The sequence below is a fragment of the Paenibacillus sp. BR2-3 genome, assembly GCF_046529485.1.
Taxonomy (GTDB): Bacteria; Bacillota; Bacilli; order Paenibacillales; family Paenibacillaceae; genus Paenibacillus_AQ.
In genome coordinates, this window is the sequence record NZ_CP126311.1 from 634,388 (window position 1) to 692,058 (window position 57,671).

Sequence of the window (57,671 nt, forward strand, 5' to 3'; positions counted from 1 at the left end):
ATATAATGAAGAAACCGGCCGCGGCCTGCTGCGTCACGTCGTAGTGAAAAAAGCCTTCCGCACGGGAGAAATGATGCTGGTGCTGGTAACCAACGGACGGGATATTCCGCATCAGGACGCTTGGATCGGCAGCATCCGGGAGCAGCTCCCGGATGTGGCGAGCATCTGCCAGAACGTCAATACGCAGCGGACGAACGTTATTTTTGGCGACGAAACCCGCGTGCTCTGGGGCAGAGATGTCATCTATGACTATATCGGCGATGTGCAGTTCGCCATCTCGGCGCGCTCTTTTTACCAGGTGAACCCGGCCCAGACTGAGATCCTCTATGGCAAGACTGTTGAGTATGCAGGCCTTACGGGTAACGAGACAGTAATCGACGCTTACTGCGGCATCGGGACCATATCACTGTTCCTGGCCCAGCATGCCAAGCAGGTGTATGGAGTGGAGATCGTTCGTGAAGCGATAGAGGATGCACGGGCGAACGCGCAGTTGAATGGCATGGGCAACGTGGTGTTTGAGGTAGGAGCATCCGAGGACGTAATCCCGAACTGGAAAGAGCAGGGGATTACAGCGGATGTTATCGTCGTGGACCCGCCGCGTAAGGGCTGCGACCCACGGTTGTTGGAGACGATCCTGGCGATGAAGCCGGAACGGGTAGTGTATGTATCGTGTAACCCTTCGACGCTGGCAAGGGATTTGCGGGTGCTGGAGGATGGCGGGTACAAAACTGTAGAGGTGCAGCCGGTGGATATGTTTCCGCATACGGTGCATGTTGAGTGCGTGGTAGTGCTATATCGGGAGGATTGAGTGATTAGACTCAGTCTCGAATTATATTGTAATCAAATCAAATCAAATCAAATCAAATCAAATCAAATCAAATCAAATTTGACGTTGTAAGGCGCAATAACTTCTTTGAACGAAAAGTAAATATCACGTTCAGACAGCCAGTTATCCAGTGAGATGAATTCTATAGTGATAATTGGCTCGTCTATTGTAAGTCTGAATTTTGTTCTGTTAATATCATATTTTTCGTACAATACATCTATGAGATTAGTTTTAAACTCATAAAAATCTTCTTGTATATCATAAACTCTAAACCATACTTTATCGTAAATAGGTGAATTAGCTTCTTTGGAGGGTTTTTGAAAAGAATTCTGTATCTTTGAACTCACTAGTTCCTCTAAACTATCCAATTTTTTTGCTATGTATTTTTGTGTATCGTTTATTGCAGATTCTTGAATCAATATTCCATTTATAATACGATAAATTGGGTTGTCAGTAATTTCATCTGTATCATCTAAAGCGGAGACCATTCCTGATAATTCTTCTTTGAATTTTGAGACGCCACTTAAATCGTTTGTATAGAATATTGTTCTTTCTTCTATTACATCAAATGGTAATTTTGTTCCAATTTCACATATTTGAATTACTGGTTTCCTTGCTGCATGTCGAATAGCGAGTTCATACATTACATTAGGATTTAGGTGTGTCAAATTTGCGATTACCAACTCATCTTCTAGGATTCTCTGAATAACCTGTTTAGTAATTGAACCAGATTTAGAAATTCTATGAGCGACTTTTATATTCTCTGAAGAATAACCTAACTCGGTCAAAACAGGTATTATTATCGAATCAATTACTCCTTCTGAGGCCCTTCTAATATCCGACAGTTCATCTCCAATTGGTGTTACTATAAAACATCTGTTGTTCAAGTTATTCAAAAATTCCACCTCTATTTAATGATTATCATTTCAATAAGAGTTAACTTCACAAATATACTTAATCATTCTTGCATCCTTAGCAGTATAATCGTTCCTGATTCCACTAAAATAATTCTCTGTTAAAATTACTCGTTTTAAATCGTTGATATAGAATAGTTTCCATGCAGATGGCTCGAATAATTTCATGGAATTTTTAAGTTGATAACCGCTAAGAACTTTATTATTAGCCGTTGATATTCCTAATCGAAATGGCTCAACTGTTCTTAAGCCGTTGTGGTACTCAAAAGTTATGATCTGCTTGTTTTTTATAGCCTCACATATAAGTCTGTCCATTTTAATCTCCCTTTGTTAATTTATTGAAATGAATTATTCAAAGGACATTAACTCTCTATAATATACTATATTGATGATATGAAATCACAGAGTATCTATTTACCACGAACATACAGTTGAGTTGGTGTTAAATGTCTTTCCTCAAAATAAACTCAGGCTTCATCATGTATTCCAGTGGATATATATCGTCTATTGAAGAGATCAACGCTTTGAATAAAGCTATTGGTCGTTTCTGATCTTTCTCATCTGTGTAATGAAATCCAAGCTTCTCAGGCTCTATAAGCTCAACAATAACAAAAGCATCCTCCTCGTCTGTCAATTTATAAATGATATTCTCCGGTTTAAATACATCGTCTGCATAGTAAAACGTGATCATATGAAACTCCGTATTTCTCCATTCCGTTCGGATTACCTTAAACGCCTGATTTTTCACAAGATCAATAAACCGCTCATGATAAAGTGATAATTCAATTCCAATAATATAGCCGCGTTTATCCATATCATTTCCATATTCAGTATCGTAACCTTTCTCGTAATCACTTTTAAAAGTGTTCTTGGCAAATGTCATTTTATCCAAATACGAAGCAATGTTCGTGTCTGTTATGTAAGGGATGGTCATTTGATCAGGATTCATATGCTTAGTGAGTTCGTTTTCTGGTTCCAGAACCCTTTGTTCAATTGCCGGAGGTTTTAAATAAATGTAACCCATATCGGAATGGGAGCTGTAGTAACAAGTAATTCTCATTATACTTCGCTCCTTCAACTATAGTATTCTGTTAGACGCAAACCTTGTGGAAAGGTTTCATAAATGCAAAATGAGAACATACGATTGCTGACAGAACGAACCTTGCAATAAATAGCGACAGATGGCATGGGCTGATTCCATGCTGTTAGTCGTCAGTGTTTCGGATACAAATCCTCCAAACTAGATGTAATCGGACTCATTAACCTCAATCCATATTTAAGCCCTTCGAAATACAACCATTCTTTTTCCAACAAATGCTGATAAGAAATAGCTTCTTCAAACTCCAATAAAATTCTATGAACAGAACCATCCGTTTTGCTCCTCATTTGAATTAATAACTCGGATACCTTTCCGGCTACAGGAATAACCTGTTCTTGTTTCTCTGCTGCTACAGACAATTCATTAAAACGATTAATCAATGCTTGCTTAAACCAATCAGGCCATTCTTCCATAGTGCTATCCCCTTCCACTTGTTCGAGTGTGTGTATGTTAACTCTGATGGGGGGGGGATGGCAGTTGTTGAACATTTAAGAGGAACTCATCAATCAAAGGCAAGGCTACTAGAACAATTTGACGACAACATATTTAAAGCACTAGTAGAGAAGATCGATATGCTCACGCAAGCGTCTTTTTGTTTTGTGTTGAAGAGTGGTATGGAGATTAAGGGGTTATTAATGAAATTTGGTGCTTTATTGGATTTTATCAGTATCCACATATCTTTTAGCCCTTTTGCATAACTTCATTGACTTGTTCACACTGAAAGATAAATTACTTTACTTCACAATGATACAGATCAAATAAATCATTGATACATTGGATAAGTATAAAATTTTCTTTAGGGAGGCAAATTATGAGGCGCTTTACAAAGTTTATATTATCCTTAGCATTACTTGCATCATTGGTCGTTCCGGTATCGCAGCAGAGTTTCGCAAGTTCAACTGATCACGTTATGATCACTGAGGTTTACTACGACACGAACTTGTCTTACGAACCCGAGGAGTATGTAGCAATTACAAATCCGACAACTGCAGCGGTCAATATCTCAAATTGGGCAATTAGCAATGAAAGCAATGAAGTTAGATTCCCTACTGGTACGTCAATAGCAGTAGGTCAAACCTTGTACGTCACCAAAACTGCAAGTAGTTTTAAAGGCGAAATGGTAACGATTACTCCAGCATTTGAATATGGAAGCGATAGTGATCCGGCTGTTCCGCAAATGGTTGTGCCAGGTACTGTTCCTGTATTTTCCAATACAGGCGGACAAGTTCAACTAAAGAACGGGAGCACAATAGTTGACGGGTTATTGTATGGAAGCACTGCATCCACTTGTACTTGCTGGTCAGGCTCTCAAATTCCAACCGTATCTGCAGGCGTTATTATGGTACGGGATCGCATGGAATCGACGGGACTATGGGAAGAGACAGACAGCGCGGCTGACTGGAATGGACTTAGAGTTTATGAAGCTGGTCAATCCAGATTTGATATAGCATCCTTCACGTATACAGGAAATGTAACCACCTACACTTCACCCGATTCCAGCTATAATGCGGTTACAAATCTTTTTAATAGCGCAACGACTTCTATCGATTTGAACATTTATGAGTTTCAAAGCACGTTTTTGATGAATACGTTAAAGCAAGCATTAGCGAGAGGTGTACAAGTCCGAGTCTTCGCGGAAGGCCAGCCTGTTGGAGGACTAACCGATCAATCGAAATACGTTTCACAACAAATCGTGAATGCCGGCGGACAGGTACGTTATATTATCAGTGACACAGCAAACCAACGCTTCAAAAGATATCGATTTGACCACGCCAAATATGCGATTGTTGACGGTACAAAAGTAGCTCTTCAAAGCGAAAACTTCAAATCCACAGGAACGCCAACTACAAATTCTTACGGAAATCGCGGCTGGGGCATTATCATTAATAATGTAGACTTTGCGAACTATGTAAAGAATGTATTCAACACAGACTGGAATGTGTTATTTAAAGATAGCTACCCTTATACGCCGGGAACCGCATACGGGGAGCCAACAGCAGGATTTGTTCCTGATACGTCGAATCCAAGCGGAAGCTATGCGGCTCCTTTCGCAAGCCAAACTTTCACTGGGACTATGAAGGTAACACCTGTATTTGCACCTGACTCCACGTTTTTGAAGGAAAAAGCAATTATCGGCATGATGCGGAATGCTACAACATCTCTTTATGTAGAACAATTGTATATCCATAAACATTGGGGCGCATCGGCAACCGGAACGCCGCAGAGTGATCCGAACATCTATTTAGAAGAAGTTATTGCAGCTGCTCGTAGAGGAGTTGCAGTCAAAGTAATTCTCGATAGTGCTTTCCTTGATCCTACAGATAGCCGCGATAATACGCATACGGTTCAATATATTAACAATATCGCCTCGACTGAAGGTTTGAATATGTCGGCAAAACTTATCAACCTGACAAGCACTCACCTTGAGAAAGTACACAACAAAGGTATCATTGCCGACTCGAATAAAGTTCTAGTGTCTAGCATTAACTGGTCAGAGAATAGTCCTATGAATAACCGTGAAGCAGGAGTAATCGTAGAGAATGCAAGCGTAGGCGCTTACTATGAAAATATCTTCATGTGGGACTGGAACGACGGGATCGTTAATCAGGCACCTACCGTCGCTATTCCGATTGCGAATCAAACCGCAACCGTTGGTGCTGGAAATATCATTGTTGATGCAACCAATACGTTTAGCGATGCGAACGGGGATGCTCTTACTTTAACCGCAACGTCAAGCAATACCGGTATTGCCCAAGTTTCCGTAAGCGGAAAAACGCTCACAATCAGTCCTGTTGCTGTCGGAAGCGCAACGATTACCGTAACGGCTAATGACGGAAACGGAGGAACGGTAAGCACCAACTTTACGGTTACTGTGAATTCCGCGCCAATCACCATCCTAAGCGAAACCTTTGAGACGGGTTCAAAAACCGCATATGCGGCAGCTGATGTCAGTTTATCTTCCGGATCATGGAGATTCGATAATGCGCTTCTTGGAACTTTAAGCAGTGACCGCAAAAATGGCGCCAAGTCTGCTAGAATTCAATCTACTGGTTTTATCAGCATGAACTTCGACGTTGCCGGAGCGGAAACCGTGAAATTGAAACATGCGAATTTCAGTTCCGATACGGGAGCTACTTGGAAGCTGCAAAAGTCCACCAATGCAGGCTCCACTTGGACGGATGTGAGCAGTCCTATGACAAGTACTTCCACACTGACAGAACAAACGATCAATGTAAATCATTCAGGGAACGTCCGATTTAGAGTTTATGTATCGGGAACGTCTGGCAAAAGAATTAATATTGACGATTTTTCGATTATTAATTAAACCGTTTGTTTACCAATGAATAAGAACCTGATGGATGCCATTAGGTTCTTATTTATTATACAAAGTGATACATTCTATATTTATGAAAATATACGATTAACTTTGCTGTTGCAAAAATCACGCCGTCGAAAAAAAGTAAACACGTAAGAACCTTTGAAAATGGAAAATCATTGATTTCCACGAATTGTAAGAATATCGAGCAAGAAGCATTTGGTACTTATGCTTTTTTTACTCCGCGCCATACACTTGGATATCCGTTGGTCAAGAGTTCATATATCCCTTTCACGGTCTCCACACATGTAGAGGCGGTTTGTTCCTTGATTTATAAGGGTTTATGAGTAGTGAGAAAGTAGATTGGGGACGTGGTATATTCACGTCCCTATTTTAATTGCGATTGGAGTGTGCCGGGTACATTTCCATCTGATAAAGGTCAATAATCATGTTGCTACTTTTTAGAATATCCAGACCGATGAGACCGTTAATGTAATTAATGCCTTCATAAAAAATACCAAAATCAATAGGGATGTCTTCCATAATCAAATCACCTATTCGGATTTGATCAACGCGTTTTTGAAAAGTATATTCATCTCCTCCGATCCCAAAGCTCCGTACAAGTTTATCTCCGTTTTCAAATTTGATGCCAATCTCAGATACAACGTCAGAGGACAGAAGGGAATGCGCTGCGCCTGTATCAATGACTAAATTGTCGATGGTTAAGGAGCGTCCGTTGTAGTCAATTGTCATTGATGTCTGAAGTAAGCCGTGTGTAAATTCAATCTGCATCTTATCTACCCCTGTACAGAGGATGATTTCTAAGTTCGATAGCTATATTCTCTTGTCCGGTATGATATACAATATTGTTGTTTTTGCACTTCAATAACACTCTAGTGGCTTCGTTAGGGTCTTGAATGGCTCGAACTAAAGCAACGTCATCTACGAACTGAATGTTATCTTTGGTATGAGAATCAAGAATTTCAAGCAAAACGTATTGATCGGGATAAATCGTACGAACCTCTTGCCATTGCATCTTTATCACACCCCTATAGTATTCAGACTATTGTCAGTAAGAATTGTGCTCGTCCATTAAATCTTGCTATATATAATTATACCCTACTGTGACAATAGAGGGTACTTAAGCAGCGTAAAAATGAATTACTCATCTCAATCTTAATCTCCATCTTTATTTGTGAAAATTGATTCGAACTTATCAGTTGCTAATTGATCTGCTATACGCATAGCGTAAGCAAACGTATTCATAGTAATCTGAATATTACATGGCTGATCAAGAACGTACGTTCCCTGACAACCAATGGCACCACTGATTAGGTATACTGTGTCAAAAGACCATTCATACATAGCTTAGAAGGAAGTAATTGGATTTCATCGAAATTATAGTGTGGAAACCTAGTACCTTGACCGCATCAAATTTCAGGGTATAAATGTTTCAATTTGCCTCTGGCCTGCTGAGTGGTAAAGTGCCACTCCACGGACTTTTGTGCCTGGTTGCGATCGACTTCCCATGCCGTGATTTCGCGTTGCAATTGTTCGATAGAGCCGATGCGCCGATCCAGACATTGGATCGTCATAGAACTCAGTTCAATTTCGGCCATGTTTAGCCAGCTTCCATGCTTGGGAGTGTAGTGGATTTCCAATCGTTTCGCTAAAGATAAGGCCTGTTCTGGCGGAAAGGTTTCATATAACGAAGAGATTGTGTGCGTGTTCAAATTGTCCATGACGAGCCGAACCCGTTTCGCATCGGGATAGTGAACGTCCAGTAATTCCTGGATTTGAAGTGCCCAATCTGCTTTGGTTCGTCTTTCGCTTGCCTGTACGTGACGCCATCCAGCTAACGGTTCCGTAAACAAAAACACACTGCAGCTTCCCTTTCGTACGTATTCGTAATCTTCACGCCGCACTTGCCCAGGTTTCATCGGTTCGGATGGACGAGAATCCTCCAGAAGCTGAATCGGCTGTTCGTCCATACAAATTAGTGGGATTTCAGGATCGTAAGGCAGGGCATACGTCTCCAAAACATCCTCCATTCGGGCGACAAATTCGGCGCTGGACTTGGCGGGAATACACCATTGTTTCTTTAAGTGAGGCTTAAGTTTCGTTTTTTTAACGTGGCTCGAATCGTCTCTCGTCCCACCGATTCTATAATATTCAGTTCGATGACCCGGCGCGTCAATAGACGAATGGTCCAGCGAGCATAGCCCACCGGCGGCTCGGAACAGGCCAGTGCAATGATCCGGGCCTCCAGTTCTCCCGTAATCACAGAGGGATGCCCCGGCTCCGACCGTTTTCGATACTGCAATGTGGCCTCTAAGCCGCGGGTACAGTAACTCTTCACGGTATGATGAATCGTGACGTCACTAACACCAACTCGCTGGGCAATCTCCATCTGCTTGGGAATGGCTCCTTGACTTTCATCTACCAGCATGAGGATGAGGCAGCGATTTCGAATTCCCCGTGAAGTCTCCTTCGCATGAAGAAGTTGCTGAAGCCGTTCGCGTTCTTCGTCTTTCAGTTCAACCACGTATTTTTTGTTCATTGGTAAGCCCTCCCATTTGACTCTATATGGAGAGCTTAAAGGTAATATTATTCACGGTCAAGGTACTAGTTATAATAGATGAGTATCATCATAGTTAGGAGAATAACCTTGGCCGAGAAAATTATACGTATCTTTAATATCATTAATGCAATCCAATCAAACCCTGGTATTTCTGCAGCGGATCTAACCTTTAAATGTGATGTAGACATCATTCCCTTTATCTCTACAGAACGGGCATACTCTAAAACTTCGGTTTTACCAAGCCACAGGAATATTAGCTGAGGTCTTTGGAGAAGAAGACGCCTGTGTTGTTGTAGATTTAAAACCGATGTGTATAAAGAGGGGCAGCAGCAGGTGTTTGTTGATTTCAATCGGCAGCAGGTATGGACGTATAGGGTAGAGTTGGAGAGGGCGTTTGGGTTAAGGGTGAAAGAAGTAGGGTTGTATATTTTAGATCGGGGTGAGTATGTTTCTCTATGAAAGAACACCTGTGGGATATAAAATAGTAATCTAATCATATGAAAACTTGCGGGACTTAGGAGGAAGCCTGAATTGCAATCCATATCTCCGAAAATATATTGGAATCAAGTGTTTATGCAGATAAAAGGCCAGGAGGCGATGAAGGCCCCATGTTGGCTAGAGAGGTATCAATCTTATCTTAACGAACTGCAAGGCACGGAGATTCTTGAAATTGGTTGTGGAAGTGGAAATGACTCTCGATGTTTGGCCGAACAAGATTATCATCTCACAGTCACTGATTTCTCCGAGGCGGCTCTTTCTATAGTCAAGCATAAGGTACCGGATGCCACCTTGCTGTTGCATGACACGAAAGATCCGTTTCCTTTGGCGGATAACGCCTTTGATGCGATAATTGCCAGCCTGTCGTTACACTACTTCGAGCGTAACATAATGAATCGGATCATCTGTGAAGTTGAACGGATGCTGAAACCTGGGGGGCTGCTGTTCGTCCGCTTGAATTCGGTAAATGATCCCGAGGCGGAGAATCAGCATCCGATAGAACGTTTCTATTATAGTATTGAATCTTGCAGAGAACAGTTTCCGGATTGGAAAGAGAAGAGTCTGCAGGAGGTCACCCAAGATTATCATGGGAAATACAAAGTCATCATTGAAGGAATATTCGAGCGATCCAGAACAATTGATAGCGTAAGGGGGCGCTTTTGATGGAACGAAGCAGAGAAGGCTTGTAGAGATGGTTACAAAGATCAAGGAGAATGCGCTTAAGATTATTGGGTGAATATAATCGGGAGCGTAAAGTTGTCGCTGCTCAAACTCTTTAATCCCCATATATTACAATTACTTCTTTGTGTCTATAATGGAAGTATGCTCGTGAACTTTGATCAGGAGGAGGGGAAAGAATATGATAAAAAACTTTTATTTCGAGAATTTTAAGAGTTTTAGCCAATCTCAATTAGAAATCGAAGAATTAACTACAATTATCGGTTCTAATGGTGGCGGCAAATCAAATGCAATCGAGGCAATCAAAATTCTTTCTGAAATATCTACTGGAAGAGAATTGTCTGTGATCCTTGATGGATCGAAGAACGTAGATAGTGAGATTAGAGGTGGTAGTGTGGGGTGCCCCAAGAATGGTTCTGACTCTTTTACCTTGGGCTGCACCGTAGATATAGATGAAAATTACGATTTGGAATATTCAATTACAATAAAGACCGGTAACAGAGTTTTCGTTTATTCGGAAAGTCTATACAAAGTTTCACATTATGGAAAAAACGTTATCTTCCAGTCCAAAGATACTACAGACGATTTTAGCGATATTAATGTCAAATACAGTAATGGAAACAGAGGGAAAAATCCGGAACTTACTTGTAACCGTTCAGTTTCAATATTGACTCAAATGTCCTCCAAGATGCCTTCAACCACCAAAACGTGTAAGGAAAACATTCAATATATTAACCTTGTAAAAGAACGTTTAGGAAAAATTTTATTTTTGGACCCATTGCCTAGTCAAATGAGAGATTATTCTAGAATGAGTGATCACGAATTGAGGCCCAAGGCAGACAATATATCCTCCGTCCTTTATGAATTATGTAAGAATAAACTATACAAGAAGGAACTGTTACAGGTATTAAAATCATTGCCGGAGAATGAAATTCTGGATATAGGCTTTATTGATACTTCAATTGGCGACGTTATGCTGAGATTGAAAGAGAGATATGGGGATTATTCTGAATATGTTGAGGCTAAACGTCTGTCAGACGGGACATTAAGGTATTTAGCAATAATAACCTCTTTAATCAGTGAAGAACCAAAGAGTATGGTTATCATAGAAGAAGTTGACAATGGCATTCATCCAAGCCGAATTAAGAGCTTAATTGAAACCATATCCAGACTAAATAAAGAAAATCAAATTGATGTGGTGATTACTACCCATAATCCAACTCTGCTTAACGCGCTCACGAAAGAGGATATGTTGGGAGTTGTCTTATGTTACCGAGAGCCAAATGATGGGTCAAGCAAGTTTTATTCATTGCCGGATATAGAATCATTGCCGATATTATTATCTAAAGGAAGCCTAGGTGACCTGACAGTTCGAGATGAATTGGTTATGGCGGTTAAAAATCCCTTACAGGATAACCATGACTTAGACTGGCTGGAGGTATAATAATGCACGTAAGTATTATTGACACATCTATTTTATGCAACATTATAAATATTCCATTTCGAAACGAAAAACATAAAGAGATTTTTGATCAGCTCAAAGTTTTGCAACAAGATAAACAACATATATTAATCCTGCCTTTTGCAACCATAATAGAAACTGGAAACCATATTGCTCACATTTCAGATGGAAATGTAAGAAGAGACCGGGCTCAGCTCATGGCCGAATTAATAAAAAGAACAGTAAGTGATAAAGCACCTTGGTCTTATTACGGAAAAGAATTCGAGCGTGAAGAATTGTTAGAGATCGCAGGTGCACTTGTAGAACACGCTGTAGCAGAAATTGGTATTGGAGACTTGTCAATAGTTCAGGTGTTCAAAAAGTATAAAGAAACAGTCCCTGCCATCGGATCCATAAGAATATGGAGTTTAGATAAGCATTTAAATTGCTACTACGAGGAAATGCCAATGCCTCGCAGGAGGAAAAATCAGTAATCTTGGTGGAGTGGATAAAATCAAAACATTGCTGGGATGTGGTCTTTTGGCTGTCATCATACCCATCAATTTATTCTAGGCATTATCCTAGGGCGATTGGTCTCAGTGTATGATATTGAACTTTTCACCTGATATCTACAAGCTGGTACTCAGCATATACTATGGAGGCATGCACTCTGTAGCTATAATACTCAGTGCGGCTACAATCATCTTGTGTTTTGTCATAAGAAGAAGTGGGATTGGCAAGTCTGCAGCCATCGTGGGATTTGTGACAGGGATATTGGACTTGATCGGCGCGTATCCCTGGTTGATTGGAACTAATACCCGTGACGATCTGTCGCGGGTATTTTGTTGTCTTCTGATTTGCGTTAATTTGCCGCTGCGAAAGAGGATGCTAACCCAATCCCGTCCCCATCGTTTATACTAATAAGGTCATAACACATCTAAGGAGCTGCCGAATCGATTATGAATAAAAAAGAAGTCGCGCATATTCGCAAACAATTTAAGCTGGACCATGATTTGCTCAAGCTTTTTGATATTCTTAACGTATATGTCATGAAGGAAAGCAGTGAAATCTATCATTACGAGTGTCAGCCGTTCGAACTGGTAGATCGGGAGAAGCAGGAGCTGTATATCGGAAATTTCAAAAAACTGCTGACCGGTGAATTGGATCAGAAGCTGTTCGAATTACGGTTTCAAGAGGAAGCGGAGGAGCCTGCGAAGGTGCTGCTGCATCAGGGGCTCGTGACTGGAGATCCGGAAGAATGGCAGGATCTGATGCTCCTGCTCGTGGACAGGATGCTCAAGGATACCAAGCTTGAACGGGATACGGTGGTTACTTTCGTTCGCGGGCAGTACTTCCGGCCGACCAAGAGCAGGAACGATGAAGCCGAGGAGAGCGAGCGGAACGAAATGTTCGGTCATCAGTTCATCCTGTGCAGCGTCAACATCACGGAACCGCAGCGGAAATCGCTGTTGTTCGATTATGCCGAGCGGGAATTCAAGTACAATGTCATCGTAGACCCCATCATTAAATTGAGTTCACCGGAGCAGGGATTTTTCTACCCAAGTGTTACTGACAATGCATCCGATGTAAACCGCGTTCTATATTGCTCGGGCAAAGCCAATGAACCGAACCCTCATTTCATCGATCAGGTCCTGAATGCCGAGAAGACGGTAACGGCGAAGGAAGAGAGAGTTATTTTCGAGGAGATAGTGAAAGAAGTGGCGGGTGATCAATTCGACGCGTTAACTTTGGCTCATGTATACGAGGAGATCTACCAGGTTATCGAATCCAATGAGGAGGAAGAAGCTCCTAAGCTGGATTATAGAGATGTGGAACGCGTACTGACGGTAAGCGGCGTGGAGAATTTGACCGCGGAGAAGGTGGAGCGTGCATTCGAGACGATTATCGATGACAGGAACTATGAACTCAAAGCCGGCAGCGTGATTCCGAAGTTCACCACGAAGTCGATCAAGATTGAGACGAAGGTAGCGACCATTGCTGTAGCCCCGCAGGATCTAAGGTATGTGAAGCAGGTGAACTATCAGGGCAAACGCTGCATCATGATCGAGGTTGACGAGGATGTCGTGATTGAAGGGTTCACGCTCAGTACGGAAACGTTATAGTCCGAACACGGGGGTTGCTCTCGGTCACAAGTCATGCTTTAGTCGAACACGGGGATTGCTCTCGGTTACAAGTCATGCTTTATTCGAACACAGGGTTTGCTCTTTCGTCACAGGGTCATTTTGTGATTTAACATCCATTTAACATGCCTCATATGATCACGTGATATAACAGTAACTAGTTATAACAGTAACATTATTTGGATTGAACTTGAAAATTTGTAGGAAAGGAAAAGGAGCAACGAAGGGGAATTTTGGAACTGGAGGAGCGCCAGCGCCCGCCTTTGTCTCCCGATTTCAACCGCGAAGGCGGTATAAAATCAAGAAATCGGGAGACAACAGCGGCCGGAAGTCCAAACATTCACCGCAGTTGCGACTGACCTTTCCTCAAGGAACTAAAGCTCAATCTCTTAAAAGGCGGTGTTATATGAAGTTAACCAAAGAGGAGAAATCATGGATTCTGTATGACTGCGGCAATTCAGCCTATTCGATGGCCGTTACCACTGCGCTGCTGCCGATTGTATTCGGCATGTTCACGAATGTGAACAGCAGTATGGATTTAGGGTATTTCAATTCCATTGCAAGTATCCTGGTGGCTATGCTTAGCCCGATTTTAGGTACGATCGCAGATTACAAGGATACGAAAAAGCGCTTCTTCGTGTTTTTCGCTTTGATCGGTGTAATGGCTACCGCTTCGCTGGCATTCGTCGCACCCGAGAGCGGGCAGTGGCAGCTATTGATTGTTTTTTATATCTTGTCAGTCATCGGTTTTGCCGGAGCTAATATTTTCTATGACTCCTTTCTGGTGGATGTTACGAATGATGAACGGATGGATAAGGTATCCACCAGAGGTTTTGCTTTCGGATATATCTCCAGCGTCATTCCATTTGGAATCAGCCTTCTTTTGATTTTTGTTATGGGAATGGACAAGTCCATCGGTTATCAGATTGGATTTATCATTACGGCCCTTTGGTGGGGGCTTTTGACGGTACCACTGATCAGGGACGTGAAGCAGAGACACTACATTGAACCTGAGCCCAGACCGGTTGTGAACAGTTTTAAAAGACTGGCAGATACCTTTAAGAATATCAAACAGCACAAAATTGTATTTGTATTCTTAATCGGTTACTTTTTCTATATTGACGGGGTTGATACCATCATTAAAATGGTGGTGCCTTATGCCACTTCGGTTCTGGGCGCTGATGCCTTCGACACCTTCACCTTACTGGGGATTTTATTAGTCATCCAGATCATTGCGTTTCCGTGTGCGATCCTCTATGGTAATCTAGCTAAAAAATACTCCGCCCGAACGATGATTATTGTTGGAATTTTCACCTATATCATTTCCTGTATCGCGGCTTTCTTTATCACTTCGGTGTGGCATATTTTTATTCTGGGTGCGTTAATTGGTTCAGCCCAGGGCGGGATTCAGGCACTCAGCCGTTCTTATTATGCGAAGATTATTCCTAAGGAAAACTCCAATGAATTCTTTGGCTTTTACAATATCTTTGGCAAGTTCGCGGCGATCATCGGTCCTGCGGTGATGTCTTTGACAACAACCTTAACGGGCAATGCAAAGCTAAGTATTTTGGCGATTATCCCGTTATTTATTATTGGATTTTTCGTATTTATAACGTTACCTAAAGAGCAGTCTGAAATTGATGAAGCCAAGGGGTAATTCTATGAAATCCATAACAGAACAAACGGCGATGGCCAAATATCTGATCGTCATCTCATACGATGCCTTCTCAGAGGACAATTGGGAAATGGCAAGCCGTCTTCCGAACTTATCGAAATTAATGAAGAGCGGTGCCCACAGCAATAAATTAAAAAGCGTATATCCCACGCTCACCTATGTGGTTCACACCACGATAGCCACCGGTGTATATCCGGATAAGCATGGCATCCATCACAACAATCCTCATCAACCGTTTGTTAAGGAGGAGGAGCAGAGCTGGTTCTGGTTTCGGAATGCGGTCAAGGTACCTACAATTTATGATGCTGTGCGCGAACACCGGATGAGTACTGCCGCAATTCTGTGGCCGGTATCCGGCAAATCCTCTATTAGGTATAATATTCCTGAAATCAGGGCTATCAACAATGAGAACCAGGCCCTTAAGGTGTTGCGAAGCGGGAGCCCCCTATACTGCCTCCAGATGGAGATGAAATTCGGACGGGTCAGACAAGGGATTGCGCAGCCCTATCTCGATGACTTTACAACAAAGTGTGCCGTAGACACGATTAAGCGTAAAAAGCCTAACCTGCTCATGATGCACTTGATTGATCTGGATGATGCCAAGCATACGCACGGAACGGACAGCGATGAAGTGAAGCAGGTAATAACACGCATGGATAACAGGCTGGGCGAACTTATGCAGGCCGTGGATGAAGCCGGTATTAAGGATGATACGATTTTTCTGATTTTGGGTGACCATGGACAGTTCAACGTCAGGTACAAAGTGCATTTGAACAACCTTTTGCAGGAAAAAGGCCTAATCTTTAAAGAGAATGGTGAGATGAGATGGCGGGCTTACTTTCAGTGCGCGGGTGGAGCGGCTTATCTGCATATCCAGCCGGGTGATCAGGAAGCTGAACAATTAGCATTGGCGGCTATTGAAGACTTTATGAAGGATGACTCCTCAGGTATAGAGAGTGTGTATGCTAGAGAGGCGTTGGATCGTCTTCATGTGGGCCAATCCACAAGGGTTATGCTTGAAGCCAAGAGAGGCTATTGTTTCGATGAAAGCCTGGAGGAGCCGACTGTAGTAGATTTGGAAGAACAAGGGGTTAAATATGCTACTCATGGCTATTCTCCCGATAAGAGCGATTATAGATGCAATATTGTGATTTCAGGGGATAATGTTAAAAAAGACTACCACATCGGTGATCTCGAGATGGTCGATATTGCCCCTACGATGGCAAAGATATTAGGGATTGATTTCAATCATTGTGACGGCAGACCTTTAGATGAAATTTTCATTTGTTAATGCAAGCTGTATGAAATCATAGGTTCGGGCTGGGATGTAACGATGAGAGGAAGGAAGTGTGAACGATGAATTTTGAAACCGTTATGCAGGAGCTTGAAGCTCTCGGCAAGGAACGAACCAAGAAAATTTACGTATCCAATGGCGCGCACGAACCGCTTTTTGGTGTGGCTACAGGTGCTATGAAGCCCATGGCTAAGAAGATTAAAATCAATCAGCCTTTGGCTGAGCAGCTTTACGCCACAGGGAACTACGACGCCATGTACTTTGCAGGCATAATCGCAGACCCAAAAGGAATGACTGCAGCGGATTTTGATCGGTGGATGGATGGGGCTTATTTCTATATGCTGTCTGACTTTGTAGTCGCCGTAACCTTGGCAGAAGCAGATATTGCGCAGGACGTTGCCGACAAATGGATCGCAAGCGGCGAAGAGCTGAGAATGTCAGCGGGCTGGAGCTGTTATTGCTGGTTATTAGGCAATCGTCCGGACAGCGAATTTTCCCAGAGTAAACTTGCCGGTATGCTTGAACTGGTGGCTAATACCATTCATGAGTCTCTCGAACGAACCAAATATTCTATGAGTAACTTTGTTTACACAGTAGGGGTATCCTACGTGCCGCTCCATGATCTGGCGATCGAAACCGCACAGGCCATAGGTCCGGTAGAAGTCAATCGGGACAAGAAAAAAAGCAGCTTCCTAAATGCTTCTCAAAATATTCAAAAGGCATTAGACAGAGGACAACTTGGTTTCAAACGAAAACATGTTAGGTGTTAAACGGTGTGAAGCATTCCAAGTGTGGCTGATGAAGAAGTGGTCAGGACGTCGTGAACACTGGGACCTTCTTCCCGCACGATGGCAGGCGTGGTTTCTATATCACATTTGCCCGGAACTTGGACGGGTACGATCATTTACAATATCTATAACCTCAAACTGCATGGTACAATATTCCTATAATAGTTGAGGCGGTGGGGCTGTTGAGTTTTTTTGGGAAACTATTTAACAACATCAAAGATACAGCAGAAAGACAACAAGCAGATTATGCTAGAAGAGCTCAAAATGCTACGGGATCTGCAATCAATTCGGGTAGAATGCGTGAGACTGATATTATAAAAGGAAAAGATAGCCCACTGCCCAAAGAACCGGGAATGTATCGTCATATTAATAAAGAAACAGGGAACGTCGAATACGCTGGACAAACCGATAATCTTAGGAAGAGACAGCAAGAACATGCAAGGGATGGGAAGCTTAATACCCAAACACAAAGAGTCCAGTATGCTACTGCTAAAACAGATGCTACAAAAGATGACCTGTGTCAGACGGAAAAAGTACATATTGCAAGACATAAGCCATCCGGTAATACTTACAAAGGTGGAAATGGCAGGAGGTAGGATTGTAATTAACAATTCTTGAATGCTCTCTAACCTTTGGTAACAATATATTGGCAGCATACAAAAAGAGGGGCGGCGAGCCCAATATCATTAAGTTAAGCTCAAAGATAAGACTGGGAATAAAAATGGAATCCGAAACGGCATGGGAAAAAGCCCTGTGCCGTTTGTTTTTTTGGTGCAAGCAAGAAAAAAGCGCACAGCAAACAAGCGGACGGAATATCCGCTTAAAAAAATGTTCATACGAAACGAATTATGCTACTCTGTAGACGAAGCTAACGACGATTTCCAGCGGATTTTGCGCGTATTCTTCTGCCCTGGGCGAATGGGTCGAATCGGCAAAATGTTCTTGCGAATCAGTGCTTCTACATCGGGCGGGGGTTCATCGTCCCGTGAGCGCAGGAAATGTCTACAAACGTGAACGGCAACCGTGAAGTTGACTTGGTAGGGGTGCCGTTTATCCATTTGGGAAATGACGACGTGCGAGGTCATCATTTCAGCGAAATTGTACAGGATCATTCTTGCAAAAATCTCTTGGGTGATGGACTCTTGTCTCTTTGCGTGAAAATTCGTCAGGCCGACGGTGTATTTCAATGCCCGGAAAGAGGTTTCAATGCCCCATCGCATGTTATAAATGGACTTGATTTCATCGGGTGGGAAATCAGCGGCAGAAAGATTCGTAATGACGGTTTCATAAGCGCCACCCGGCAGGACGAAACGGACAACCCGAAAGGAAATCGGGTAAAACAAGTTCTCGTGCAAATCTAAAAAATCAAAGGTAGACGTGGAAGGGACGAACTTGTATATCTCGGGATGAGCCTTGACCTCTTTGGTTTGTTTTTTGGTGAGTGTCAGATGAACGCCCATATCAAACGCTCCGCCAGAGGGCAGATGCAAGCCCGAAAGAATGCCATTCGAATCCAAATCCTTAACCCGTATGACATAGCTCCACCCTTTGCGTTCCATATGCGCGAAATTGTTGTAACTTTCATAACCCCTATCGGCAGTAACAATGGTTTTGCCTTGAATGGGGGAACGGTCAACCATGGCAGCCAGCGCCCTTCCCTCGTTGCACAACCTCCGTGGCTGAATAATGGCATCCACGTAAAGTCTGTTGCATAAGTCATAGGCTGCATTCAAATGCAGAAGGTTGTAGCCTTTCGTGTTCGGTTGACTTTGGAAATAGGTATCCGTGTCCGCCCGGTCGGTTGCGATATGCAAATCCGACCCGTCAATGGCAAGTAACCGATACCCCCGGTAGTCCTTGATGTCCGTATACGATTGCGTAAATTCGTGAAACAAGAATTCCACAGCAGACGGCAGGATTTTATTCCTCTGCTGGACAAAAGCAGAAGTGGTTGCGGTGTTTACGTCATAGCCCTGCGATTCTAGGAGTTCCTTGTAGAGGCTGTTTCCTCCCATAAAGATCAGGAGTTGCATGATCGTTTCAAAGGGCAGCTTTTTCTTACGGGTAAAATCTTTTTCCGGGTTTTTGACAAAAGGTGCGGGTGCGGCTGACATTTCTCGTATGAGGGATGTCAGCGTTTTTTTTAGCGAGATCGCGTACTCATCCATTGGCGTAACCTCCTCGTTTTTTCAAGGGGCTTCGCCACTCATTTCCATCTGCTTGTCAAGTTCTTTTTTTAGTGCAAAAAAAAGAGCGGGCTATCTTTTCGATAACCTGCTCTTTTTCTTGATTTTTGGCCTTGCGCCTTAACTTAATGACATTGAGTGAGATCTGAGTCATATTCTGGATCTTGTTCGGTTTTTCTTGTTTTCGCAGCGACTCTCAATCCTTTTCCTAGATTTCCGAAAGTTTCTTTAGATGTCTTTCAGCAATTTGGTTGACTTTGTCTACTCGATTTTTATATTTATCGATATCGGCAAGGAAGTCAGTTGTCATCCAGGCCTTGACTGTTTCAAGAGCGATGGCAGAACCTATTATTTTGGCACCGATACATAAAATATTGGTATTGGAGTGGGATCGGGCTAATTGAGCGCAGAAGGGATCCTGGCAAACGGCAGCGTTAAGTCCGTATATCTTATTAGCGATGAGAGCACTGCCATATCCAACTCCGTCTATAAAGATGCCTCGGTCTGCTTTAGCTTCTGCGATTGCCAGTGATGCGGGATAGATGTAATCCGATAGATCACAAGCTTCTTCACTATGCGTACCATAATCTAGAACTTCGTGCCCTTCATTTTTCAAATACTGTTTTATTTCTTCCTTTAAACTATAACCAGCGTGATCACTTGCCATTGCAATTTTCATAGTATGTACCTCCCAAGTTTCAAATTATCCAATTCCAAAATTATAGTTTATTGGTAACCATTTTGCCAATGGATGACTTGAAATCAATAAATTAGATTTACTAAAATACCTTCAGCGTATGTACAAAGAAGGCTCTAGCTTGATAAAAGAAAGAGCCCCTCAACATGCAGCCGGTCAACCTTCCAATCGTCTAACCCGCTGATCCAGCCTGTTGATGCGCTGAATTTGACGATCTAATTCGGCCTCGACTACGGTATATTGGCGTTCCAACCGCTCGACACGCTGAACCAAACCGGCACCGGGCTGCGGTGAGGGTGGAGGGGTCGGAAACGGAAACGGAAACGGATAACCACCTGGTGTGGGGATGATCAAGCTTTGCCCCAGATAGATATAATTCGAACTGGTCAAATTGTTTGCTCGCAATATCGCATCCACGGTTACACCGTAACGGGTGGCAATCGACCACAGCGTATCTCCGGGTTGAACAATATGATTCATATATGCATCTCCTCCAAAAGGTAACTTTTCAATCCTATGTATATGCCTACAATAGGCGTATCGACAGGTACAGGTGCCCATTTTTTGTCAGACGCTACCCAGCTAACATCAAACGACTCCAGCTTGTCAAAATAATTGAAGATTTTATTTCCTTCATACCTAATTATTTTTTTCTATCTATGAATTTTGGGTAATAATAAGAAACATCTGTGAAAGGAGTAATGAACATGGACACAGAAACTAAAAAAACAATAGCAGTAGGTGCTGTAGCAGGGGCATTGGTCGGTGCAGGTTTAGCTGCTCTCGTCGCTCCGCAACAAGGTCAGAAGGGACGCTCTAAACTATCCAGCATGGCTGATATGGTAAAAGAAAAGGGCTCAATGATTAACGAAAAAGGTCATCTGCTTGCAGAAAAAGGCCAGGAAGTCGCAGAAGTGATTAAAGAATCCCTTGGCGTCATCAAAGAATTAAAAAACGAAGCTCAAATAGTTACACAGGATATTAAATCTGAAATTCAAAGTTTCAAACAAGAGCAGACTATATAAGTTGCACTAAAGATTTTGACCTATGCTATAGGGTGTTACCCGTAACTACGGGGAATGTTTGGACTTCCGGCCGCTGCCCATCCCCAGATGTTTTGGATTAGACCGCTTCCAGCGGTAAACATCCGGGGACAAAGGCGATCGCTATCGTTCCTACAGTTCCAAACTTCCCCTTCGCTACTTCACCATCTCATCATTTAATTCTTTAGTTCGGTTTATATAGCTAATATAACTAATATAACTAATATAAGGAATGATCCATGCCTAAGGATTGTAGATCTTGGGCGGGGTCATTTTTATTTGCCTTCTATATTTTACTCGCTGGATAATGAGGGGTAAATTCCCTTCCTTTTTTTTATGATTTAATATAAAATAATTGAAACTGGTTTCAAATATGGTTCCTATATGGAGTGAATGGCAGATGGCAGCAAACATTTTAGATGTGGCGCGTTTAGCGGGTGTATCCAAGACAACGGTATCCCGGGTGATCAATAACTATCCTCATATTTCAGCGGATAAACGAGAATTGGTATTAAAAGCAATGGATGAGCTTGAATATACACCGAATCTCTCGGCGAGAAGACTAAGAGGGCAAGTGACGACAACTATAGCTGTGGTTGTTCCGAAAATTGTAAACCCCTTCTTTTCCTATTTGGTGGATTCCATTGAAAAGGTTGGTTACAGAAATGGCTATCAAACCTTGATTTGTCAAACCAATGAAGACAAGGAGAAAGAATTGACCTATTTGAATTTGTTGAAGACAAAGCAAGCGGACGGCATAATCATGACATCCATTGAGAATGATTGGGCAGTCATTGAACCGTTTACGGAATATGGACCTATTGTGTTATGTAATGAATATGTCAGTAACGCCAAAGTTCCTGTGATTCGGTTGGATCAATTTAAAGGCACCTACATAGGGGTTAAGCACTTAATTGAAAGAGGGCACCGGAAAATTGCCTACTGTACCGGAGGTTTGTTTACCGAGTTCGGTAAAGATAAAGACCGTAATCTAGGCTATCAAAAAGCGTTGGAGGATGCCGGAATCCAAGTGAATCCGAACTGGATTTTGGTCAATCAACATACGATTGAAGACGGAAAAAAGGTGATGAAGCTATTACTTGAAATGAAGGATCGCCCGACAGCTGTGTTTACGGGGAGTGATGAAATCGCCGGTGGTTTGATGATGGCTGCGAAAAAGGAAGGTCTAAGGATTCCCCAGGATTTGGCTATTATCGGTTTTGATGACCAGCCTATAGCAGAAATGTTGGATCCCGCACTCACAACCATACGGCAGCCCATTGAGCAAATGGGGAAAAAAGCAGGGGAAGTTCTTATGGAGCTGCTGAATCAAGGTAATCTTGAACCCACTATTTATGAGCTGCCTGTTGAGCTGGTAGTTCGACAATCTACATGAGGATGAGAAGCGGATTTGCGATACAGAGTTCGCTTTTTTTGGTTTTCTTTTGGAACCGATACCAACACATATTAGGTTGCAAAAAAGGTGAAGAATCTATATTTAATTAGATTATTCGGGAAAATTACCGAATGATTCGCGTAAAAATTATATTGAAACTGATACCAAAAGATGATACATTGCATATGTGGGAGGCTTGTTGATCCGATAACTTTATTCATTTGAATTGGTAGCGGGAATTTTGGAACCGGTACCAAGGATATGAGATTGAAACCTGAATGGGTCTACCACACAAAAAAAGCAAAAATGGAGGGGTTTTGTTTGAAAAAAATGTTTGTTTTATTAGTTGTTCTCTTGCTCGTTGTTTCATTGACGGCGTGCGGTGGATCAAATGGAGCGGGGTCAACGGCTGCAGAAAACAAAACAACAAATAGTCCCGCAGAAAACTCGAAAGATGAGAAAGTCAACATCATTATTACGAACGGTAAAGGTGAAATCGCTTCCCAATGGGAACAGGCGGCAAAAGATTTCATGGCTGCGAATCCGAATATTACGGTTGAGGCCTATACACAAGCTGTAGGCGATACATTGAGTGTTCTCGAAAAACTTACAGCATCCGGTAAAACGGTCACGCTTGCCATGATGGCCCCTGATGCCCCTATCAATAAACATAAAGATTTTGGCATTGACCTTTCGAAAGAAAAATGGAACGAAGAAACGATTTATGGAGTTAAAAATGCGAATGGAGAAATTGTCGGGTTTCCATTCTCCATCGAAGGATTCGGTCTCGTCTATAATAAACAAGTTGTCGATAAGGCTGTTGGCGGTTCTTTCGATCCGTTCTCCATCAACACCCGCGACAAATTTAAAGAATTGTTGGATAAGATTAAAGCTTCCGGATTGAAGTATCCAATAGCTTACCAAACAGAGCAATGGTCCATAAGTAACCACTATAGTACACAATTCATCAACCAGGCCGAAGATCCAAGCACTGTTGTACAGCAACTGAAAGAAGGAAAATTCGATTTAGCCTCCAATGCCGTTTGGAACGGTTATTATGACACGATGGATCTGTTGGCATCGAAAGAATACAACAAATACGGCGAGCGTCCGTTAGGGCAATACTATGACGATGCGCATTTAGCCGTTGGTAAAGGCGAATCCGCCATTCTTTTCAATGGAAACTGGGCATTCGATTCGCTTAAAGCCGTTGCCGGTGACACTTTCGGATTCATACCTGTACCGGTTGACAACAATCCGGATAATCCTTTGAACAACAAAATTGCCGCCGGCCCAACGAATATTCTGGTCATCAACAAAGCTGCCACTCCGGCTCAGCAAGAGGCGGCCAAGAAATTTTTGGATTGGATTGTATATGACCAAGGGGGTCAAGACTTCCTGGTGAACAAATCTCAAGTGGTCTCCGCGTTCAAGAACAATCCGAACAAAGTTACGAATCCGCTCGGCGCAGCGATTGCGGATGCCATTGTACAAGGGAAAACCATGCCGTTCAGTTCTAACTTTGTAAATGTCGAAGACTGGGGCAATATCCTTGGACCGGACGTCGCGAAGTATATAGCGAAAAAAATATCCCGTGAGGATCTTGCCAAGAGCATTGAGGGGTATTACAAAAAACAAAAGTAAGATTAATTAAGCTTGGGTGTAGAAAATGGGCGGGTATCCACCTGCCCATTTCATCATTGAAACCGTTTAGGGGGTGCGTGGAAATATTATGATATCGGAAAAAAGCTTTATCAAACGATTAGGCAACCAGTTGTTCTTCACCGGTCCCACGATCGTGTTCTTTACGATTGCGCTGTTGATTCCATTTGCATATGGTTTATATCTCACTTTGACAGATATGTCTTCTCCATTGAATCCTGTGAATTTCTCGGGGTTTGGAAATTACAAGTCCGCATTTACGGATCGCGAGTTTTGGGATTCTTTATGGTTAACCGTTAAGTATGTTTTGGCGACCGTCATCTTTATCAATATTCTTGGTTTTATCCTGGCCTTTTTAGTCACTTCAGGCGTGAGAATGCAAAACTTTTTCAGAACCGCTCTTTTCACACCGAATCTGATCGGCGGATTAATTCTGGGTTACATTTGGCAGTTTATTTTCGTTCAATCTCTGCCCACCATTGGAGAAAAATTCGGAATTGAGGTCCTTCGCTTAGGTTGGCTCGGGGATGAACGTTTGGCCTTCTGGGCCATTGTTATTGTATCCATCTGGCAATCCGCCGGATACATGATGATCATCTTTGTAGCCGGATTAATCAGTGTGCCTAAAGATGTGATGGAAGCCGCTACGATTGACGGTGCAAACTCATGGCGTCGTTTGACGAATGTTACTTTGCCGCTCATGGTTCCTTCCTTTGTGGTTACCATATTTTTGACTTTGAAAGGCGCATTTATGGTCTATGATATTAACTACGCCTTAACTGAGGGAGGCCCCTACGGCAGTACAACGATGGTATCCATGCATGTGGTTAAAAAAGCTTTTACGGAATATAACTACGGTGTGGGTCAAGCGGAGGCTATTGTGTTATTTGCTATTGTTGCTATTGTTACCGGGTTACAGGTGTATTTCAGTAAGAAAATGGAGGTTGCAGCATAATGGATACGCGAAAAAAAGCTTCTTCATTTCTGATTTTTTTATTTTTGATTGTGTCCTTTGCAGCCTTTACTTTTCCTTTTTTTCTGATTATTGTGAACTCCTTTAAAAGTAACGGCGAGATTCTGGAAAACCCTTTTTCGATCCCGACAAGCTGGAATTTTGGCCATTTTGCCGAAGTCATTGATAAAATGAATTTTTTCGTCTCGTTTAAAAATACGGTACTGATTACTATGTTGAGCGTCTTTTTTATCTTTATTTTTTCAGCGATGGCCGCTTATTACATGGTAAGGCATTCTACAAGATTCAATAACGGATTCTTTGCTCTGTTGGTTGCTTCCATGATTATTCCGTTTCAATCCATTATGATCCCTCTAATTTATATTTATGGGGCAAAGCTTCACTGGATAGACACGGCTCCTGTTCCCTTGCTGATTGTATTTTATATTGGGTTCGGTAGCTCGTTATCAATATTCATGTACCATGGATTTGTTAAATCTATTCCTTATGAGTTGGAGGAAGCCTCGCTGCTGGATGGATGCAATCGGCGTCAAACCTTTTTCAAGATTGTGCTGCCTATGCTGGCCCCGACATCCGTTACCATTGCCATTTTGAATGTGCTCTGGATCTGGAACGATTATCTGCTGCCTTCACTGGTTCTGACGAACGAAAAGGATTTTACAATGCCTATCAAGATGAAAGTTTTTAACGGAACGTATATGAATAACTGGGAATTATTAATACCCGCACTTCTGTTAACCATCCTGCCCATTCTCATCGGGTACTTGTTTGGTCAACGCTACATTATAAGAGGTGTCAGTCAAGGAGCTATTAAATAATATCTTTATAGAGAGATAAGAAAGAGGAGCGGAGCAACAGTGAAGAAATGGTGGAAAGAAGCGATTGCCTATCAAATTTATCCCCGGAGCTTTATAGACAGCAATGGAGACGGCATCGGCGATTTGAAGGGGATTATAACCAAACTGGATTATTTGAAAGAGCTTGGCATTGACGTGATCTGGTTATCTCCCATGTACAAGTCTCCTAATGATGACAACGGCTATGATATTTCGGATTATCACGACGTTATGGATGAGTTCGGAACGATTGATGATTTTGACGAACTGCTTGAGGAAGTACATCGAAGAGGTATGAAGCTCATTCTGGATTTGGTGGTCAACCATACATCCGACGAGCATCCATGGTTTATCGAGTCGCGCTCCCGAATTGACAATCCCAAGAGAGATTACTATATATGGAGCGACGGCAAAAACGGGGCGGAACCGAACAACTGGGAAAGTATCTTCGGCGGTTCGATCTGGGAATTGGATGAACGAAGCGGACAGTACTACATGCATATTTTCTCCAAAAAACAGCCCGATCTCAACTGGGAAAATCCCGTGGTTCGCTCGGAAATCTACAACATGATCAACTGGTGGCTCGATAAAGGCATAGACGGCTACCGGATTGATGCCATTTCCCATGTTAAGAAAGTTCCAGGCTTTCCCGACATGCCCAATCCCATGAATCTGGCGTATGTGCCTTCTCTTGAAGGTCATATTAACCGGGAAGGCATCCATGAATTTCTGGATGAATTAAAACGGGAGACGTTCAGCAAGTACGACATTATGACTGTTGGAGAAGCTGGCGGCGTAAGTGTGGAGCAAGCGGAGGACTGGGTTGGTGAAACCAAAGGGAAACTAAATATGATCTTTCAATTCGAAATCAACGGGCTGTGGGAAAAGGGAGTAGGCGGCGGCCTGGATATATATAAATTCAAGAAAATATTGACCAAGTGGCAAAAAGGGCTTGAAGGCAAGGGCTGGAACGCGCTGTTTATGGAAAATCACGATTTGCCGCGCTCCGTGTCCACCTGGGGAGATGACAAAGCCTATCGTGTGCAGTCGGCCAAGGCGCTGGCGACGATGTTCTTTATGATGCAGGGCACCCCGTTTATTTATCAAGGGCAGGAAATCGGCATGACCAATGTGAAATTTGAATCCATTGATGATTATAACGATATTACCGCCAAAAATCTGTACCGGATGGATATGGAAAACGGAAAGACGCATGAGGAGATCATGCCGGTCATCTGGAAGAACGGACGCGACAATTCACGGACACCCATGCAATGGGATGAAGGGGAGAATGCAGGCTTTACGACAGGAACACCCTGGCTGAAAGTGAATGGGAACTACAACCAGATCAATGTCCGGGAATCGCTTAAGAACCCAGACTCTATTTACTATTACTATAAAAAGTTGATCCTGTTGAGAAAAGAACGATCGGTAGCGGTTTATGGCACGTATGATCTCCTTCTTCCGAGACATAACAAAATCTATTCGTACACACGCACATTGGGTGAAGAACGGCTCCTTGTCATCGTCAATCTTTTTGCGGAAGAAACTATCTTTCAGCTGCCTCGCGGCGTGAAATACAGCAGTGCCGAGCTGCTGCTTGCCAACTATGAGACCGAGGCTGGGGCAAGTGCAAGTGTCCGGAAAGTCGCGCTGCGTCCTTATGAAGCGAGAATCTATGAGTTAAAAGGATAAGTGAGGTATACCATGATTGATATTGGGAGGAGAAGTAGCTGCTATGCAAATTAAAAATGAAGCTATGCTAATTACGTATGCTGATAGTCTTGGGAGTAATTTAAAAGAATTAAATGAGGTGCTGGATAAGCATCTGCAAGGAGTCGTCGGAGGAATTCACTTATTGCCGTTCTATCCTTCCTCGGGGGACAGGGGATTTGCACCCATGGATTATACAAAAGTTGATCCTGCATTCGGAGGTTGGACTGAAGTTGAAGAGATGAGTCAGAAATTTTATATGATGTATGATTTTATGATCAACCACATCTCACGGCAATCTCCGTATTTCCAGGATTTTCTGGAGAAAAAAGACGCCTCGGAATATGCGGATCTGTTCATTCGTTACAAGGATTTCTGGCCGGATGGGGAACCGACCCAGACAGATGTGGACTTGATCTACAAACGCAAGCCGCGTGCTCCTTATGTAGAAGTTACCTTCAAAGACGGCACAACCGAGAAGGTATGGTGTACCTTTGATGAGCAACAAATTGACCTGGATGTGACCACAAATACGACGCGGAAATTCATAACGGACAATCTCACTTTTCTGGCGGAAAAAGGAGCTTCAATCATTCGATTGGATGCTTTCGCGTATGCCAACAAAAAAATAGGCACCAATTGTTTTTTTGTCGAGCCGGATATTTGGGAAATGTTAAATCACTCTGAACGTACTGTAGCGCCGTATGGCGTAACTGTTTTGCCGGAAATTCATGAGCATTACAGCATCCAATTGAAAATTGCAGATCAGGACTACTATGTATATGATTTTGCGTTGCCGATGCTGGTGCTCCATGCTTTGTATAGTGGGAAAGTAAACCGGCTGGTTCATTGGCTGGAAATCTGTCCGAGAAAACAGTTTACTACATTAGATACGCATGATGGGATTGGTGTTGTAGACGTAAAAGATCTCTTGACTGATGAAGAAGCGGAAATGACCAGAGAGAGTTTATACAGCCAAGGAGCTAATGTAAAAAAAATATACAGCACAGAAGCGTATAACAATCTGGATATTTACCAAATCAACTGTACGTACTACTCAGCACTTGGCAATGACGATCAGGCTTATCTGCTGGCGCGAGCTATTCAATGTTTTGCACCAGGGATACCTCAGATTTATTATGTCGGATTATTGGCCGGAGAGAATGATCTTGAACTTCTGGAAAAGACAAAAGAAGGCCGGAATATTAACCGGCATTATTACTCCAAAGAAGAGATCGATGCTGAGGTAGAACGTCCAGTTGTTCAAAAACTGTTTCAATTATTAAAATTGAGAAACAGCAGTCCTGCATTTCAAGGGGATATTCAGATTGAACAGGTGAATGAAAATGGTATGGTCATCACCTGGAAAAACCTAACGAGCGAAATTAAACTGGAAGCTGATCTTCTGACCAAGGAGTTTAGCATTTTGCAAAAAGAACAGGGAACGGACTGGGAAAAAGTGTTTTGATTTTTTGGAGTTGGCCGTAACTACGGGGAGAGGTTACTTAACGGAATAACTGAGGAACCGCCTTTTTTAAGGTGGTTTTTTTATTTGCATTCATTTGAATAGCAAAGCTTTGCGGGTTATACTTTATGGGGAAATTTATGAATAAGTTCAGTTATGGAGGCGCGAAATGCAGCTTATCAATCAATCAGAAGTACAACTTAGGATCGACATGCTTAAAGATCAGGAACTTTATGTCCATCTTGAGATGACAACGGGAGCTTATGCTTCCCATATAGATAGTTCAAAGCATCCGGCAGCTGCTTTTATTACTAATGCTATGATTCGATATTCCCATGGGTCGATTTCCGGTAGTGGTCCTTATCGGGTAGGCTTAAAGATGCAGCAGGGCTGGATATACTCGGAAGGGCTAACTCACTATGAAGAAAGTGAGACGAGCAGACTGATCATGGTAGGGCATGACAGTCAGGGCAAGCTGATCGTATCCTTACAATTAAGCCGGGAGCCCTTTTAATGAAAGAGGAGATGAACAGTTCAGTGGAAAGACATATTCTTGTTGTGCTGCCGCACCCCGATGATGAGGCCTTTGGTGTATCAGGAACACTGGCCATGTATTTACAGAATGGAGCCCAAGTTACCTATGCCTGTCTTACTTTAGGAGAAATGGGTCGTAATATGGGGATTCCGCCATTTGCTACTCGTGTGACTCTTCCGGAAATACGCAGAAAGGAGCTGGAAGCGTCCTGCCGATCTATTGGAATACAGGATCTAAGAATGATGGGTTTTCACGATAAAACGATTGAATTCGAGGAACAAGAATTGTTGGATGGACGGATTGACGCTCTTCTGAAAGAGCTACACCCCTCGCTGATCATTACTTTTTATCCAGGTTACAGCGTTCATCCCGATCATGATGCATGTGGAGCTGCTGTTATTCGAACGGTTGGAAAGCTGCCTAAGGAAGAAAGACCTCCTGTTCACTGCATTGCCTTTGCCAAGAATCTTCAACAAGCTATCGGCAAGCCTGATGTTATAAATGATGTAAGAGATTTTTTAAAGCAAAAGATGGCATCCATAGAAGCTCATCGGTCCCAATTCCAAGCTGCTGAATTATTAGGCAGTAAAAAATTTAAACCAAAAGAAATCCAGGAGCGTTTTGGAACAGAACGATTTTGGACCTACTCATTTGAGTGATTATAACCTCGGATTTATTTCTGCGAAGTAGCGGTCCAGTATGTTCATGATGAAGGTGATATTTTCGAAAACATGGGGGATTGCTTCAAGCTCCTAATTCTGTTCTCAAATGGGCAGAAGAACTTGATGATGACAATTGATAATCCAATTTATGATTGATATCGGAGTGTGAACAAAAATGGTGCGACAGTCTGAAATAGAAGAAGTATTGAATAGCTTATCCAAAGAAGAACTAATTCGTATTATCTCCCAAGTTGCTGAGCAGGACGACGCGTTTAAAAATGGGCTCCTGGTGAAATACGTCAAAGGTGATCATGCTCAGCAAATTCAATCCTGTAAAAAGCTGATCGATTCCATTGTGAAGAAGTATGTTGGCAGAGAAGGCTTCATCCCTTACAGAGAAACATACGGGTTTGCGACAGAAATGCTTAAGCTGCTGGAAGATACTAACGGTGCACAGGATGAAACGTTGGCCCTGGAAATTGCCTTGCTGGTGCTTGCAGAGGGAGTGGCGGCGTATCAGTATGCGGATGATTCGGACGGTGATGTCGGCATGCTGGTGGAGGAAGCATTGGAACAAATCCGTGAAATCGCAGGCAGCCTGGATCGACAGGATGTCTCAGCCCGGGAGATCTTCTTTAACCGTCTGTTGACGATGAGCAAGAGCGGGATTTTCCATGGATGGGAGGATTATCAGACTGCCCTGTTCCATATCTGTGCTGAATTCGCGGATGCGGAGAACCTAAGAGAACAGTTGAAGGCATCGATTGAGAATCACATCGCTTCCAATGCTAATAACCAGTACCAGAAATATTCAAACGAAGCGCTGCTCCAGATTTTATTTCAGCTCATTCAGGATTATGGTTCCAAGGAAGAAGCAGGGAAGTTCGTGCAGGATCATCTCCATTTTACTTATTTCCGGGATTGGGCAATTAGGAAGAGTATAGAGAAGCGGAATTACCGCCGCGCTATCGAATTGGCCGAAGAAGGGGAACAGCAGGATCGACAACTTCCCGGTTTAATTTCCAAGTGGAAAGCCGCAAGGTATGAAGCCTATAAAAAACTTTCTCTCAAGCAAGAGCAGGGGCAGCTGGCAAAAGAGCTTTTGCTGGGTGGTGACTATGCTTATTATCATGATCTGGAGTCTCTGTTCGAAGGGGACAAGGAGGAGTTCTATCGCGGCATCATAGCAGAACTGAGAAAATCTGAGAATTGGAGAGCTAGAGGAGTATATCTTAAGCTTATATCAGACAAAAATGATCTGGAAGAAATGATGGCTTATGTAAGGGCCAATCCTTCCGCGATAGAAGAGTATGCTCCGCGATTGTCAGCGGATTACCGGGAGGAAACTGAACAGATTTATAGTGATCATATATATAACGCTGCCGGCGCATCTTCAAACCGAAAAGAGTATCAACGTGTATGCGCCATGCTTAAACGCTATAAAAAGATTGCCGGCCAAGCGAGCCAGTCAGAGATCCTCCTTCAATTAAAGACTCAATATAACAGGCGACCGGCCTTTCTGGATGAATTGGCAAAGATCAAGTAAAAGAGGTCAACAGCGGCCTCTTTTGTTCTTTTTAGTACCATGTTTATTCCGAATAGATTCCCATACTGCTGCATATTTCACAATAGAGAATGCTATAATGATAACAGCAAGTAAGGCTATTTTTGAGTTTTTAAAATACATGGATCATGGATCATTCTGTAATGGTTAGGAGAAATGCTAATGGAAGACAAAACATTATTAGACCATCTACAGGAAGAATTGAAGATGGGGCTCAAGGGAGGTCTGTACCATCAGACCCAAATAAAGCTTGCCTATAACTCTAATCGGATCGAAGGCAGTCGGTTATCAGAGGATCAGACACGGTACATTTTTGAAACGAATACCATTAACGTGGAGCCGGAAGAAACAGCAAGCGTTGACGATATTATAGAGACGGTAAACCACTTCACCTGCTTTGACTATATGCTGACTCATGCACAGAAAAATTTGTCTGAAGAGATGATCAAGGAATTTCATAGAATCTTAAAAAGAAATACCTCGGATGAAAGAAAAGAATGGTTCCGCGTTGGCGATTACAAAGCCAGACCCAATGTGGTTGGAGATTTGAAAACGACCGCCCCGGGAAAAGTGGCAAGTGCTATGGGAAAGTTGTTGGCCGCGTATCACCAAAAGCCAAGTATATCGCTAGAGGATATTGTGGATTTTCATCATGAATTTGAGAGTATCCATCCTTTCCAGGATGGCAACGGTCGTGTCGGCAGGATCATCATGTTTAAGGAATGTCTTAAAAATGATATTATCCCCTTTATCATTGATCATAAGCATAAGTTGTTTTATTACCGTGGCCTTAAGGAATACCGCTCTGAAAAAGGGTATTTGATGGATACCTGCCTCTCAGAGCAAGACAGATACGAAGCGCAGGTTGATTATTTCTTTCCGGATTTGAAGCGGAATGAACCAGAGTCCCATCCGAATATGGATCGGTCTCTGTAGAAATGGTAGAACCAATAGCTGACGAAGGTACTGTTAAAACGTTACCTCCGTTTTTTGTTTAATAGAAGCTTCATCCCCAGCATGAAGATGCCCAATCTATTTTAATATAATGACTACTGCGGTGTTCTTGATCTGTCCCTACCTATTATTTTGATACTTCATTTCACGGGTTCAGGAAGGATATAAGAGTCTGCCCCGGATGCAGGAGTGAAAATAAGCTATCAGAAATTCAGAGTTGCCGAGAATACAAAGAAGGCTGAAGGCAAAGTGAAAAGGAAGAAGTGATTTTATTTTTTCAAAATCATTTTTATGGCAAAATAGATGAATATAAGTCCTACTGCAAGATTCAGCGCCTGCGTAATAAACGGTGTAATAAAAGCTTGAGTCAAGCTGCCAATGAAGGCGATCAGAGTCAAAAAAAGCAGGGTAGACATTAAGGCGCCTAAGCCGTACAAGTAAATATGCTTCCGCTGTATATGTTCTTCATCAATCTTAGTGGAGAATACGCCTGCCCAAAAAAGGATTGTAAGGGGGCTGGAAGCTGTCAGTATCAGTGCGTATACAAAAGGGCTGTTATTGCCGGAAGAGTCCGCGATGTTTAAGCTGGGCAGAAGACTCCTGTCGAACAAGCCGATAATCATGTTCAATCCAAAAATAAACAGGGTGGCGGCGCTGAATATTTTCAACCCCTTTTTTATATTCATCTTCTTAACCATTGAAGTCATCCCAAGAATGGCAGCCAGAATATAAAGCCCATCGATAAGTGTCACACCCAATGCCCCTGCCTCTGCTGCGGCAAATCCCTGTAAGGATGCTGCTTGAAATATAAAAATACAAACGGGGCCTACTGCGAATTGCAGCAGAATCCCGAATTTAAATCCTTTTATAAGCATATAGCTCACCCCTTATGAACATAAGAATAAGAGAATCTAACCGGGGATTCAACTAAAAAATTGCAGTTGGCAGATTCATGATAAAATAGGACAAGATGAAATTATATACATGGAAACGATGGTGGGTATGAAAATCGAATTTGAAAATAACATCATAGAGTTCAATGTTCAATATGGGAAGAGAAAGAAGATATCACTTCATATAGATTCGATTGGCCACATAACGGTTAAAGCTCCCAGAGATACAAGTGAAGAGATTATCATAAGCGCTATGGAACAGCATGGTAAGTTGATACTGGAGAAATTACAAGCCATCGCGAAGGCCCAAGAAACCCCTAAGACAAGAGAGTATCAGGACGAAGGTAAGTTCCTTTATCTTGGAAAAGAGTATTTTCTGCATGAGCTGATAGAGACGGGTGAGTTAGATGAAGAGGAGCTTAAGAAAAATCTCAAAAAGTTCTATTTTGCAAGCTGTAAGAAGATTGTGGGAGAACGAATAAACAGATATCAAACAGAGCTGAGAGTAAAACCCAAAACCATTGAGATCGTAGAATCGAGAACCAAGTGGGGAAGCTGCAGTTCGGATAAAAAGATAACCTTTAATTATCGTCTGGCCATGGCTCCCGTAGAAGTTATAGATTATGTGATCATCCATGAACTCTGTCATCTGCTGCATATGAATCATGACCGATCCTTTTGGAGGCGTGTTGGAAGTTTTATGCCGGATTATAAAGAAAAGCAGGAGTTTTTAGCAAGGCATGGGCAGTTTATGACACTATAAAAACGATTTTATTTACGAATGTAATCCTCCGGGGTTACCGGCCGTTAACTCTCTAAAGTCGGGGGAGGTTCGAGGGACAGATGCAGGAGGGGAGTCAAACTTTCAACTGCAGCAAGGATAAAAGCCTAGGAGATTTTCTCCCAGGCTTTTATTTTTTTTACTGATGCCGGTTAAAATATCTAATTTCTGTTGTCATATATGTTTTCGATACCAACTTAATGTGTTATTTATGGCTTCGTTAACAGACGTGGCTTTCATACCAAACGTCTTTTCGAACTTACTGCTATCCATTACAAACGGATGATTCCATTGATACATCATTTCAACCATCTCACGCATATTTGGGTTAAACAAACCAAGCAAGCGAATAAGCCGTGTGCCAACTACTCTAGTTTTTACGTGTTTATCCAATTCAGCAGAAATTAAATTAAAAAGTTCAATTTGCGTGATCGGGGGATTGCTTGGGACATGCCAAATTTCCCCTAGAGCTGTATCGTTTGTACCGGCTATCGCTAACGCTTTGCCAAAGTCAGGAGCATAGGTAAACGTATGAGGTTTATGCTTGTTTCCTAAAATGGATGCGCGCTTACCGGTTAATGCTGAACCGAATATGAATGGAGTTGCTGCAAAGTCGTCTGGACCCCAGAAGTCTGATCCACGAACGCGGGCTATAGGTAGCTTCCCTGCATTGTGAGCAAGTTCAAGGGCTTCGGTCATGGCCTGACGTACTTTCCCCTTATGGGTATGCGCATTATGGATTGTTGCATCAATAAAAAAGATTTTACCCAATCGTGATACGCGGGCTGTGCGCATTGATAAACTGCTGTAGCGCCTTTCGTTAGTTCGGCTACTTTCTTTGTATCAAATGCATTTCCAGCAACCACTTCCACTTCGTCTGGAAAGCCTTTTTTATTACCTGATCTATTAACTAGACGCACTTTTTTATTTAATTTAAGTAGTTCCCGCATTGTCCATTTTCCTAAAGGTCCTGTCCCGAAGATGACATGCAACTCCTTCTGATTAACCATTTTCACTAGTTCTCCAACTCCTTCTTATATTAAGAATCCATAAGATTATCATATAAAAGTATGGAGACTACGGCGATTATCAAAAGCGCAAAGGAATTAATGAAAGGTGCAAACATTAGTATTATCCGATGTTTTGTTTCCGGTAACCACCAGGCGTTTGCCCTGTCCATTTCTTAAAGGCGAGATGGAAGGATACAGGTTCTGAAAATCCAAGAGCATAAGAAATATCACTGATCGAAAATGAAGGGTCTTTTAAATACCTTTCCGCCATGTTTTTTCGAATAATTGTGAGTAAATCCTTGAAAGTAGTATTATCTTTTTTCAATTGAAGCTGAATGGAGCGAACGCTAAATCCTAGACTTCTAGCTATGTCTTGGATTCTAGGGATAGATCCATCGAACCTTTTGATAATAGCAAGACTAACAATTTCCGAGAAGGTCTGTTCCAATTTCAAAGCACGTATCATCTGAATGGCATGGTTCTCCACAATTTCTAACAATTGTTGATTGCGATACACGACAGGTAAATCTAATATTTTTGCATCGAATATAAGTGCATTTTCCTTTTGATTGAAAACAAGTTTCGTTCCAAAAAGATTGGCATATGGCTGTATATCTGAGGGAGCACCGTGTGTAAATGAAACCATTTTTAGTTGAAGGGGATCACCAGTTAGCTTTTGAATAATTTTATAAGTCGAAGAGAGGATTGAATCCATAAGATGATAGGTTGGATTTCTTGAAGAATCGCTTACCCAAAAGCTGAATTTTGCTTCACCATCGATAATCTGCAGATCGTAAACGATACCACTACATAAGAGAATATTATATCGTTGATAATTTTCGAACGCTTGATTTAGTGTGTTGGAATTGAGCAAGATATATCCGATCAAACCCAAATTGTCTAATGAAAATCCCGATCCTAAAAGTAAGCCGAAATATGGATCTTTACAAATATGAGCTGCACTTTCCATCAAACGGTCATATTTGTCCGAATCGATATAGTTGTCTGGATTTGTCATAAGATCCTCTTGGATTTGAAGGTCTTTATACAAAGATTCTATAGAGTGACCTCTACTTAATATTGAATGCACAATAGGTATACACAACATCACCGACATTTGATACATCCCGAGTTAACTCCTTTACTTATATGTATTTTTGCGTTTTTTGTTAGCTTTTTTGCATGCTTTATTATAATGACCTTTACTTTATTGTTATAAGCTTAAAACTAAGCTTGATGCAAAATATTGGAGGGATGATCGAAGTTAGTAGCAGTATATCACAGATTTGATACATGCCCCTTTATTCATTAATGACATTTTAAATTGGAGGTAGTTTCTTATGAAAACTAATTTGCACCGTCAAGCAGGTCTATTGTTTATATTAGGATCTATATTGCTCTTTATTCCGTACATTACTCTTATTTTTATTTTTGATTACCCTGATATTTTAAGAATGCCCGTAGATCATATTTTAACAAAATTTCATGATGGAGGAACATCATTAATCCTAGTTTGGTGGGTGTTTTCACTAGCTGGACTGCCACTTCTTTGGGCTGTCGTTTTTTTAAGTAAGATCATTGGAGAAGAATATCAAAATGTAAGAGTTGCAACAACCTTTATGATCATTGGAGGAATAACACAGATTGTAGGATTATTAAGATGGGTATTTGTTGTGCCGGTTCTATCTAATTATTATGCTGATCATCCTGACACGTCCCAAGTGACCGTTTCTATTATATTTCAAGTAGTTCACCAATACGGTGGAGTAATTCTTGGAGAGCATCTGGGCCAAATATTTTCTATTATATGGACTTTGATTGTTTGCCACCATTTTATTAAATCAAAAACCATTCATCCATTCATCGGTTGGTTCGGAATCATCTCCTCCTTGATTTATCTCTTAGGACAAACCGAACTATTTGCCACAGTCATACCAACATTCCCTGTAATAGGATGGGCAGCTCCAATTGGCAGCACACTTTGGCTCCTTTGGATGATCACACTGGGGGTCTCACTCATACGGAAAAGTAAATATAGCCAGCCAGGAACCCGGATAAGCTGAGGCATTTATTAAAATAAACCTATATAAAATGAAACCAAAGAATTATATGATATATAAATTGAACTTGAGATTTTGCATTTAAGGAGTCGGCCGTAACTACGGGGAATGTTTGGACTTCCGGCCGCTGTTGTCTCCAGATTTCTAGGATTGTACCGCTTTTCGCGGATGAAATCCGGAGACAAAGGCGGTCGCTAGCGCTCCTCCAGTTCCAAACTTCCCCTTCGTTACTCTCACTCTGTTGTCATTTTTTCCAGTTCATCTTATATAGTGCATATATTTCAAATCGATAGGGGATTATTTATGAAAACGATTGGTCTTATTGGTGGAATGAGCTGGGAGTCCTCGTTAAAATATTATCGTATTATCAACGAAGAAGTGAAAAAACAATTGGGCGGATTGCATTCAGCCAAGTGTATTTTATATAGCGTAGACTTTGAAGAGATGGAACGATATCAAGCAGCAGGTGATTAGGGAAGTGCTGGTAAACGACTCGCAGAAATTGCGCAGTCTCTTTTTATGTTAATTTATCTAACGCAAGTGTTGACACCCCCCGAAATCCCCACTATAATCTGGTTAGATGTTAGTTAATGTGACAAGAAAATAAAGGTTCTCATCCATATGGATCGCGAACGAAAATACTGTCTAGGGTTCCGCCGATGAAGGGGGTGACTGACCGGGTTTCCGGCCGTTAACCTTCCCGACATTGGGGCAGGTCCGAGAGACAGGATGCAGACAGGGGTTCAAACCCTTATAACTGCAGCACGGAAGGATAAAAGCCTGGGAGATTTCTCCCGGGCTTTTATTTTTTTTATACTAATGATGCGGGAGGGATTGGGATGAACAGGTTTTGGGGCACAACTCTGATCGCCGGTACGAAATGGTCGGGTACGATAGGTAAGGGGAGATACCTGCGTTTTACGGCACTTGATAAAGGGGCGAATATATCGCTTCTTCTCTACAACGCCAAGGATTTGACGGAACGTTATAACATGCCGGATACGCTGAAGGCTCAGTATACATCGCATTTGACACGGGGCAATGTGCTTATGAGTGACAATGGGCGCGTACTCGCCAGTATTGTGCAGGATAGCCTGGGATGGCACGACGCTATTAGCGGGTACACGACCCGCACGGCGACGGATGCCAAGTACGGAGCGACGAACTATCAGGAACAAAGGAATGACTGGCTTCGGAGTGGTGAAGAAAATCTGACGGTGGAACTCACGCGCAATGGATTGGAAGCCAGGGATTTGTCACCTGTGGTCAACTTGTTTTCCAAAGTATTTTGCAACGAGGATGGGGATATGGTGTATTGCGGGGATCATTGTGCTGCGGGCTCTTCAGTTACGCTGCGTACGGAAATGGATGTGCTGGTCATACTCTCTAATACCCCTAATCCGCTAGACCCGAGTTCTTCGTATCCTTCAGTTCCGGTGAAGATGGAAGTGCTGCCTGCGGCTGCCGTTGACAGCTTGGATTACTGCGTGAATTATCGTCCGGAGAACCGGCGGGCTTTTGAGAATACATGGAATTATTACACTTTGCTCGGCTAAAAAGGATGGCTATAGATTAAAAGGAGGGGCTTCATATGGCGGCATTTATAAAGGTGGAAAGTAATCGGCTCGCGGAAAATGCGATCTATGATCAAACGATTCTGGCCGGAGACGGTTGGATGCATGAACTGCTCCCCGGGCAGGTGCTGAGAATTGTGGATGTGGCTGGAAATCAGGCGGCAGATACGCTTTTCTATGATGCAGATCATCCCGAGGATCACTACAGTGCGGTTGCGACAATAGCCGCTCAGGGGAATATTTATTTGACGACAGGCTCGGTGCTTCGTTCGGAATCCGGCGCTGAACTGCTGGAAATTGTCGCGGATACCTGCGGACGGCATGATACGGTGGGGGGTTCCTGCTCGGCGGAAAGCAATACGGTCCGTTATAGCCACGACAAGCTGCATATGCACAATTGCCGGGATACTTTTATGCTTCAGTTGTCCAAATGGGATGGTGATTTCAGCAAGCGGGATCTGGCACCGAATATTAATTTTTTCATGAATGTTCCGGTTACGCCAGAAGGCGGGCTGCAGTTTGCGGATGGGGTATCTTTTCCTGGGGCGTATGTGGAAATGAAGTCGCTTCGTCGTACGCTGGTGCTGATCAGTAATTGTCCGCAGTTGAACAACCCGTGTAATGCTTATAATCCGACGCCGGTTCGTGTTCTGATCTGGGAGCAGTAGAAGATAGATAGGTAAATAGATACGCACACCTTTGGGAGGGGTCCTCATGTTCGATAAAATACTGATTGCCAACCGCGGCGCTATTGCAGTCCGCATTGAAAGAACGCTGCGTGAAATGGGGATTCCGTCTGTAGCGGTCTATACCCGCGCCGACCAGGATAGTCTGCATGTGGACCAAGGGGATGAAGCGGTGCTCATTGGGGAAGGGGCCGCTAAAGAGAGTTATTTGAATTCAGAGTTGATTTTGGATACCGCTATTGCCACGGGTGCGCAGGCGATTCATCCAGGATACGGATTCCTGAGCGAAAATGCTGAATTTGCCCGCGCCTGCCGGGAACGGGGGATCGCCTTTATCGGCCCCACGCCGGAGCAGATGGAATTGTTCGGGCTTAAGCATTCGGCGCGGGAACTCGCGTTAAAAGCAGGTGTTCCGCTGCTGCCGGGAACGGCGCTAATCTCGAAAGTGGAGGAGGCATTGGAGCAGGCGGCTGTAATCGGCTATCCGGTTATTCTTAAAAGCACAGCCGGAGGCGGCGGTATCGGCATGCGGGTCTGCCCGGATGAAGAAGCGCTTGAGGCTGCCTTTGATTCTGTGCGTCATTTGGCGGAGACCAACTTTAAGAACGCGGGCTTATTTTTGGAAAAATATATTGCCAAAGCGCGCCATGTGGAAGTACAAATCTTCGGAAACCGCTTCGGTGAGGTGATTGCGCTCGGTGAACGCGACTGTTCCATTCAGCGGCGGAATCAAAAGGTTATTGAAGAGAGTCCTGCTCCCGATCTTCCGGATCGTGTTCGAAATGCAATGTATGAGGCGGCCACTAATCTGGCGTCTGAAGCCGGTTACCGCAGTGCGGGGACGGTTGAGTTTTTATATGATCCCGATGAGCAGCGCTTTTACTTCCTGGAGGTGAATACCCGGCTTCAAGTGGAGCATGGGGTGACGGAAGAAGTTCTCGGCATTGATCTTGTGAAGTGGATGGTGCTGGAAGCGGCGGATGAGCTGCGGGATTTGAGTTCATTCGTAAGTGAACCCAAAGGACATAGTATGCAGGCCCGAATCTACGCCGAAGACTGCCTGCAGCAGTTCAGACCGAGCGCCGGTCAGCTGGACAAAGTGGTATTTTCCGAAAAGGCGAGGATTGAGACCTGGGTCAGAGACGGACTTGAAGTGACGACGCTTTATGATCCAATGCTGGCCAAAATCATCGTACACGGCCGTGACCGGGATGAAGCTATGGATAAGCTGTTATCCGCGCTTGAAGAAACGCGCCTTTACGGAATTACGACGAATCTTCTCTATTTACAGGCGTTGCTGAAGGATGAAGACTGCCGGGAAGGGCAAGTTTATACCCGGATGCTGGAAGGCTTCACCCCTGAGGAATATGCGCTGGAGGTTATGGACGGGGGTGTTCAGACTACGGTTCAGGACTGGCCGGGCCGGACGGGCCACTGGGATGTCGGCGTTCCTCCCTGTGGACCGATGGACCCCCTTTCGTTCCGGATTGGAAACAAGCTGCTGGGCAATCCGGATCATGCTCCGGGCCTTGAGCTTACCTTGCGGGGCGGGTCCTATCGCTTTCGCGCCGGAATGACCTTTTGCCTGACCGGCGCGGATATGAACGCTGAGCTGGACGGCTGCAAAGTACCGATGTATGAGCCGGTTACCGCTGCTACGGGGCAAACCCTGAGCTTTGGCGAAGCCAATGCTGGCATGCGAACTTATATAACGGTTGCAGGCGGTTTTGATGTCCCGGCTATTCTGGGCAGTGCAGCTACGTTTACGCTGGGCGGCTTTGGGGGTCACGGCGGCCGGGCGCTGCGGGTTGGCGATGTCCTATCTGTAAATTTCCCGAAGGGCTTAAGTAATAGAAATGCTGATCTCAACAACGCCGAGCCGAGGGTGGAGGGGTTGGTGCCTGAGCTGAACCGGATAATGAAGCGGGAATGGAGCATCGGTGTGATTCCGGGTCCGCACTGCACCGGAGAATTTCTGCGGCCTGAATATTTGGATCAGCTGACCCACACCACCTGGGAAGTTCACTTCAATAGTTCGCGTACAGGCGTCCGGCTGATCGGGCCCGCTCCGATATGGAGCCGTGAGGATGGGGGCGAAGCCGGACTTCATCCTTCCAACATTCATGATAACGCCTATGCCGTAGGGACTTTGGATTTGACGGGAGATATGCCGATTTTGCTCGGACCGGATGGTCCCAGTCTCGGTGGCTTCGTCTGCCCGGTAACTACGGCATCGGCGGAGTTTTGGAAGCTGGGCCAGCTCCGTCCCGGGGACAGTGTTTCTTTCAGGCTGCTTACGTTAGAAGGGGCGGATGAGGTCCGGGCGGCACAAGAACGTTATCTCGCTGTAATATCACCAGAGGCGGATGACCCCGGAATTTTAGCTGTCTATACGCTTCCGTCCAAAGAGAAAGCTGTTACTCCCGATTATCCCCTGCTGGTGTCCGAAGGCGGGGAACGGCGTTTTCGAATTGTAATCCGCTGCGCCGGCGATGAGAATTTGCTTGTTGAATACGGCGAAATGGAATTAGATTTGACGCTGCGCTTTCAGGTGCATGCGCTGATGCAGGCCATTAAGGACGGTGGCATTCCCGTGCTGGATTTGACGCCGGGCATCCGTTCCTTGCAGGTACATCTGGACCGATCGCAAATTACGGTGGCTGAGGCCAGTCGCAGAATTCTGGAGCTTGACCGGAATCTTCCGCCGCTGTCTTCCATAACGGTACCCTCGCGGATCGTCAGACTTCCGCTATCCTGGGACGATCCGGCTACCCAGCTCGCCATCCAGCGTTATCAGCAGACCGTCCGTCCCGATGCGCCGTGGTGTCCCAGCAATCTTGAGTTTATCCGCCGGGTTAACGGATTGGAGGATATTGAAGAGGTACGCCGAATCGTTTTTGATGCCAATTATCTAGTGCTTGGTTTGGGAGATGTATATCTTGGCGCACCCGTTGCGACCCCTACCGATCCCCGGCACCGTTTGGTAACGACTAAGTATAATCCAGCCCGGACCTGGACACCTGAGAATGCCGTCGGGATCGGTGGCGCATATATGTGCGTGTACGGTATGGAAGGCCCGGGCGGTTACCAGTTCGTTGGCCGTACGATCCAGATGTGGAACCGGCTTAGATCCACGGAGAGCTTTCAACCCGGAAAACCTTGGCTGCTGCGCTTCTTCGACCAGATTCAGTTCTATCCGGTCGAAGCGGATGAGCTCCTGAAGCTGCGGGAGGATTTCCTGCGCGGACGCTTTGAAGCGGATATTACCGAGACGACATTTGATCTTGGAGAATATCTGAATTTCCTTGACTCTATTAAGGATAGTACGGAGGATTTCCGGAGCAGGCAGCAGCAGGGGTTCCATGCAGAACGGGAAAGCTGGAGAGAGCTGGGTCTGGCGGAGTATGTATCCGAGGGGGATCAGGGGCCCGCGGCTCAGGAGGAAGAACTGCCTCCGGGTACGGAAGCGGTTCGCTGCTCCATGCCAGGCAGTATATGGAAGGTGCTCACGGCAGTGGGTCAGACGGTCAAAAAGGGTGAGGTCATTGCCATCGAAGAAAGCATGAAGATGGAATTCCCCCAATATGCGACCTGTGACGGGACTGTGGCTTCGATTCACGTGAGCCCGGGCGATGCTGTCCATACAGGACAGTTGATTGCAGGCATTCTTATATCTGAACAAAGCGAGGTGGCTTCCTAATGAGTAATGTTCTTTTTCCTGAAAGATTGTCGATAGGCTGGCTGGCAGAGCAATACCGGAGCCATCAATTGGCACCCCGGGAGGTAATGGAAGAAATTATGCGGCGTGCTGCGCGTGATGCCGACATGAATATTTGGATTACCCCTCCGTCCATGGAAATGTTGGAGCCTTACCTGACGGGGCTGATGAGCATGGACCCTGAACAGGCACCCCTCTGGGGAATTCCCTTTGCGATCAAGGACAATATTGACTTGGCTGGAATTCCTACCACTGCCGGCTGTCCGGAATTTGCATATACACCCGGAGAGCATGCCTCTGTAGTGGAAAGGCTAATAGCAGCGGGGGCCATTCCTGTTGGGAAAAGCAACCTTGACCAGTTCGCCACGGGTCTGGTCGGCACGCGCAGCCCCCACGGGGAGACCCATAATTCATTGAAGCCGGAGCTGATCAGCGGCGGCTCCAGCGGCGGCTCGGCTGTAGCGGTCGCCCGCGGACAGGCTGCTTTCTCGCTAGGCACGGACACGGCAGGCTCGGGGCGTGTGCCTGCTGCGCTGAATCGGCTGGTCGGCTATAAGCCGAGTCTTGGCGCGTGGCCGACACGTGGTGTGGTTCCTGCCTGCGCGAGTCTGGATTGCGTAACGGTGTTTGCAACCGGACTTGAAGATGCGCTGGTGGTGGATTGCGCCGTGAGAGGGGTGGACCCTAAAGACCCTTGGTCACGCGATATTCAGCGCTCAGGAAACAGGCTTCCGGAGGTGCTGCTGCTTCCTGAAGGGACTCCGGATTTCTACGGTCCCTATGCGGAAATGTATGAACAGGCCTGGAAGAATGCCGTCCTTTCCTTGGAGAAGCTAGGCATCCCGGTGAAATACATCGATACGTCCTTGTTCGCTGAAGCTGCTGCGGTTCTGTATGACGGACCCATGGTAGCGGAGCGATGGGCAGATCTGGGAGGATTTGTCGAGTCCCATCCGGAAACGGTATTTCCGGTGACAGAGACCATTCTTCGGTCCGGTGCTTCACCCAAGTATACTGCTGCTTCCGTGTTTCAATCGGTGCATAAGCTTCAGGGGCTAAAGCTTGAGGCGGGTAAATTACTGGAAAACTCAGTACTTGTCATGCCGACCTGCGGCGGGACGTGGAGCCGCGACCAGGTTCGTGAGAATCCGATTTCCACGAACAGCGACATGGGGCGGTATACGAACCACTGCAACCTGCTTGACTTGAGCGCGGTGGCGGTTCCTGCTGGAGAAGCGGGGGTCGATCTACCGTTCGGCATTACCTTGTTCGCCCTTGCTGATAACGAAGAGCTGATCTGCGGTACAGCCGAATTGCTGAACCCTGAAACTTCACTGCTCGCTCCTGGTTCGTCCGCTCCGGAGTCCACCTCCACTCAGACTGCTGCAAACGGGGATGAGGTACTGTTAGCTGTATGTGGACTGCATATGCGTGGTTTTTCGCTGGAGACACAAATGCTTTCCTGTGGAGCCTCCTTCCTGCACGAGGCGGCTACGGCACCGCAATACAGGATGGTTAGACTTGAGGGGGCGACACCGAAGCCGGGACTGCTGAAGGTGCTTCAAGGCGGGGCTTCTCTATCTCTGGAGGTGTGGACAATGCCTGCAGCCAGCTTTGGCGGGTTTGTGGCTTCCATTCCGGCACCTCTCGGTATAGGAAGGATCTCGCTGATCGACGGCTCTGAAGTTTCCGGGTTTCTATGCGAGTCTTATGCAGCTGAGGGTGCTGAAGACATAACATCTTCGGGAGGTTGGCGGCAAGCTGTGCGCTCGTAAGAGTGCCGGAGAACAATATATGCGTTTAGCTTGGTTTTTCAATTTAATGTCAGCTTATATTACAAATGGGATTGACAATTCCGTATGATACCCTTTATACTACGAATAAATGTTAGGTATTGTAACAAATGAATAGCGGTTCCCGTAGCCTCATCACTGGGAACAACCAGCTGTCTAGGGTTCCGTTGTTCCTGTCTTCGTCGGTTATGCCGACAGAGATCATGGATCGGGTCTGGTCCGAGAGATTAGCGTACGAAGGCTGCGGAATAAGCAGGCATGTCTTCGTATAACACGGAAGGATAAAAGCCAGGGAGATTACTCTCCTTGTCTTTTGTCCTTCTTTTTTATTGAATAAAGTTTCAAAACGCCCATAAGGATGACGCCTTTGGAGCTTAGGGACAGGAGTGGGAGATTATGACAAAGATTATGAAAATGTGTTTAACCTTGATCATGCTGATGCCGTTAATTACCCTGGCGGGCTGTGGAGGGAATAATAGCTCTGCTGTGGAGGGCGGGAAAGAAGATCCTGTTACCATTGCTCTCAGTCCTTGGCCGGGTTGGTACATGTGGTACCTGGTAGAGGAAAAGGGGTTCTTTGAAAAGCATGGAGTCGATGTCAATCTGCAATTCTTCCCCGTATACAGCGATTCGCTGCAGGCTCTTGCAACCGGCAAGGTGGATGCGAACAGCCAAACGCTCAGCGATACGCTTGCTCCCCTCTCCAAAGGCATTAAGTTAAAGGCCGTGCTGGTCAACGATAACTCCTTCGGCGGCGATGCCATTGTCAGCAAGTCGGACATTGCAAGTATCAAGGATTTAAAGGGCAAGACGGTAGCCACTGAACTGGGAACGGTGGATCACCTGCTTCTGTTGACTGCATTAGCCGAGAATGGTATGAAAGAGAGTGATATTAATTACGTCAATATGACGGTGAATGATGCAGGCCCTGCTTTTATTGCCGGTCAAAGTGATGCATCGGTGCTGTGGGAGCCGTTCCAGACGAAGGCGGTCAAGGAAGGTAAGGGGAAAGTGCTCTTCTCCTCAAAAGATACACCGGGGCTGATCCCGGACCTGCTCGTGTTTAAGGAAAGTGTTGTGAACGACCGACCTGAAGATGTGCAGAAAATTGTCGATGCCTGGTTTGACGCTCTTGCCTATTTCCAGGATCATCAGGAAGAAGCCATCGAGCTGCTGGCAAAGCACGCAGAAACGACACCGGAGGATTTCAAACTGGGCATGGACAGCATCAAACTGTTTACGGCCGAAGAGAATATACAGGCTTTTACGGAAGGCAGCGATTATACCTCACTGAAGTTCACCGCAGAAAAAACGGCAAAGTTCCTTCAAGGCCTTGATATGGTGGACTCAATTGATGATGTAACTATTCTGTTTGATCCGCAATTCGTACAAAAAGCAGCGGGGAAGTGATGAACCATGAAACCGGAGAAACGTCGTAAGCCTCAAAGAATACAAATCTTCAAAGAGATCGGCCCCCGGTCCTTCGCTGTAACGGCAGCCTGTTCGTTTTTATTGCTTCTGGCTGTATGGTCGGTGCTTAGTTACAGTGAGGCGGTCAGCCGGACATTCCTGCCGACACCGCATCAGGTGCTGTTTGAGCTATTCAGGCTGCTGGGTACCGGGGAATACTGGCATCATATTGGGATTAGTGTATTTCGGGTGAGCGCCGGGTTTCTGCTTGCTTGTATTATCGGCATTCCGCTTGGCATTTTTGCAGGAACATTCAAGTATGGAGAGGCTCTGATCGAACCGCCTATGGAATTCATCCGTTATATGCCTGCGGTTGCTTTCATTCCTTTGATTATGCTGTGGGCAGGTATTGGGGAGTGGGCCAAAATCCTGCTGATCTTCATCGGCTGTTTCTTCCAGCTTGTGTTAATGGTAGCTGATAATACTAGACGCGTATCGCTGGATCTCATACAGGCGTCCTTCACTCTTGGCGCGAGCCGTTGGGCAGCAATCGAAACTGTACTTATTCCGGCAATAAAGCCGCAGCTTATGAACACTCTTCGTCTGATATTGGGATGGGCCTGGACGTATCTTGTTGTGGCCGAACTGGTTGCGGTCAACAGCGGTCTGGGTTATGCCATTATGAAGGCGCAGCGATTTCTGAATACCGACGAAATTTTTGTAGGCATTATTGTTATCGGCCTGCTGGGCCTGATCAGCGACCGCATTTTCGCTTTTCTGAACCGCAGATGGTTTCCGTGGGCTTAAGGATGTACGGATAAAGGCAGATAAGAGAAGAAGTACACTGGGGGGATGAAGATGAGCCGGGGAATCATTGAGGTTAAAGAGCTGAACAAAGTCTACGAGTCGAAAAATAAAACATTCGAGGCACTGCGCAATATTGATCTGACGGTAGGCGAGAATGAGTTCCTGACAATCATAGGGCCTTCCGGCTGTGGTAAATCAACGCTTTTGCGGATTGTCGCTGGTCTTGAGGATGCTTCGGGCGGAGTTCTTTCTGTCGATGGTGAGGAAATTATCGGACCGGGGGCTGATCGGGGGATGGTGTTTCAGGGCTATACCCTGTTTCCATGGCTGACGGTACGCGAGAACATCGAGTATGGTCCAAAGTTAAAAGGTATACCTATTCTGGAACGCCGCCGAATCTCCAATCACTTTCTGAAGGTGATCCGTTTGGAGAGCTTCGCCAAGTCCTATCCCAAACAGCTTTCCGGCGGGATGAAACAGCGGGTGGCCATTGCCCGGGCGTTAGCCAATCGTCCCAAGGTACTGCTAATGGATGAGCCGTTCGGTGCCCTGGATGCGCAGACGAAGCTGGAAATGCAGGAAATGCTGCTGGAGGTATGGGAACGGGAAAAGACTACCGTGATGTTCATTACGCATGATATTGATGAAGCCATCTTTCTGTCGCAGCGAATTATCGTAATGGGAGCCGCACCGGGCCGCTTTCTGCAGCAGTTTGAGGTTTCGCTTCCTGCCGAAAGGACGCCTGAGGTCCGGGAGCATCCCGATTTCCTGGCTCTTAAACATGAAATCGTTCAGCTGTTGAAGCACTGAGAGTTGAAGCCTTGAGCAGGCGTCTATCGAAGAGCCAAATTAATATTGGCATGACCGTTTCGATCATATATTAAAATGGAGAACTTTCTGTAGAGAGGGTTCTTTTTTTTGCGGATTTACAGGGTACAAAAAGGGCTCAACACCAGAATGAGTGCTTGACAAAAGGTTGCATGCGGGGATACGTGGATTCGAGCCTTTGGACGGACTGTATAGCCCTTGATATGAACGAAACTGTCAAGCGCCGCTGTAGCAACTCCGTTTTTGGCGCACTTAAACAAACCTATCAATAGACGTCTTTTAAAGAGAGCCCCCTTTTTCCAAAGGGGTTGACTCTGAGTGTGACTTCTTTCCTTACACATTAGGGAGGGAGCATGTCCTTAGCTTGGAGGCAAAAATCATTCGCTGGTCGGCATCCTGATATTCGTGGGTTTACACATGGTATTAATCCATCTGAAGAGCCTGCCGCTAACTATTTTCGTCCATCGTTCGCAAGCAAACGGGCACAAAGGGCTTCCGCGGCGTTTCTCTTCACCTTGCTCGATTTTGCCTCCAAGGTAAGTCATGCTCCGGCTTCCTGGCATTCATCTCCTTTCCTTTAGGGAGTGATTTTTCAGTGGTATACAGCGTCACATTGCAGTAGACGGACGGAGAGGGTTACCCGGCAAGCTTGGACTCCGGGACGGGGTTTCGGTCGTCCATCTCCAAAGCTCGGGCAATCGCCCATACAAATCCGGCAAGCTCCCGGGCAATGGCGGCTACGATCTTCGATTTGTGCTTCCCTTTTCCCAGCATGTTCATATATTTGCGGTGCAACCGGTTCTGTGCCTCCCAGGCCATCCGCTGCACCTCCGGCGGCAGTCCGGTGATCCGCTCGCGCAGTTTGCGGCGCACTCCCGGCGAGTGCCGGTAATGGTGGGCAGCTTCGACCAGCACCCGTCGCAAATGCGCATTACCGGCCTTGGTCAGCTTCCCCTGACTGCGGCTCACGCCGCTGGAGTGCTCGCTGGGCACCAGACCACAGTAACTCATGAATGAGGGGGCGCTGGCAAACCGCGTCACGCTGACCATCTCCGACACCAGCGTCGTGGCGGTGAGTGTAGCCACCCCTCGCAGCGCCTGAAGCGCTTCAATAAGCGGCGCCTGCGCATGGGTGTGGGAGAGAAGCTCGATCTCTTTTTCGTAACGCCGGAGTCGTTCTGCCGTTTCTCGAATGCTCTCCCGGTATTCCTGAAACACCATACGGTGGCAGGGACTCTCGAAGCGGAGGGTGTCCAGCCACTCTTCGTAGGCGAAGGTCCATGCCTTGACCTTGCTTGGGGGAGCGAGCTGCAAGCGTAGCAGAAACTTGCCCATGCGCTGCTTGTGGCGGTTCATATCTTCTTTTGCGTCCTCCCGGGCTCGAACGAGATCCCGGAGAGCTTCCTCCTCAGGGGATGGGATGTAAACACCGGTCAGCTCGCCGGCACGAAACAGCTGAGCCAAACGCAGCGCATCCCGCTTGTCGGTCTTGATTCGGTCGCCGGCCCGCTGAGGGATGAGGGAGGGAGCGACAACCGTACAGGAAATGCCGGATTCCAGCAGCCAGCGGTGAAGCATGTACCCGGTGGGCCCGGCTTCGTAGCAGACTTCCAGTTCCGCTCTGGATTCTCCGGAACCTTGCAACTGCTGCAAAAGCCTTAGAACACGTTCCCTGGTATGTTCGATAATCCCCCAGAAGCGGGGTTCGCTTCGGCCCTCGTCCGCGATGGCTACAGCAATTTTGGCTTTGGATACGTCTAATCCAATATACTTTTTGGCGATACTCATTAGTAAACCGACTCCTTTTTGTTTGTTAGCTCTGAATTGGAATCTTTGAGCCATTCACTCTTAGGATTTCCATTTCAACCTACGAGATAAACAAATTGCGATGTCGGTTTCGTTCATGATAACTATTATCATGCTGATTACTAAAAGAGAACAGAAACGGACTGAGGTGACGCTAATTGTGGATTCAACGCCTTCCAACATTTTAGCGCCTGAGGCACCTTAAATACGCTAATTCCTGCACTCTCTGCAACATTTCAGCGCGAGGCACCTTGAATACGCTAATTCCTGCACTCTCTGCAACATTTCAGCGCCCGAGGCACCTTGAATACGCTAATTCCTGCACTCTCTGCAACATTTCAGCGCCTGGGGTACCTTGAATACGCTAATTCCTGCACTCTCTGCAACATTTCAGCGCCTGAGGTACCTTGAATACGCTAATTCCTGCACTCTCTGCAACATTTCAGCGCCTGAGGTACCTTGAATACGCTAATTCCTGCACTCTCTGCAACATTTCAGCGCCTGGGGTACCTTAAATACGCTAATTCCTAAAAATAGATATTGAAACGTTTCCAATTTGATGTTATAATAGCGCTATCATAAAGAGAAGCTGTGGAGGATCATCATCATGTCCAGTATAAAGGATGTTGCCAGTTTAGCGGGGGTTGCGGTGGGTACGGTCTCCAGGGTGATAAATAACACGGGGGCGGTAAAACCTGTCACTCGTGACAAGGTTAAAGCGGCGATAGAAGCCCTGAACTATGTACCGAATGAAGTAGCACGCAATTTCAAAATGCAAAGGTCCAAAATGATAGCCCTGCTCCTTCCGAGCATTTGGCATCCGTTCTTCTCCGAGCTGGCTTATTATATCGAAGATGAGCTCGACCTTGAAGGCTTCAAGTTGATGCTCTGCAACAGCGGCGGCAAGCCCGAGAAGGAACTGTATTATTTTGATATGCTGAAGCAGAACAAGGTCGCCGGCGTTATCGGAATCACTTATAACGATATTGAGAACAGTGTGAGCACCGATATACCGATCATCAGCATCGATCGGCATTTTAACAAGAAGATTACTTGTGTGACCTCGGACAACTTCGAAGGCGGACGGGTAGCGCTCAGAGAGCTGGTAAAAGCCGGAGCGAAGAAGCCTGCATTTCTGGGGACCGTTACTTCCGTTTACAGCGAGACGATGCTTAGAAGAGAGGGCTTTGTGCATGAAGCGAAGGCGCTCGGTGTTCCTTTTGTCGTTTATGAAGAGCCGGATCCGATCCGCGATGAAGAACAATACTATAACACTTTTCTTCAAAGGCATAAGGATATTGACGGTGTATTCGCCATCACGGACATGACTGCGGCCACATATATAGAGAAAGCCAAGCAGGCCGGGATTCGCGTGCCTGAAGATGTGAAGGTGATAGGATACGACGGGATACAGGACCATCCCCTTTTCCATCCCATATTGTCCACGATAAGGCAGCCTGTGGAGGAAATGGCCAGAGCGGCTGTAAGACTGCTGCTGAAGAAGGTGGAAGGAGAAACATTGGACCTGGAGGTATACAGAATACCGGTTACATACAGAGAAGGAGAGACCACTTAATTTTTTTTCGACTAAGTTGGAAACGTTTCAATTCCGCCGAAATTTAATCAGCCGGAGATGCGCAGTATGTAAACGTGCAAGTCAAATAACACGAAGCGGGTACCGGAAGCCTGCGGGTAACCATGAGATACCGGGAGGGGAGTCAAACGTGAGAAGTCTAAAAGCAATCCGAAGCAATTGGGAGTTATATCTGCTGCTGCTGTTGCCTGTTGCATACTTTATTATTTTTCGTTACATCCCGATGTACGGGGTGCAAATCGCTTTTAAGGATTTTTCGCCGCGTCAAGGAATTTGGGGGAGTTCATGGGTGGGGTTTGAACATTTCAGGAGTTTTTTCGAGTCCTATAATTTCTGGCCGATTATCAAAAACACGGTGTTTCTGAGTCTGCTAAACCTGGTGATCTCCTTTCCCGTTCCGATCATTATCGCTATTCTGCTGAACCAGTTGGCCCGGGAAAAGCTCAAGCGGTTTGTCCAGACTGTTATCTATGCTCCTTATTTCATATCGACTGTGGTGCTTGCCGGCATGATTCTGGTGTTCCTTTCGCCGAACAGCGGGCTGGTCAATCATTTGATAAGAGCTTTCGGCGGAGAACCGGTTCTGTTTATGTCCGAGGCAGGCTGGTTCCGCCCGATCTATATCCTGAGTACAGTTTGGCAGGAAACCGGATTTGCCACCATTATTTACTTGGCCGCTTTGGCGGGTATCGATCCGCATTTGCACGAGGCCGCCGTCATGGACGGAGCGAACAAATGGCAAAGAATCCGCCACATTGATCTCACCGGCATCTTGCCGACGATTACCGTGCTGTTCATTCTGGCTGTAGGCAATTTGATGAACGTGGGCTTCGAGAAGGCATTTTTGCTCCAGACCGACTTGAACGTGGATACATCCGAAATTATATCGACTTATGTATACAAAATCGGAATTCAGCGCGCCCAGTACAGTTTCTCAGCGGCCATCGGCCTGTTTAACGCAGCCATCAATCTGGTGCTTCTTGTCATTGTAAATCGTGCGGCCAAAAAAATAAGCGGCAACGGGTTGTTCTAGAAGGGGGGGAATAGAAACATGTTTACGGCAAAACGCAAACTGAAAGGCGACATTGTTTTTGATGTGGTGAACTTTATTGTCCTTGGCGGATTTACACTATTAATCTTGTACCCCCTGTATTTCGTCGTGATTGCTTCCTTCAGCGATCCCAACCAAATTTACGCCGGGAACGTATGGCTCTGGCCTAAAGATATTACTTTTGAGGGATACCAACGGATTTTTAGCGACAGCGCCATTTGGCTCGGCTACAGAAACTCCCTGTTATATGCGGGGATGGCGGCTGTAATCAGCTCGGCGCTGACAATCATGGCGGCTTATCCCCTGTCCCGTAAAGATCTTTACGGAAGAAACGCGATTATGATGATATTTGTCATCACCCTCTTTTTTAACGGAGGCATTATTCCTACTTACTTGCTTGTTAAACAGCTTCATATGATCGATACCGTTTGGGCGGTTGTGCTCCCCAGTGCGGTGGATGCCTTTGCCATCATTATTGCCAGAACGTTCTTCCAGTCCTTGCCGGATGAGCTGAGGGAAGCGGCGGCAATTGATGGCTGCACGAATATGAGGTACGTCTGGAGTATCGTCATCCCGCTTTCCAAACCGATTATCGCCGTGCTGGTTCTCCTGGCCGTAGTTCGCCAATGGAACGGATTTTTCGATGCTCTGATCTACGTGAACGATGCCGAGCTCTATCCTCTTCAGCTTATCCTGAGGAATATTTTGATTCAAAACCAGCCATCCGGGGATATGCTGTCCGATATCGCAACCTTGGTTGCCCAGCAGAAAGTGACGGAACTGATCAAGTTCGGAGTCATCATCGTGGCTGCTCTCCCGCTGCTTATTCTGTATCCGTTTCTGCAGCGCTATTTTGTCAAAGGGGTAATGATCGGCTCGGTTAAGGGCTGATCCAGAAGCCAAGCCGCACCGAAGACACATTTAAGGAGGTGATATCCGGCAAGAGCCCGCAGTAAGTAGTCCGTTCGACCAACATTTATAAATCATTTGGGGAGGTTCAATTCATAATGAAAAGAAAAATGTCCATTCTCCTTGCAACGTTGATGTCCGCTTCGGTCATGATGACTGCATGCAGCAGCAATGATGCCAAAGACACCAGCACCAACAACTCCAACACGCCGCCGGCTGCATCCAGTGAAACCGATACAAACGCGACGAACGACAGCGCCGGCGGTTTTCCGCTTAAAGAGACATTGACATTGAAAGCGGTTGCGAAACGCCCATCGCTTGCGCCGAGCGATTTCAACGATTTCGAGCTGGTGAAGAGACTGGAGTCCCAAACCAACGTTCATGTGGAATGGGATACCATCGTCGATACGGACTATGACCAGAAGAAAAACCTGCTGCTCGCCAGCGGGGACTTGCCGGACATGTTCTACGGAGCAGGCTTTACGGACTCCGAACTGCTGAATTACGGAAAAGACGGAACCATTATCCCCTTGAATGATCTTATTGAAAAGAACATGCCGAATTTGAAAGCGCTTTTCGAAAAGCGTCCTGATATTAAGGCGCTCGTCACCGCTCCGGATGGCAACATCTACTCTCTTCCTGTAGGCGAGGAACTGGGAACCGGGCAGGAGGAAATCGGCGCCAATCCGGACTTCCTGTATATTAACTCTGACTGGCTGAAGAACGTGGGTATGGAAATGCCGACAACGCTTGAGGAGTATCACAATGTTCTCAAAGCCTTCAAAGAGAAAGACCCGAATAAAAACGGCAAAAAAGATGAAATTCCGCTCTCGTTTATTAACGCCTACTGGACTGGCGACATCGGTTATTTGTTCGGCGCATTCGGCGAACCGGACAAAACCTATCAGCCCGGCAACAACACCTTCTCCGAGCATTTGAATGTCAAAGACGGCAAAGTTTACTACGCAGCCCTGCAGCCTGGTTATAAGGATGCGATCAACTACTTCTCCAAGTGGTTTGAGGAGGGCCTTGTCGATATAGAATCCTTTACCCATAAAGATACGCAGTATCTGGCAAAAGGAAAAACGGAGGATGAAACACTGGGTTCATTCCTGTGGTGGGACCGTACGGACGTTGTGGGCGGGGAGAGAGACAAACATTATCCTATCGTTCCTCCGTTCAAGGATATGGTTGTCAAATGGAACAACGGCTCGGCGATTGGCCGAAGCGGCACCGTCATTACGGAAGAGAATAAGAATCCGGACATTACCGCGCAGTGGCTGGATCAGCTGTATGAACCTGTAATGGCTGCGGAAGTTCATTGGGGGCCGATTGGCACCTGGTTTGAGAAGGACGCAAACGGCTTGCTTGTCCAGAAGAAGGATATTGAGAATCCGGGCGAATTCCGGCGGACAGTGGCTTTGGGTGGAGCGGGTGTCATCACGGGCGAAGATTTTGAAAAGGTGGTCGCTCCCGAGCCTCGCGCCAAGCAGCGCATGGACGACATCAAGAATATCTTCGTGCCGCAGATGGAGAAAGAGCATTATCCGCTTATCTTCTTCACGGACGAAGAGCTGCAGACGATCGATCGGATTAAACCCGAGATTCAGACCTATACGAACAAAATGCGTGCTGGGTGGTTGATGAACGGGGGCGTGGATCAGGAATGGGATAAATACACCGCCGATCTGAAAAAAATGGGCATTGAAGACCTGATGAAGGTTTACCAGGACGGATACGACCGCTACATGGCTGCTCAAAAGTAAGAACCGCACAAAGTTGCCTGTTTGGGATATAAAAAAAGCAAGCCGGATCGTTTGGCGCTCCGGCTTGCCCCTAATGATGACAACCGGAGAATGGAGAGAAATAAAATGAATCATACAATCGCTTACTGGGCATTTGACGAAGGGCATGGAAATAGAACAAAAGACTCCATATCCGGTTTGACGGATACGATAGAATTCGCATTGAGCAAGGGGAGATTTCAGGCGCCGCAGCATCCGGTCTGGATTGACGGGATCAAGGGCAAGGCCTTATCCTTCGACGGCTACTCGACCTTTATCCGGCGCCGCGCTTCCCAAATCACCCAGCCCTCTGAAGCTTTGACCCTCTCGGCCTGGATCGCCCCGCGCACTTATGATTATGGAGCGAAGAACAGGTTGTCCGCCATTGTGAACCAGCATAACCGCGAAGCCGGGCAAGGGTATGTGTTTGGTATGTTTAAACACGGAGCATGGTCGCTGCAGCTTGGAGCAGGTGGAAAATGGCTGGAGGTATGGTCCCGCGAGCCGATTCCTTTGCGTCAGTGGTCTTTCGTTACCGCAGTTTACGATGGACGCGAAGGGCGGTTATCGCTTTATCTGAACGGAAAAAAAACGGCTGAAACCCTTACGAATCTGCCCTCGAACATAACGCCTGCAGATAGCGATTTATTGGTCGGGCGAAACAATAACGGCGTAATCCTGGCCGAATCCTTTACCATGAACAACTATGACGGATGGATGGACGAACTCATCATTTATGACAAGGCGTTGCCGGAGGAGGACATTCTGCGGAGGTATGAAGATGATCTTGGCGCTCATGGCGGGGTTGTTCCGTCCATAAACCCGGAGGATATGGAGATTCCGCGCAAGTTTTTCACCGCTGACAGGCACAGACCGCAGTTTCATATGAACCCGCCGGGACATTGGATGAATGAGCCTCATGCTCCGTTCTATTTTAACGGGCAGTATCATTTGTTCTATCAGCAGAATCCGAACGGTCCATTTTATCATTATATTCATTGGGGCCATGCCGTCAGCGAGGATTTGGTGCACTGGCGTGATCTGCCGACCGCGCTGAGCCCGGAACCCGGACTTGATCCTGACGGGATATGGTCGGGCAGCGCTGCTTTTGATTCGGAAGGACTGCCGGTGCTTTTTTATACAACCGGGAACAATGAGGAATTCCCCAATCAATCGATAGGCATGGCCCGGAGCACGTTCCCTGAAGACGGAGACAACGATTTAAAGAAATGGGTGAAGCATCCCGAGCCTATTCTGAGACAGAAAAAAGACGCAGGCCTGCATGGAGAATTCCGTGATCCATTTGTATGGGAAGAGGCCGGAACCTATTATATGCTTGTCGGTTCCGGCGCCGGCGAGGAAGGCGAAGGCGGAACCGCTCTTGTGTACAGCTCCCCGGATATGTTGGATTGGGAATATCGCGGACCGTTATATAGGAGTGATTACAGCAAGTATCCTTATCTCGGCGTCGCCTGGGAGCTTCCCGTTCTGCTCCCGCTCAAGAAGGAAGATGGAGCCGATTCAGGGAAGCATGTACTCCTGATCAGCCCGTGGGGCGAAGGAGCGACGGTAGAGGTCAACTACTGGATAGGCGATTGGAATCCGCAGGAGTGCCGCTTCCGGCCGGATAACGAAGAGCCCGGGCTTATTGATGTCGGCGATTTTCATTTCACGGGGCCCAGCGGAATGGTTGATCCGCGGACCGGACGCGCACTTGTCTTTACTATTGCGCAAGGCGAGCGGACACCGGAAATTGACTACGATTGCGGTTGGGCGCACGGGGCGGGGATGCCGGTTTCGCTATTTCTGCGCGGGGATGGACAGCTTGGCGTTGAACCGGTTGAAGAAACCGCACTTCTCAGGGGAAGGCATCTATTATCGGTAAACGGAAGCAGCCTGGAAGATATCAACCGGCAGTTGGACGGGATTAAAGGAGATTTGCTGGAAATCATCCTGGCCTTTGATTCCGCCGGGGCCGATCAGGTTGGCCTGTCTCTTCGCCGTTCGCCCGATGGAGCGGAAGAAACGGT

At 45.4% G+C, this 57,671-nt stretch carries 51 protein-coding genes and 1 pseudogene (2 of these 52 running past the window's edge); 37 read left to right on the plus strand and 15 right to left on the minus strand.

The window, feature by feature from the left end; translation table 11 throughout:
- Positions 1-808, plus strand: partial view of a 23S rRNA (uracil(1939)-C(5))-methyltransferase RlmD gene (rlmD, locus tag PaeBR_RS03080; protein ID WP_410513453.1) — the 3' portion only. It extends 791 nt beyond the left edge of the window; the window shows 808 of its 1,599 coding nt (coding positions 792-1,599); its start codon lies off the left edge, out of view; it ends in the stop codon at positions 806-808.
- A gap of 62 nt (positions 809-870) precedes the next feature.
- Here the strand turns inward: rlmD and PaeBR_RS03085 are convergent, their stop codons facing one another.
- The 3 genes from PaeBR_RS03085 to PaeBR_RS03095 form a co-directional block, all read right to left on the minus strand.
- Positions 871-1,722 (minus strand): hypothetical protein, encoded by an 852-nt coding sequence (locus PaeBR_RS03085; protein ID WP_410513454.1) that lies wholly within the window; start codon positions 1,720-1,722, stop codon positions 871-873.
- Positions 1,723-2,182: 460 nt separating this feature from the next.
- Positions 2,183-2,689 (minus strand): hypothetical protein, encoded by a 507-nt coding sequence (locus tag PaeBR_RS03090; RefSeq protein WP_410513455.1) that lies wholly within the window; start codon positions 2,687-2,689, stop codon positions 2,183-2,185.
- 263 nt (positions 2,690-2,952) lie between these two features.
- The gene (locus PaeBR_RS03095; RefSeq protein WP_410513456.1) at positions 2,953-3,252 is read right to left on the minus strand and encodes a hypothetical protein; all 300 of its coding nucleotides are present in this window, start codon (positions 3,250-3,252) and stop codon (positions 2,953-2,955) included.
- A 57-nt stretch (positions 3,253-3,309) separates the two neighbouring features.
- On the opposite strand from PaeBR_RS03095, the gene PaeBR_RS03100 reads away from it, so the two are divergent.
- Both PaeBR_RS03100 and PaeBR_RS03105 read left to right on the plus strand, forming a co-directional pair.
- On the plus strand, positions 3,310-3,537 hold the full coding sequence (locus tag PaeBR_RS03100) for a hypothetical protein (protein ID WP_410513457.1): 228 nt from the start codon (positions 3,310-3,312) through the stop codon (positions 3,535-3,537).
- Positions 3,538-3,650: 113 nt separating this feature from the next.
- Positions 3,651-6,164 carry a phospholipase D-like domain-containing protein gene (locus PaeBR_RS03105; RefSeq protein WP_410513458.1) on the plus strand — a complete coding sequence of 838 codons (2,514 nt, stop codon included), beginning with the start codon at positions 3,651-3,653 and terminating at the stop codon, positions 6,162-6,164.
- A gap of 384 nt (positions 6,165-6,548) precedes the next feature.
- Here the strand turns inward: PaeBR_RS03105 and PaeBR_RS03110 are convergent, their stop codons facing one another.
- The 4 genes from PaeBR_RS03110 to PaeBR_RS03125 form a co-directional block, all read right to left on the minus strand.
- Positions 6,549-6,947, minus strand: coding sequence for a retropepsin-like aspartic protease (locus tag PaeBR_RS03110; RefSeq protein ID WP_410513459.1), 399 nt, complete (start codon positions 6,945-6,947; stop codon positions 6,549-6,551).
- Between the two features lies 1 nt (position 6,948).
- Positions 6,949-7,191 (minus strand): hypothetical protein, encoded by a 243-nt coding sequence (locus tag PaeBR_RS03115; protein ID WP_410513460.1) that lies wholly within the window; start codon positions 7,189-7,191, stop codon positions 6,949-6,951.
- Positions 7,192-7,585: 394 nt separating this feature from the next.
- The gene (locus PaeBR_RS03120) at positions 7,586-8,368 is read right to left on the minus strand and encodes an IS630 family transposase (RefSeq protein WP_410515058.1); all 783 of its coding nucleotides are present in this window, start codon (positions 8,366-8,368) and stop codon (positions 7,586-7,588) included.
- Positions 8,257-8,715, minus strand: a complete 459-nt coding sequence (locus PaeBR_RS03125; RefSeq protein WP_410510947.1) for a helix-turn-helix domain-containing protein — start codon at positions 8,713-8,715, stop codon at positions 8,257-8,259. The genes PaeBR_RS03120 and PaeBR_RS03125 overlap by 112 nt, the downstream gene beginning before the upstream one ends.
- A 552-nt stretch (positions 8,716-9,267) precedes the next feature.
- Between PaeBR_RS03125 and PaeBR_RS03130 the strand changes: the two genes are divergently transcribed.
- From PaeBR_RS03130 to PaeBR_RS03165, 8 genes are all read left to right on the plus strand, one after another.
- On the plus strand, positions 9,268-9,897 hold the full coding sequence (locus PaeBR_RS03130) for a methyltransferase domain-containing protein (protein ID WP_410513461.1): 630 nt from the start codon (positions 9,268-9,270) through the stop codon (positions 9,895-9,897).
- A 196-nt stretch (positions 9,898-10,093) separates the two neighbouring features.
- Positions 10,094-11,356 (plus strand): AAA family ATPase, encoded by a 1,263-nt coding sequence (locus PaeBR_RS03135; RefSeq protein ID WP_410513462.1) that lies wholly within the window; start codon positions 10,094-10,096, stop codon positions 11,354-11,356.
- Positions 11,357-11,358: 2 nt separating this feature from the next.
- The gene (locus PaeBR_RS03140; protein WP_410513463.1) at positions 11,359-11,847 is read left to right on the plus strand and encodes a hypothetical protein; all 489 of its coding nucleotides are present in this window, start codon (positions 11,359-11,361) and stop codon (positions 11,845-11,847) included.
- A 465-nt stretch (positions 11,848-12,312) separates the two neighbouring features.
- Positions 12,313-13,476, plus strand: coding sequence for a DUF4317 domain-containing protein (locus PaeBR_RS03145; RefSeq protein WP_410513464.1), 1,164 nt, complete (start codon positions 12,313-12,315; stop codon positions 13,474-13,476).
- Between the two features lie 424 nt (positions 13,477-13,900).
- On the plus strand, positions 13,901-15,151 hold the full coding sequence (locus tag PaeBR_RS03150) for an MFS transporter (RefSeq protein ID WP_410513465.1): 1,251 nt from the start codon (positions 13,901-13,903) through the stop codon (positions 15,149-15,151).
- A gap of 4 nt (positions 15,152-15,155) precedes the next feature.
- Positions 15,156-16,460 (plus strand): alkaline phosphatase family protein, encoded by a 1,305-nt coding sequence (locus PaeBR_RS03155; protein WP_410513466.1) that lies wholly within the window; start codon positions 15,156-15,158, stop codon positions 16,458-16,460.
- Between the two features lie 65 nt (positions 16,461-16,525).
- Positions 16,526-17,233 carry a DNA alkylation repair protein gene (locus PaeBR_RS03160; protein ID WP_410513467.1) on the plus strand — a complete coding sequence of 236 codons (708 nt, stop codon included), beginning with the start codon at positions 16,526-16,528 and terminating at the stop codon, positions 17,231-17,233.
- Positions 17,234-17,433: 200 nt separating this feature from the next.
- The gene (locus PaeBR_RS03165; RefSeq protein WP_410513468.1) at positions 17,434-17,847 is read left to right on the plus strand and encodes a hypothetical protein; all 414 of its coding nucleotides are present in this window, start codon (positions 17,434-17,436) and stop codon (positions 17,845-17,847) included.
- A 255-nt stretch (positions 17,848-18,102) separates the two neighbouring features.
- On the opposite strand, the gene PaeBR_RS03170 is transcribed toward PaeBR_RS03165, so the two are convergent.
- The 3 genes from PaeBR_RS03170 to PaeBR_RS03180 all read right to left on the minus strand — a co-directional run bounded on the left by PaeBR_RS03170 (position 18,103) and on the right by PaeBR_RS03180 (position 20,614).
- Positions 18,103-19,419, minus strand: coding sequence for an IS4 family transposase (locus PaeBR_RS03170; protein WP_410513469.1), 1,317 nt, complete (start codon positions 19,417-19,419; stop codon positions 18,103-18,105).
- Positions 19,420-19,645: 226 nt separating this feature from the next.
- Positions 19,646-20,116 carry an RpiB/LacA/LacB family sugar-phosphate isomerase gene (locus PaeBR_RS03175; RefSeq protein WP_410513470.1) on the minus strand — a complete coding sequence of 157 codons (471 nt, stop codon included), beginning with the start codon at positions 20,114-20,116 and terminating at the stop codon, positions 19,646-19,648.
- A 174-nt stretch (positions 20,117-20,290) separates the two neighbouring features.
- Positions 20,291-20,614 (minus strand): LysM peptidoglycan-binding domain-containing protein, encoded by a 324-nt coding sequence (locus tag PaeBR_RS03180; RefSeq protein ID WP_410513471.1) that lies wholly within the window; start codon positions 20,612-20,614, stop codon positions 20,291-20,293.
- Positions 20,615-20,841: 227 nt separating this feature from the next.
- On the opposite strand from PaeBR_RS03180, the gene PaeBR_RS03185 reads away from it, so the two are divergent.
- The 11 genes from PaeBR_RS03185 (at position 20,842) to PaeBR_RS03235 (ending at position 32,919) form a co-directional block, all read left to right on the plus strand.
- Positions 20,842-21,159, plus strand: coding sequence for a YtxH domain-containing protein (locus PaeBR_RS03185; RefSeq protein ID WP_410513472.1), 318 nt, complete (start codon positions 20,842-20,844; stop codon positions 21,157-21,159).
- Between the two features lie 418 nt (positions 21,160-21,577).
- Positions 21,578-22,573 carry a LacI family DNA-binding transcriptional regulator gene (locus PaeBR_RS03190; protein ID WP_410513473.1) on the plus strand — a complete coding sequence of 332 codons (996 nt, stop codon included), beginning with the start codon at positions 21,578-21,580 and terminating at the stop codon, positions 22,571-22,573.
- Positions 22,574-22,894: 321 nt separating this feature from the next.
- Positions 22,895-24,217, plus strand: a complete 1,323-nt coding sequence (locus tag PaeBR_RS03195; protein WP_410513474.1) for an ABC transporter substrate-binding protein — start codon at positions 22,895-22,897, stop codon at positions 24,215-24,217.
- An 88-nt stretch (positions 24,218-24,305) separates the two neighbouring features.
- Positions 24,306-25,190, plus strand: coding sequence for a carbohydrate ABC transporter permease (locus tag PaeBR_RS03200; protein WP_410513475.1), 885 nt, complete (start codon positions 24,306-24,308; stop codon positions 25,188-25,190).
- Positions 25,190-26,026 (plus strand): carbohydrate ABC transporter permease, encoded by an 837-nt coding sequence (locus tag PaeBR_RS03205; RefSeq protein ID WP_410513476.1) that lies wholly within the window; start codon positions 25,190-25,192, stop codon positions 26,024-26,026. Before PaeBR_RS03200 ends, PaeBR_RS03205 begins: the two co-directional genes overlap by 1 nt.
- A 39-nt stretch (positions 26,027-26,065) precedes the next feature.
- On the plus strand, positions 26,066-27,739 hold the full coding sequence (locus tag PaeBR_RS03210; protein WP_410513477.1) for a glycoside hydrolase family 13 protein: 1,674 nt from the start codon (positions 26,066-26,068) through the stop codon (positions 27,737-27,739).
- 43 nt (positions 27,740-27,782) lie between these two features.
- Positions 27,783-29,225, plus strand: a complete 1,443-nt coding sequence (gtfA, locus tag PaeBR_RS03215) for a sucrose phosphorylase (RefSeq protein ID WP_410513478.1) — start codon at positions 27,783-27,785, stop codon at positions 29,223-29,225.
- A gap of 166 nt (positions 29,226-29,391) precedes the next feature.
- A complete protein-coding gene (locus PaeBR_RS03220) occupies positions 29,392-29,736 on the plus strand; it encodes a YojF family protein (RefSeq protein ID WP_410513479.1) in 345 nt (114 codons plus the stop codon).
- A gap of 23 nt (positions 29,737-29,759) precedes the next feature.
- Positions 29,760-30,416 (plus strand): bacillithiol biosynthesis deacetylase BshB2, encoded by a 657-nt coding sequence (gene bshB2 / locus PaeBR_RS03225; RefSeq protein WP_410515059.1) that lies wholly within the window; start codon positions 29,760-29,762, stop codon positions 30,414-30,416.
- A 178-nt stretch (positions 30,417-30,594) separates the two neighbouring features.
- Positions 30,595-31,965, plus strand: coding sequence for a hypothetical protein (locus PaeBR_RS03230; protein ID WP_410513480.1), 1,371 nt, complete (start codon positions 30,595-30,597; stop codon positions 31,963-31,965).
- 180 nt (positions 31,966-32,145) lie between these two features.
- A complete protein-coding gene (locus PaeBR_RS03235) occupies positions 32,146-32,919 on the plus strand; it encodes a Fic family protein (protein WP_410513481.1) in 774 nt (257 codons plus the stop codon).
- Positions 32,920-33,206: 287 nt separating this feature from the next.
- Here PaeBR_RS03235 and PaeBR_RS03240 read toward each other — a convergent pair whose 3' ends face one another.
- Positions 33,207-33,812 carry a LysE family translocator gene (locus tag PaeBR_RS03240; RefSeq protein ID WP_410513482.1) on the minus strand — a complete coding sequence of 202 codons (606 nt, stop codon included), beginning with the start codon at positions 33,810-33,812 and terminating at the stop codon, positions 33,207-33,209.
- Positions 33,813-33,939: 127 nt separating this feature from the next.
- On the opposite strand from PaeBR_RS03240, the gene PaeBR_RS03245 reads away from it, so the two are divergent.
- Positions 33,940-34,593 (plus strand): M48 family metallopeptidase, encoded by a 654-nt coding sequence (locus PaeBR_RS03245; protein ID WP_410515060.1) that lies wholly within the window; start codon positions 33,940-33,942, stop codon positions 34,591-34,593.
- 192 nt (positions 34,594-34,785) lie between these two features.
- Here PaeBR_RS03245 and PaeBR_RS03250 read toward each other — a convergent pair whose 3' ends face one another.
- From PaeBR_RS03250 to PaeBR_RS03260, 3 genes are all read right to left on the minus strand, one after another.
- Complete coding sequence (locus tag PaeBR_RS03250; RefSeq protein ID WP_410513483.1) at positions 34,786-35,310, minus strand: hypothetical protein; 525 nt, start codon at positions 35,308-35,310, stop codon at positions 34,786-34,788.
- The gene (locus tag PaeBR_RS03255) at positions 35,307-35,627 is read right to left on the minus strand and encodes a hypothetical protein (RefSeq protein ID WP_410513484.1); all 321 of its coding nucleotides are present in this window, start codon (positions 35,625-35,627) and stop codon (positions 35,307-35,309) included. The genes PaeBR_RS03250 and PaeBR_RS03255 overlap by 4 nt, the downstream gene beginning before the upstream one ends.
- A gap of 115 nt (positions 35,628-35,742) precedes the next feature.
- Positions 35,743-36,747, minus strand: coding sequence for an AraC family transcriptional regulator (locus tag PaeBR_RS03260; protein ID WP_410513485.1), 1,005 nt, complete (start codon positions 36,745-36,747; stop codon positions 35,743-35,745).
- A gap of 214 nt (positions 36,748-36,961) precedes the next feature.
- Between PaeBR_RS03260 and PaeBR_RS03265 the strand changes: the two genes are divergently transcribed.
- The 9 genes and pseudogenes from PaeBR_RS03265 (at position 36,962) to PaeBR_RS03305 (ending at position 48,479) form a co-directional block, all read left to right on the plus strand.
- Positions 36,962-37,684, plus strand: coding sequence for a DUF4386 domain-containing protein (locus PaeBR_RS03265; protein WP_410513486.1), 723 nt, complete (start codon positions 36,962-36,964; stop codon positions 37,682-37,684).
- Between the two features lie 300 nt (positions 37,685-37,984).
- Positions 37,985-38,152 (plus strand): annotated as a pseudogene (locus PaeBR_RS03270) (aspartate/glutamate racemase family protein); the annotation flags it as partial.
- 368 nt (positions 38,153-38,520) lie between these two features.
- Entirely contained in the window at positions 38,521-39,237 is a 717-nt protein-coding gene (locus PaeBR_RS03275; protein WP_410513487.1) for an urea amidolyase associated protein UAAP1, read from the plus strand.
- Positions 39,238-39,272: 35 nt separating this feature from the next.
- Positions 39,273-39,923 (plus strand): urea amidolyase associated protein UAAP2, encoded by a 651-nt coding sequence (locus PaeBR_RS03280; RefSeq protein ID WP_410513488.1) that lies wholly within the window; start codon positions 39,273-39,275, stop codon positions 39,921-39,923.
- A 46-nt stretch (positions 39,924-39,969) separates the two neighbouring features.
- Positions 39,970-43,641 (plus strand): urea carboxylase, encoded by a 3,672-nt coding sequence (gene uca / locus PaeBR_RS03285; RefSeq protein WP_410513489.1) that lies wholly within the window; start codon positions 39,970-39,972, stop codon positions 43,639-43,641.
- On the plus strand, positions 43,641-45,434 hold the full coding sequence (gene atzF, locus PaeBR_RS03290; protein WP_410513490.1) for an allophanate hydrolase: 1,794 nt from the start codon (positions 43,641-43,643) through the stop codon (positions 45,432-45,434). The genes uca and atzF overlap by 1 nt, the downstream gene beginning before the upstream one ends.
- 414 nt (positions 45,435-45,848) lie before the next feature.
- Positions 45,849-46,862: an ABC transporter substrate-binding protein gene (locus PaeBR_RS03295; protein ID WP_410513491.1), complete on the plus strand. Its 1,014-nt coding sequence runs from the start codon at positions 45,849-45,851 to the stop codon at positions 46,860-46,862.
- A gap of 6 nt (positions 46,863-46,868) precedes the next feature.
- Positions 46,869-47,669 carry an ABC transporter permease gene (locus PaeBR_RS03300; RefSeq protein WP_410513492.1) on the plus strand — a complete coding sequence of 267 codons (801 nt, stop codon included), beginning with the start codon at positions 46,869-46,871 and terminating at the stop codon, positions 47,667-47,669.
- Positions 47,670-47,720: 51 nt separating this feature from the next.
- Positions 47,721-48,479 carry an ABC transporter ATP-binding protein gene (locus PaeBR_RS03305; protein WP_410513493.1) on the plus strand — a complete coding sequence of 253 codons (759 nt, stop codon included), beginning with the start codon at positions 47,721-47,723 and terminating at the stop codon, positions 48,477-48,479.
- A 654-nt stretch (positions 48,480-49,133) separates the two neighbouring features.
- Here PaeBR_RS03305 and PaeBR_RS03310 read toward each other — a convergent pair.
- On the minus strand, positions 49,134-50,285 hold the full coding sequence (locus PaeBR_RS03310) for an IS110 family transposase (protein ID WP_410512566.1): 1,152 nt from the start codon (positions 50,283-50,285) through the stop codon (positions 49,134-49,136).
- Between the two features lie 625 nt (positions 50,286-50,910).
- Here PaeBR_RS03310 and PaeBR_RS03315 point away from each other — a divergent pair.
- From PaeBR_RS03315 to PaeBR_RS03335, 5 genes are all read left to right on the plus strand, one after another.
- Positions 50,911-51,879 (plus strand): LacI family DNA-binding transcriptional regulator, encoded by a 969-nt coding sequence (locus PaeBR_RS03315; protein ID WP_410513494.1) that lies wholly within the window; start codon positions 50,911-50,913, stop codon positions 51,877-51,879.
- A gap of 148 nt (positions 51,880-52,027) precedes the next feature.
- Positions 52,028-52,930 carry an ABC transporter permease gene (locus PaeBR_RS03320; protein ID WP_410513495.1) on the plus strand — a complete coding sequence of 301 codons (903 nt, stop codon included), beginning with the start codon at positions 52,028-52,030 and terminating at the stop codon, positions 52,928-52,930.
- Between the two features lie 18 nt (positions 52,931-52,948).
- Positions 52,949-53,839: a carbohydrate ABC transporter permease gene (locus PaeBR_RS03325; protein ID WP_410513496.1), complete on the plus strand. Its 891-nt coding sequence runs from the start codon at positions 52,949-52,951 to the stop codon at positions 53,837-53,839.
- A 116-nt stretch (positions 53,840-53,955) separates the two neighbouring features.
- Positions 53,956-55,623 (plus strand): extracellular solute-binding protein, encoded by a 1,668-nt coding sequence (locus tag PaeBR_RS03330; RefSeq protein ID WP_410513497.1) that lies wholly within the window; start codon positions 53,956-53,958, stop codon positions 55,621-55,623.
- A gap of 21 nt (positions 55,624-55,644) precedes the next feature.
- Positions 55,645-57,671, plus strand: the 5' portion of a protein-coding gene (locus PaeBR_RS03335) for a GH32 C-terminal domain-containing protein (protein WP_410513498.1). 298 nt of this gene lie beyond the right edge of the window; only the first 2,027 of its 2,325 coding nucleotides appear in the window; the start codon lies at positions 55,645-55,647; the stop codon falls past the right edge of the window.

Bases quoted from the DNA above. Each gene is read 5' to 3' on its own strand.
- PaeBR_RS03090 (WP_410513455.1), bottom strand. From the start codon at position 2,689: ATGAATCCTGATCAAATGACCATCCCTTACATAACAGACACGAACATT.
- PaeBR_RS03095 (WP_410513456.1), bottom strand. From the start codon at position 3,252: ATGGAAGAATGGCCTGATTGGTTTAAGCAAGCATTGATTAATCGTTTT.
- PaeBR_RS03100 (WP_410513457.1), top strand. From the start codon at position 3,310: ATGGCAGTTGTTGAACATTTAAGAGGAACTCATCAATCAAAGGCAAGG.
- PaeBR_RS03105 (WP_410513458.1), top strand. From the start codon at position 3,651: ATGAGGCGCTTTACAAAGTTTATATTATCCTTAGCATTACTTGCATCA.
- PaeBR_RS03110 (WP_410513459.1), bottom strand. From the start codon at position 6,947: ATGCAGATTGAATTTACACACGGCTTACTTCAGACATCAATGACAATT.
- PaeBR_RS03115 (WP_410513460.1), bottom strand. From the start codon at position 7,191: ATGCAATGGCAAGAGGTTCGTACGATTTATCCCGATCAATACGTTTTG.
- PaeBR_RS03125 (WP_410510947.1), bottom strand. From the start codon at position 8,715: ATGAACAAAAAATACGTGGTTGAACTGAAAGACGAAGAACGCGAACGG.
- PaeBR_RS03135 (WP_410513462.1), top strand. From the start codon at position 10,094: ATGATAAAAAACTTTTATTTCGAGAATTTTAAGAGTTTTAGCCAATCT.
- PaeBR_RS03140 (WP_410513463.1), top strand. From the start codon at position 11,359: ATGCACGTAAGTATTATTGACACATCTATTTTATGCAACATTATAAAT.
- PaeBR_RS03145 (WP_410513464.1), top strand. From the start codon at position 12,313: ATGAATAAAAAAGAAGTCGCGCATATTCGCAAACAATTTAAGCTGGAC.
- PaeBR_RS03150 (WP_410513465.1), top strand. From the start codon at position 13,901: ATGAAGTTAACCAAAGAGGAGAAATCATGGATTCTGTATGACTGCGGC.
- PaeBR_RS03155 (WP_410513466.1), top strand. From the start codon at position 15,156: ATGAAATCCATAACAGAACAAACGGCGATGGCCAAATATCTGATCGTC.
- PaeBR_RS03160 (WP_410513467.1), top strand. From the start codon at position 16,526: ATGAATTTTGAAACCGTTATGCAGGAGCTTGAAGCTCTCGGCAAGGAA.
- PaeBR_RS03170 (WP_410513469.1), bottom strand. From the start codon at position 19,419: ATGGATGAGTACGCGATCTCGCTAAAAAAAACGCTGACATCCCTCATA.
- PaeBR_RS03175 (WP_410513470.1), bottom strand. From the start codon at position 20,116: ATGAAAATTGCAATGGCAAGTGATCACGCTGGTTATAGTTTAAAGGAA.
- PaeBR_RS03180 (WP_410513471.1), bottom strand. From the start codon at position 20,614: ATGAATCATATTGTTCAACCCGGAGATACGCTGTGGTCGATTGCCACC.
- PaeBR_RS03185 (WP_410513472.1), top strand. From the start codon at position 20,842: ATGGACACAGAAACTAAAAAAACAATAGCAGTAGGTGCTGTAGCAGGG.
- PaeBR_RS03190 (WP_410513473.1), top strand. From the start codon at position 21,578: ATGGCAGCAAACATTTTAGATGTGGCGCGTTTAGCGGGTGTATCCAAG.
- PaeBR_RS03200 (WP_410513475.1), top strand. From the start codon at position 24,306: ATGATATCGGAAAAAAGCTTTATCAAACGATTAGGCAACCAGTTGTTC.
- PaeBR_RS03205 (WP_410513476.1), top strand. From the start codon at position 25,190: ATGGATACGCGAAAAAAAGCTTCTTCATTTCTGATTTTTTTATTTTTG.
- gtfA (WP_410513478.1), top strand. From the start codon at position 27,783: ATGCAAATTAAAAATGAAGCTATGCTAATTACGTATGCTGATAGTCTT.
- PaeBR_RS03220 (WP_410513479.1), top strand. From the start codon at position 29,392: ATGCAGCTTATCAATCAATCAGAAGTACAACTTAGGATCGACATGCTT.
- PaeBR_RS03230 (WP_410513480.1), top strand. From the start codon at position 30,595: ATGGTGCGACAGTCTGAAATAGAAGAAGTATTGAATAGCTTATCCAAA.
- PaeBR_RS03235 (WP_410513481.1), top strand. From the start codon at position 32,146: ATGGAAGACAAAACATTATTAGACCATCTACAGGAAGAATTGAAGATG.
- PaeBR_RS03240 (WP_410513482.1), bottom strand. From the start codon at position 33,812: ATGCTTATAAAAGGATTTAAATTCGGGATTCTGCTGCAATTCGCAGTA.
- PaeBR_RS03245 (WP_410515060.1), top strand. From the start codon at position 33,940: ATGAAAATCGAATTTGAAAATAACATCATAGAGTTCAATGTTCAATAT.
- PaeBR_RS03250 (WP_410513483.1), bottom strand. From the start codon at position 35,310: ATGACCGAAGCCCTTGAACTTGCTCACAATGCAGGGAAGCTACCTATA.
- PaeBR_RS03260 (WP_410513485.1), bottom strand. From the start codon at position 36,747: ATGTATCAAATGTCGGTGATGTTGTGTATACCTATTGTGCATTCAATA.
- PaeBR_RS03265 (WP_410513486.1), top strand. From the start codon at position 36,962: ATGAAAACTAATTTGCACCGTCAAGCAGGTCTATTGTTTATATTAGGA.
- PaeBR_RS03275 (WP_410513487.1), top strand. From the start codon at position 38,521: ATGAACAGGTTTTGGGGCACAACTCTGATCGCCGGTACGAAATGGTCG.
- PaeBR_RS03280 (WP_410513488.1), top strand. From the start codon at position 39,273: ATGGCGGCATTTATAAAGGTGGAAAGTAATCGGCTCGCGGAAAATGCG.
- uca (WP_410513489.1), top strand. From the start codon at position 39,970: ATGTTCGATAAAATACTGATTGCCAACCGCGGCGCTATTGCAGTCCGC.
- atzF (WP_410513490.1), top strand. From the start codon at position 43,641: ATGAGTAATGTTCTTTTTCCTGAAAGATTGTCGATAGGCTGGCTGGCA.
- PaeBR_RS03295 (WP_410513491.1), top strand. From the start codon at position 45,849: ATGACAAAGATTATGAAAATGTGTTTAACCTTGATCATGCTGATGCCG.
- PaeBR_RS03300 (WP_410513492.1), top strand. From the start codon at position 46,869: ATGAAACCGGAGAAACGTCGTAAGCCTCAAAGAATACAAATCTTCAAA.
- PaeBR_RS03305 (WP_410513493.1), top strand. From the start codon at position 47,721: ATGAGCCGGGGAATCATTGAGGTTAAAGAGCTGAACAAAGTCTACGAG.
- PaeBR_RS03310 (WP_410512566.1), bottom strand. From the start codon at position 50,285: ATGAGTATCGCCAAAAAGTATATTGGATTAGACGTATCCAAAGCCAAA.
- PaeBR_RS03315 (WP_410513494.1), top strand. From the start codon at position 50,911: ATGTCCAGTATAAAGGATGTTGCCAGTTTAGCGGGGGTTGCGGTGGGT.
- PaeBR_RS03325 (WP_410513496.1), top strand. From the start codon at position 52,949: ATGTTTACGGCAAAACGCAAACTGAAAGGCGACATTGTTTTTGATGTG.
- PaeBR_RS03330 (WP_410513497.1), top strand. From the start codon at position 53,956: ATGAAAAGAAAAATGTCCATTCTCCTTGCAACGTTGATGTCCGCTTCG.